Origin of the sequence: Nitrospirillum amazonense (genome assembly GCF_029594735.1) — a bacterium.
Classification (GTDB): domain Bacteria; phylum Pseudomonadota; class Alphaproteobacteria; order Azospirillales; family Azospirillaceae; genus Nitrospirillum; species Nitrospirillum amazonense.
This window is the reverse complement of record NZ_JARPAF010000004.1, coordinates 1493419-1550448: the sequence shown is the minus strand read 5'-3', so window position 1 is coordinate 1550448 and position 57030 is coordinate 1493419. Positions and strand designations below refer to the sequence as shown.

Below are 57030 nucleotides of genomic sequence, written 5' to 3'. Positions count from 1 at the left end.
AAGTCGGCGCAGCGCGCCACCAGCAGGCGCTCCACCTCATGCTGGGGCAGGTTGATGAAGGCCGGCATGCGGTGCCCGTCCTCCGGCAGCAGGTCGAAGGCGTAGACCTGGCGGGGACCATGGAACAGGCGTCCCACCTTCCAGGTGACACCCCGGTCCACCATGGGCCTGGCGACGCCCAGCCGGTCGAAGATCTCCAGCGTGCGCTTGGCCCAGCAGATGGCGCGGGAGCCCGCGGGCAGCCGGTCATTGTCGTCCAGCACCACGGTCGCCACGCCGCGCAGCGCCAGGTCGATGGCGGTCGCCAAGCCCACCGGTCCGGCGCCCACGACGACGACCCGCGGGCGCCTCTCGTTCCGATCCATTTCCCGATCCCCCCGGGCGCACTGTAAACGCCCGGGGAAAGGCGGGCAAAGGCCTTACCGCCAGAGGTTGGTCCTGGCCAGGTCCACCAACTCGTCGCCCCGGCCGCTCATCACCGCCTTCAGCATGTACAGGGTGAAGCCCTTGGCCATCTCGGCGTTGATGGCCGGCGGAATGGGCAGCTCCGTACGCGCCACCACGGCGTCCACCAGCACGGGGCCGTCATGGGCGAAGGCCTCGCGCAGGCCGGGTTCCACCTCATACGGGCGCTCAAGGCGAATGCCCTTGATGCCCACCGCCTCCGCCAGCGCGGCGAAGTTGGGGTTGTCCAGGCCGGTGCCGAAAGGCAGGAAGCCGGTGGACTTCTGCTCCACCTCGATGAAGCCCAGGGCGCCGTTGTTGAAGACGATGATCTTGGCCGGCAGGCCCCGCTGCTTGAAGGTCAGCAAATCACCCATCAGCATGGTGAAGCCGCCGTCGCCGGACAGGGACACCACCTGCCGACCGGGGAAAGCCGCCTGGGCGCCCAGCGCCATGGGCATGGCGTTGGCCATGGACCCATGCCAAAGGGAACCGATCAGGCGTCGCCGGCCGTTCATGGCCAGGTAGCGCGCGGCCCACACCGTGGGCAGGCCGACGTCGAAGGTGAAGACGGCGTCCTCGGCCGCCAGGTCGCTGACGGCCTTGGCCACCTGCTGCGGATGGATGACGCCGTGGCCGGCGCCAGGGGTGGCCAGGGCGTCCAGGTCCGCCCGTGCGCGCTGATAGTGTTTTACCGCCTTTTCCAGATGGGCGGCGTCCGTCTTCGGGGCCAGGCGAGGCAGCAGGGCGCGCACGGTGGCGCCGACATCGCCCACCAAGCCCAGGTCCAGCGACGCCCGTCGGCCCAATTGCCTGGGGCGGATATCGACCTGCGCCACCGCGACGCCGGCCCCCTTGGGATAGAACTGGCGGTAGGGGAAGTCCGTGCCCAGCATCAGCAGCATGTCGGTATCCAGCATGGCGTAATAGCCGGAGGAAAAACCGATCAGGCCGGTCATGCCCACGTCATAGGGATTATCGTATTCCACATGCTCCTTGCCTTTCAGGGCATGGACGATCGGGGCCTTCAGCGCTTCCGCCAGCGCCACCACCGCGTCATGGGCGCCGGCGCAGCCCGAGCCGCACAGCAGGGTGACGCGGCCGCTGCGGTTCAGCAGGTCGGCCAGGGCGTCCAGCTCCGCGTCCGCCGGCACCACCACGGGCGGCTTGGGCACCAGGCCGGCGGGTTTGGGCCGCACCTCCGTCACCGCTTCCTGCAAGGCGACGTCGCCGGGGATGACGACGACGGAAACACCCTGCTCGCCGATGGCGGTGCGGATGGCGATTTCCAGGCTGCGCGGCATCTGGGCGGGATCGGACACCAGCTCGCAATAATGGCTGCATTCCCGGAACAGGTCCTGGGGATGGGTTTCCTGGAAATAGCCGGATCCGATCTCGGGCGAGGGGATGTGGGCGGCGATGGCCAGCACAGGCACGCGGGACCGGTGGCAGTCGAACAGCCCATTGATCAGGTGCAGGTTGCCCGGCCCGCAGCTACCGGCGCAGACGGCGATGGTGCCCGTCAGGTGGGCGTCGGCGCTGGCGGCGAAGGCCGCCACCTCCTCATGCCGTACGGGGATCCATGTGATGTCGCCCCGCCGGCGCAGGGCGTCGGTCAGGCCGTTCAGGCTGTCGCCCACGACCCCATAGATGCGTTTGACGCCGGCGGCGGCCAGCGTGGCGGCGAATTGGTCGGCAACGGTCATGGACATGGGCGGTCACCTCGCGGCATTGGGGGTGTGGATAAAGCCGGCCCCGGGACGGGGAGTTCCCCCGGGACCTTGCGGGTCACGACGTGCGACGGCGCCTGGCCCCATCGCCGTCGGTGGTGCGGATGCCCCCCATCTTTCCCTCGCGGATGGGTGCCGGTCTTGTTGGAGGTGGCGGTACTTTGAAGGTTAGGCGGGCAAGGGCGGGCCGTTGCCCGCAACGCTGCGACCGGCGCCGAAAACCGGAACGGACGCCTTCAATTGTCCCGGCTGTGTGTGGGCCGCCCCCAGGTGCGCCGCCAGCGCAACGGCGTTTCCCCCACGAACTGGCGGAACAGCCGGGTCAGGTGCGCCTGGTCGGCCATGCCGCAGCCATAGGCGATCTCGCTCAACGGCTGGTCGGTGGTCAGCATCAGGATCTGGGCCTGGCGCACGCGGCGCTTCACCACATAGGTATGCGGCGTTTCGCCGACACTGGCGCGAAAGGCGCGGGTGAAGTGGTTGGTGCTGAGGTTGGCCAGGGCGGCCAGCTGATCCACCGGCAGCGGCCGGGCCAGGTTGGCCTGGATATGGCCCATGACGCAGCGCAACTGCCAGGGGGCCAGGCCGCCCTTGTTGGCCCCGGTCTCGGCCGCGGGCGCCGCGGACAGCAGGATGGCCTCATCCACCGGTGCCTTTTCCGTGCCGTCCAGCAGGGCCGCCAGCTGGTCCAGGCAACCGCGCGCCCGTTCCAGGTCGTGGTCCAGCGCCGCCTGGGCGGCGGTGACGAGCGTGACGATGCGCCGGTCGTCCCACGGCGCCGCATGAGGCAGCGGAGCCGGTGGGGGCGAGAGGAAGGAAACGGGCCGCGTCGGGGTCTGGAGGTGCGCTTGCATGGGACAGGCTCCTGGGCAGGGCGTGTTGACGTCGCCACGGTGCCCTTTCGCCCGCCCCGGAACATCCCATACCTAGGTTTGCTACCCCCCTACGCTGGTTTGTGGGGCTTCTGACAGAAACGGGGCGGGAGACAATCCTGCCCCGCCCCGTGCCCCGGCATCCGCTTGGGCCTCAGCTTCGCAGGAAGGCCAGCAGGTCGGCGTTCACCTGGTCCTTGTGGGTGGTGCAGGTGGCATGGGGCGCGCCGGGATAGATCTTCAGCTCCGCCCCGGGGACCAGGCGCGCCGTGGCCATCGCGGTCGGCCCCATGGGCGCCGTCTGGTCGTCATCGCCATGGATGATCAAGGTGGGTAGGCGGATCTCCGCCATCTCCCGCCGGAAGTCGGTTTCGGAGAAGGCGGTGACGCAGTCGATGGTGGCCTTGATGGATGCCTGTGCCGCCATCTGCAGCGTCTGGTCCAGGATCCCCTTGGACACTGCGGCCTCCGGCCGGTTGGTGCCGAAATAGAGGACGCTGAAATCCGCGACGAACTGGGGCCGGTCCTGGGCGATGGCGGCGCGGATGCCCGCGAAGCCTTCGGCCGGCATGCCCTCGGGATTATCGTCGGTCTTCAGGAAGAAGGGTGTCACCGCGCTGACCAGCGCCAGCTTGGCGACGCGGCCGGCACCGTGGCGGGTGAGATAGCGCACCATGTCGCCCCCGCCCATGGAAAAGCCCACCAGCACCACATCCCTCAGGTCCAGATGCTCGATCAGTTGCGCGACGTCGTCGGCCAGGGTGTCGTAGTCATAGCCGTCCCAGGGCTGGCTGGAGCGGCCGAAACCCCGGCGGTCGAAGGCCACAGCGCGGTAGCCGTTTCGCGCCAGGTGCAGCATCTGGTATTCCCACATGTCCGCGCTCAGCGGCCAGCCGTGGCTGAACAGGACGGGTTGGCCGCGGCCCCAGTCCTTGAAATAGAGATCGGTGCCGTCGCGCAGGGTCAGGGTGCTCATGGGACTACCTCGGTTTCATGGGGGAAGGGCGGACGGTACCGGCCATCAGCGGGGCGGGCTTGAAGGAAAGGCGGGCGTCTGTCCGAAATCTCCGCCCGTTATCAGCGGCATCCCGTCTTTCTTCCGCCCGCCCTGTCCATTGCCCGACGCCCAGGTCCGCAGGCGGGGCATCAGCCAGTCGACCTGGGCCAGCAGCAGGGCACCGCCGCCGGGACCGGTGCAGCAAGTGCCGGCCAGGGCCAGCAGAACACGCAAGGCGGGGGCGTTGGGTGCCATGGGGCGCTCCGTCGAAAGTGGTTTGGGTGGCTTAGCGGCCGAAGGCGTCGGTCAGCGCGCGTTGCGCCACGGCCAGGGCCGACAGGGTGGGGGCGGTGTCCGCCAGCCCATCCAGCCAGAAGAAGTCGTGGATGGTGCCCATCAGGCGCAGGGCGCTGGCGTCCACCTCCGCCCGCATCAGGCGGCGGGCCAGCGCTTCGCCGCCCTCCCGGGCCAGGTCCGCCTCCGCCGTCAGGATCAGCGTGGGCGGCATGCGGCGCAGGCGATTGGGGGCAAGGTCCAGGGGCGACAGCCCCGTCCAGGCCGGTTGGCCGGGGAAAGCCTGGGCCATCACCGCCGGCAGGTCGCAATGGTCCAGCCAGGGGGAGGACAGGGTGTCCGGCGCCGCCGGCCCCAGCAGGGGATGGAACAGCAGCAGCAGGCGAAAGCCCTCGCTGGGCGGCAGGCTTGCGGCCAGCAACGCCGCCATGGCCCCGCCGCTGCCGTCGCCGGCCGCGGCCATCCGCGCGGTGTCCAGCCCGTGGTCCCGTCCTTGAGCGCGCGTCCAGTCCAGGGCGGCGCGCGCCTGCCTCAGGGACTGGGCGGCTGGCATCCCGCCATGGTCGACGAAGACCAGGGCGGCGCCGCAGGACCGGGCCAGCGCGGCGGCCGCGCCGCCATGGGTGTCCCAGCCGCCCAGCGCCCACAGGCCGCCGTGCAGGTAGAACACCACCGGTACCGGGCGCGCCGTCCCATGGTTGGGACGGCAAAGGTACAGTGATATCGCTTCGGTGCCCGGCACGGTGAGGTGGACGACGGGTTCTTCCACCGGTGGCGCGTCCGCCTGCAGGCGCGTGGCGATGGCCCGCCGCGCGGCCGGGTCCAGGCCGGGGGCGTAGGGCAGCAATTCCGCCTCAACCACGCGGTCAAGAAAGCCTTGCACGCCCGCATCCAGGGTCAGGCAGTGCGCGGCAGGGTCCAGCCGGGGGCCCTTGGCGGTCAGGTCGTGGATCATGGGGCTATGGTCCGGCACGGGTCAGGCGATCAGGGAAACGTCGACGGCGTTGGCGCGGCGCCAGCTGGCGGGGCTGCTGCCCGTGGCCTGACGGAACAGGCGGCTCAGGTGCGCCTGGTCGGCGAAGCCGCAGGCGTCGGCGATCTCCGCCAGGGCGTCATCGGTGTCCAGCATCAGGGCCTTGGCCCGTTCCACCCGTCGGCTGACGATGAAGGCGTGCGGCGACATGCCGAAGGTCTGGCGGAAGGCGGTGCAGAAATGGCTGGTGCTGAGCTTGGCCTCGGCGGCCAAGTCCTCGTTGCACAGGGCGCCGCCCAACCGCCGCTCCACCAGGGCCGCCACACGGCGGGCCTGCCAGGGCGCCAGGCCGCCACGCGCCGCCTCTTCCTGCGGGCGGTGCAGCAGCAAGTCGCGCACCTTGACGATGCGGTCGCGCGCCTGGGCCACGTCATGCTCCACGGCATGCATGGCCTCCTCCAGCAGGCGGGCGATGGTGGCCAGGTGGCCGGCGGCCGGCAAGCCGGCGGGGGGCAGGCCGGCCAGGGTGTGAAAGGCGTCCAGGGCGGCGACAGGGGCGGTCATGTCTTCCTCCATCCGGTGGGCGTCCCCTTCCGCGGCGTGTCGGGCGGGGGACCGTGATGAAGGCAGTGTCGGTCAGGCGACCACCAGGCTGGGAGTTAAGCGATGTGAAGCGTTGTGTACCGGTTCCTATGCCGTTAAGCCGGGGGTGTTAAAGCAGGGGGCCGTGCCAGCCGGCGTGAGGCTCCGGCCGTGCCAGGACCATGGCCCGCGCCTCGGCATTGCCGGCCACGGCGAACATCTCAACCTGCATGGCGCTGGCGGCGGCGATGGTGTGGCCCCCCAACCGGCCCAGGGCGGCGCCATAGCCATGGACGAAGATGTTCCAGTGGTCCAGGGCGTGGCGGGTGGTGCGTTGGGCCAACCGGTCGATCCAGCCGGTGGCGAGATCCCTCTCCCCGGCGGCAATGGCCACCGGGATGGCGCCGATGGCCAGGCAGTAGCACAATGACAGGGCGTGATCGATGGATGTGGCGTCCTCCGCCGCCGCGCGCGCCAAGTCCAGGGCGTCGCGGACATCCCCCATGGCCCAGCGCAGGCGCATCAGCAGGGTCAGGGCGGCCAGCTTGGCGTCCACCTGGGCATGGTTGGCCAGGTTGACACGCACCGGATCGGCATCGGCCGCCATGACCGTTTCCAGCAATGCCAGGCCTGCCGCATGTTCCCCCCGGAAATGGTGGGACATGGCGCGCATGCGCATGCCCGTCAGCCGCTCTGTCAGGCCACCCTCGGGCCCCACGCGGGCGGCGAACGCCTCGGCCGCCGCCAGACTGTCCGCGTAGGCGCCGGCCAGGGTGTGGTGGGCCCAGATGCCCCATTGGGCGCGGCGCGCCAGTCCCTCGTTGCCAATGCCTTCCGCGATCTCCAGCGCCTGGCGGAAGGCTTGGCCCATGGCCGGCACAGGCCCCCGGGTGTGCCACAGGGCGTGGCCATAGGCGGCCAGCAGTTCCACCCGCCGTGCCGGGTCGGCGGCGCCCTGTTCATCCAGGATGGCCAGGATGCGCTCCGCCCGCCCCAGGAACTCATGCGGCAGCGACAGATGGAACCACAGCGAGGCGCTGGCGACGATCAGTGTGAGGCCCAGGCCGATGTCTCCGTCCTCGCCCACCGCCCAGTCCAGGGCGCCGCGCACGTCATCGATACGGCGGCTGTGGGTGGCCAGCCAGTCGCGCGGTGCCTTGCCCTCCCACGAGGCCTGGGCGTCGCTGAACAGCGAGATCATGTGGCGGGCGTGGGCGGCGCGGACGCGGCCATCCAGGCCGGTGTCGACCAGGCGCTCATGCCCGTAATAACGGGTGGTGTCCAGCAGGCGGTAGCGGGTGGTGGCGCCGTCGCGGCTGCTGACCACCAGGGACTTGGCAACCAGGTCGGCCAGGCCGTCCAGCACCTCCATCTCCCCGCCGCTGGTCAGCCCCCGGGCATCCGCCGCGTCGAAGCCGGCGCGGAACACCGACAGGCTGATCAGCAGCACCTTTTCCTCCGGCGCCAGCAGCTCATAACTCCAGTCCAGGGCGGCGCGCAGGGTGCGGTGGCGGGGCAGGGCGGTGCGCCGGCCGCGGGTCAGCAGGTTCAGCCGGTCATGCAGGCGGCTGGCCAGTTCCGGCAGCGCCATCAGGTCGACCCGGGCGGCGGCCAGCTCGATGGCCAGGGGGATGCCATCCAGGCGGCGGCAGATCTCGGCCAGCGCGGGGGCGGTCGCGTCGTCCACGGTGAAGTCGGACCGCACAGCCCGCGCCCGCTCGAAGAACAGGGCGGCGGCGGGATAGGACAGCACGGTGGCCGCATCCTGGGCCTGGCCGTCGGGGATGGGCAGGGCGGGCAGGCGGTGCACCCATTCGCCGGCGGCGCGCAGCGGCTCTCGGCTGGTGGCCAGGATCAGCAGGCCGGGCACGGCGAGCAACAGCCGTTCGGCCAGGCCGGCCACGGCATCCACCAAATGCTCGCAATTGTCCAGCAGCAGCAGGCTGGGGCTGGCGGATAGGGCGGCCACAATGGCGGCGAAGCAATCCGTGCCTGAGGCGGGCAAGCCCAGCGCGGTGGCCAGGGTGCCCTCCACCCACGCCGCGTCGGACACGGGCGCCAAGTCGACGAAGCGCACGGTGGCCGTCTGGGCCAGCGCTGCCGCCGTGGCCAGGGCGACGGAGGTCTTGCCGATGCCACCCGGGCCGGCCAGCGTCAGGAAGCGCCGCTCCGGCAGTTCCGTCGCCAGCGTGGCCACCACCTCCGACCTTCCCAGCAGGCGCACCAGGGGCCGGGGGGCAGCGGGCTCAGCGGCCGGGCGGGTGGCGACCTCCACCGCTGGTGTCTGGGTCTGGGTGTTGCGGGTGACAGGCAGGGTGAGGCGATAGCCGCGCCCCGCCTCGTTCACCACCAGGCCGTCATCGCCCAGGGCCTTGCGCAGGCCGGACAAGTGCACGCGGACCGCGCTGTCGTCGATGGCCTGGCCGGGCCAGACCTCGGCCAGCAGGCGGTCGCGGGTCACCAGCCCGCCTCCGGCGGCGGCCAGCACAGCCAGCAGGTTGGCGGCGCGGCCGCCCAGCTTCACCGGCTGCCCCGCCTTGGCCAGCGTCATCTGCGGCACGTCGAAGGTGAAGCTGCCGAAGGTGTAGCGTACGCCCTGCTCGTTCATCATCCGAACCGCCAACCCCCAAACGGCATGTCGCAATCATCCTTTTATTTCCGCGTTTTACGCGCAAGCCCGTTCTGCCTTCAAGCCTTGGCCGGCGGTGGGCGCAGCCAGGCGGCCAGCGCGATGCAGGCAAAGGCGCCAGCCGCGGCCGCCGCGAAGCCGTCGATATAAGCGAGGACCGAGGCCTGCTGCGCCACCGCGCTGGCCAGCAGCCGGGTGGCTCCGGAAACGGGGTCCACGCCGTGGGCGGACAGCACGGCCTGGGACCGGGCCAGGCGGTCGGCGGTGGCGCCGGCCAGCGGGTCGATATGCAGGCCCAGCAGGTTGGAATGCAGCTGTTCCCGCATGCGCACGAAAGTCTGCATGAAGGCGACGCCAATCTCGCCGCCGAACAGGCGGGCGGCCTGCAACAGGGCGCCGATGGAGATGGCATCGGCCGGCGTGAGGTTCCGCACCACCAGCACCACCAGGGCCGTCAGCGCCAGGCACTGCCCCACCGCCTGCAAGGCCTGGGACGGCAGGAAGTCCAGGGTGGCCCAATGGCTGGTCAGGCTGGTGGCCTGCAGGCAGGCGATGGCGATCAGCAGGGCGCCGATGGCCAGCACCCAGCGACCATCCACCCACGCCAGCAGCCAGCCCAGCGGCAAGATCAGGGCGAACTGGGGCAGGGCGATGAACAGCAGCACCGGACCCACCTGCAGCTCGCGGAAGTTCTGCACCACCTGCAGATAGACGGGGATGATGTAGGCGGTGGACAGGATGATGAAGCGGAAACCGGCCAGCAGCAGCATGAGCAGGAACAGGTTGCCGCGCAGCATCAGGCGCAGGTTCAGGAAGGGGCGGCGGCTGATGACCAGTTCGCGCATCGCAAACAGGGCGGTGATCAGGCCGCCCGCCACCAGCAGGCCCACCACCAGGCCATTACCCGTCCAGTCCAGCCGGTTGCCTTGGTCCAATCCCGCGTACAGCAGGCCGAAGCCCACGGCGGCGTAGGCGACACCGGGCCAGTCGTGCTGTTTCAGCAGGTCGGTGTTCAGCGGTTCCCGCGGGACGCCGATCCACACGCACAGGAACATGAGGGGCAGGACCAGGCAGTACTGCCAGTTCAGCCAGGCGATGGACCAGTTCTCGGCGTACCAGCCCTCCAGCGCCGCGCCGATGTTCTGGGAAAACTCCGAATTCATGGCGTAGGCGGCCAGGCCGTACAGCGTCAGCCGCGCCGGCAGGTTCAGGACGATGAAGCGGATGGTCAGGGGGATGAAGGTGCCGGCCCCCAGGCCCGACAGGAACTGCATGGCCAGGTAGGCCGCCAGGTTGGGCGACAGCGGCGCCAGCAGGCTGGACACGAAGAACAGGCCGATGCCCGCGAACAGCACCCGGCGGGCGCCGAAGACAATGCCCAGATAGGGGCAGGCCACCCCCACCACCATCTGCCCCACGCCATAGGCGGTGGTGATCCAGGCGCCCTCGTCGAAGCCGGCGTGCAGGCCGCCGCGCAAATCGGTCAGGCCGAAGGTGGTGACGCGGGAGCCCAGGGTGGAGAGCAGCGCGCCCAGCAGGACCCCCAGGATGCCGATATAGGCCCGCATGCCGTCCAGCGTCGGCCGGAGTTGCGGTTCGGCGGGCGCGGCGGCGGTCATTTACGGTCGTCCACATCGATGGTGGAGACGACCGACATGCCGGGCCGCACCAGGGTGCCCAGGGCGGGCACCGGGTCGAGGACGATCTTCACCGGCACGCGCTGCACCACCTTGGTGAAGTTGCCGGTGGCGTTGTCCGGCGGCAGCAGGGTGAAGACGCTGCCGGTGCCGGGGGACCAGCTATCAACATGGCCGTGCAGCTTCAGGTCGGGGAAGGCATCCACCGTCACCGTGGCGGGGTCGCCCACCCGCACGTGGGTCATCTGGGTTTCCTTGTAGTTGGCCACCACCCACACCTTGGGCAGGGCCATGACCCCGATGATCTGCGTGCCGACGTTCAGGAACTGCCCCGGGCGCACCTGGCGCTGGCCCACCATGCCGTCTGCAGGGGCGGTGATGCGGGTATAGGCCAGGTTGTTCCGCGCCAGGGCCAGTTGCGCCTCGCCCTCCCGCACCTGTGCCGTCAGCTGCTGTTCCTGCACGTCCAGGCTGGCCAGCTGGGCCTTCTGCTGGGCCAGCTGGGCGGTGGCCAGTTGCGACTGGGCCACGGCCTTGGCCGCGTCGGCGTCAGCCTGCTCCACCTTCTGCTCCGTCCCTGCGATCTTGGTGCGCAGCAGGTCGCGCTGGCGTTCCGCTTCCAGCCGGGTGCGGGTCATGTCGGCGGCGGCGCTGGCGATGCCGGCTTCCGCCTGGCGGACCAGGGCGCGCTGCACGTCCTTCTGGTTGGCCAGGTTGGCCAGCGCCGCTTGGGCCGCGGCCAGGCTGGCCTGTGCCAGATCCAGCTGGGCCTGGTAGTCCGACGGTTCGATCTGGGCGATCAGATCCCCCTTGCGTACTGTCTGGAAATCGTCCACCGCCACCGTTTGAACATATCCGGAAATCTTGGCCGACAGGGGCGTCAGGTCGCCGGTGACGTAAGCGTCGGATGAGGACTGGTGGCGGGCGGCGCCCAGCCAGCGGTCCCAGTGTCCGGCCACCACCCACACCAGCACGGCGGCGCCGGCCAGGACCAGGGTGCGCAGAACGGAAGGCATCCAGCGGTGGCCGGCGGAGGCGTCTCCAGGGGGCATCACGGTGGTATCCATGGGGGTCACTCCAATGCCGCGCCCAGGCGGCGACCATAGGCGGTGATGGCGGAACCGGCGGCGCAGCGCTCATGACTGTACAGCGCCAGGGCGTCGGTGACGCTGGGCGCCTCGGCCAGATGGCGGCGCAGCGCCAGGGCGTCGCCGGCGGCCTTGGCGACGCCCATGGCGGTGTGCGGACGCGCCACGAAGGCGGCGTCGCCCAGCAGGGCGACCTGGCCCGTGGCCATCACCGGCGCCTCGTAGTCGAAAATGGCCTGGATGAAGGGTTCCGGCTCCGCCATCACCACGGCGGCGAAGGGCGGCGGCAACAGCCGTGCAGCGTCCGCCCTCAGGGCCGCCGCCGCCTGCGCCCGCACTTGGCCCGGGGCCAGGGAATGGGGATGGGGCCGGCCCTCCGTATCGGTCAGCGTCGCCTCCAGGGCCGCCGCCGGCACCGGCCGGTACCAGACCCAGTTGTACCGCCGCTGGCCCGGCGTCGTCTCGCCGCCCGGTCCCGGCACCAGGTACCCCAGGGCATGGGACCGGGGCATCGTGTAGAAGGCGAACCGGTCGCGCAGCATGGCGGCCTCCGCCGGCAGCCGGTCTTCCGGGACCAGGCCGCGCCAGGCGACATAGCCGGCATAGCTGTTGGGCGCGGGGCCACCGGTCACGACCGGGCGCACGACCGACCCCAGGCCGTCGGCGCCGATGACCAGGTCGGCCTCTTCCTCCCCACCGTCGCTGAACAGCAGGCGGGCGCCCTGGGGGCCTTGCGTCACGGTGCGCACAGCCCGGCCCAGGACGTAGCCGTCGTCGGGCACCTTGGCCCGCAGGGTACGGTACAGATGGTCCCAGGAGATCTGAGTTTGGGGGGTGGCGTGGCGCTCGGCGATGCCGCCGTCGCGGTCGAAGTAGATGCGCTCGAACGCGACCACGCCGATGCGGGCCACATGCTCGCACCCCACGGCGCGCAGCAGGGCGAACAGCTCCCGCTGGCTGACCAGGCCGGCGCCCCGGCCGGCCAGGCCGCCGGCCGACCGCTCGTAAATGCGGATGTCGTGCCCGTCCTGCCGCAACAGAGCGGCCGCCGCCAGTCCGCCGATGGAGCCGCCGACGATGCGGATGCGCAAGGAAGCCATGACTTAGTCCCCCTTACGGCCGGCGCGGCGGCGCAGGGTCAGCATGGCCTGGATGGTGAAGGCCGGCGCGCCGGTCGGGGCGGGTGCCGCGGCGACTGGCGGCGGGGCCGCCGGCGACAGGTCCGGGGTGGGGGTTTGGGTCATCGGGAGGCTCTTGAACGGGAAGGGGCGGATGGCAGTACGATGCCTGAACTACGCCCGTGCGGCTTGGACGCCCCACGCCGGATTTGAACATGCCTCGGATGGCGATGAAGGTATGCCGGGCGCGGCTGGCGCCGTCGCGGGTCAGTGCGCCTGCGTCAATCCTACGGTCGTATAATTGGCCGGCAGCCAGCGGTAGGTGCCGTCCTGCCGGGTGATGTGGCCCAGGCCAGGGAAGGCGATATGGGCGGCGGCGACCCAGCTGCCGTCCCGCGCCGCCTGCGCCATCAGCCGGTCGCGGGCTTGGGCTGCGGCCGCCTGGTCGCTGTCATATTTCACGGTGGCGGCGGGGTCGGCGACCTGCACGGCGGCGACATGGATGATGTCGCCCCACGCCAACAGCGTCTGGCCATCCCGGCTGCGCACGCGATAGGCGGTATGGCCCGGTGTATGGCCGGGACTGGGCAGGGCCTGGATGGCAGGGTCCAGCTGGGCCTCGCCGTCGAAGGGCCGCACCCGGCCGGCATCGACATAGGCTCGCAGGCTGTCGATGGCGCCGTCGAACATGGGCCCCAGGAAGGGGGGCGTCTTGGCCTTGTTGGCCGGGTTCAGCCAGAAGTCGGCATCGCGCCGGTTGACCCGCACAATGGCGTTGGGGAAGGCCATGCGCCCGCCCTGGTCTACCCCGCCGACATGGTCGCGGTGCAGGTGCGTCAGGTAGATCTCATCCACCTCGTCCGGCGTGTAGCCCGAGGCGCGCAGGTTGGCCATCAGGTGGCCGCCGTCGGCGCCGTACAGCACGCCGGCACCGGCATCGATCAGGATCAGCCTGGTTCCGGTGTTGACCAGGAAGGCGTTGATCGACCCTTCCACCGGCGCCGCCAGGTCGGCGGCCACCAGTAGTTTGTCGGTCTCGGCCGTGGTGATGCCGGCCATGACCTCATGCACCGGGAAGGGATGGGTGCCGTCCAACAGGGCCGTCACCTCGATATCGCCCAGCATCATACGGTAGAAGCCCGGCGCCTGGGTGCGGGCCTGGGCCGCTGCCGCCCGCGCCGCCGGGGCCGGAACCGTCAGCGCCAGGACGGCGGTGAGCGCCAGGGAAAGCAGGGGCGCCAGCGGGTGCGCGGGATGGCCGGCCATGATCTGAACTCATCGGACTGGAGGGATCGGCGGAAGATGACGGGAGGCGCGTCGTCCCGTCTTGGCGCTTTCGTCGCCCTTTTGTCGCTCAGTGGGGTATCACGGGACCGACCACGATTTGTTGCGGCGACAATATGTCGCGCGCCCAAACTATGAATTGACAGGGCTATCCGGTCCGGCTCATTGCTCCTGCGACTTATTCGCACTTTTAAGGAGCCTCGGCCGAATGTCGCGCAAGACGACCCGCCCCCTGTCCCACCCCCGCCTGTGCGGTGTTACGCTGGCCTGCGCCCTTGCCGGTGCAGTCCTGGGCACGGCGCCGCGGGCGACGGCGGGGGAGCCGCTGTTCGGCTACATCTACACCACCGACCTGTTGCCCGCCGGCAAGGTGGAGGCGGAGCAGTGGCTGACCGGCCGCCTGGGCAAGGCCGGGGGCGACTTCAGCCTGTGGCAGGGCCGTACGGAGGTTGAGTACGGCCTGACCGACAATCTGCAGATCGCGGCCTACGCCAACTACGCCTGGACCCATGCCCGCCAGGACGGCGTGGACGGCAACACCGCCGTGCCCGAGACCTTCGCCGAATATACCCCCGCCAGCGACACCGCCAGCTTCCATGGGACGAAGTACGAGGGCACCTCGGTTGAGCTGATCTGGCGCCTGCTCAGCCCCTACACCGATCCCATCGGCCTGGCGCTGTATGTGGAGCCCCTGGTGGGCCCCAAGACGCGCGAACTGGAATCCCGCCTGATCGTGCAGAAGAACTTCCTGGACGATCAGCTGGTTGTGGCGGCCAACGTGACGGTTGAACAGGAATTGCGCCGCCTGAACGGCGATCCGGACGCCGATCCGCTGTCCAACGACGCGTCGGAACACTGGGACCACGAGACCGACGTCAATTTCGGCCTCGCCGCCTCCTACCGCTTCGCGCCGAACTGGTACGCCGGCGTCGAGTTTCAGAATGAGCGCGAGTTCTCCAACTTCCATTTCTGGACATCGGGTTCGGCCACCAACGTCGCCTATTACGCCGGCCCCACCATCCATTATGGCGGCGAGCGCTTCTTCGTGAACCTGACGTATCTGGAACAGCTGCCCTTCGCGCAAGACTTGGCCAACCCGTCGCCGGGCTTTGTGAAGAGCGGCCGGACCTATGCCGATGACTTTGAAAAGCGCCGCCTGCGGCTGAAGGTCGGCGTGACCTTCTGACGGCGGCGTTCCATTATCCACCGGCCCTGGGGATGGCGGCATCCCCGGGGCCGGCCTTGTTTCCTTGCGGGAGTGTCCTTGCCCATGCGTGCCCCCTTCCTGGTCCTGGCGGCGCCAGCCCTGGTGCTGACCCAGCCGGCGGCCGCCACCGTCTACCTCACCACCGAACAGGCACAGGCGGCCCTGTTCCCCGGCCAGGCGCTGACGCCGCTGCCCGTTACGCTGACCAGCGCCCAGGCCGACGCCATCGAAAGCCAGAGCGGCGTGGATGTGCGCAACAAGACGGTGCAGGCCTGGCGGGCCGCCGACGGCGGCACCTTCATCGTCGATGAGGTGCTGGGCAAGCACGAGTACATCACCATCGCGCTGGCCATCACCAAGGCGGGCGCGGTGCAGGGGCTGGAGATCCTGGAATACAAGGAAAGTTATGGCCATGAGGTGCGCGGCGAGGACTGGCGGGCGCAGTTCACCGGCAAGACGGCCGCCAGCCCGCTGAAGCTGGACCGGGACATCACCAACATCTCCGGCGCCACCCTGTCGTCCAAGCATGTGACGGATGGCGTCCGCCGCCTCCTGGCCACCTGGAATGTCGCCCTCAAGCCCTGAGGCGCGCCGCGCCCGCCCCCTGCTGGGCACCCTGGTCGAAGTGCGCATCGACGCCTGTGAGGGGGACGCCGAGGCGGCGGTGGCGGCCGCCTTCGCCGCGGTCGCCCAGGTGCAGGCGCTGATGAGCTTCCATGACCTGGACAGCGAACTGTCGCGCCTGAACCGGCTGGGCCATCGCCTGCCCGTCAGCCTGCATCCCTGGACGGTGGACGTGCTGCGCCGGGCCCAGGCCCTGCACCGGGCGACGGGCGGCCTGTTCGATCCGGCGGTGGCGCCCGCGCTGGCGGCCCTGGATTTCCTGCCGGCCCCCCTGGCGGCGGCCCCCCGGGGCGGCAGCATCGCCGACCTGGTGGTGGGCGACGGCGTGGCCTGCGGCGTCCGGCCGCTGTGGCTGGATCTGGGGGGAATCGCCAAGGGCTATGCCGTCGATCGGGCGGTGGACGCCTTGCGGATGCGGGGCGTGCGCGCCGGGGCGGTGAACGCCGGCGGCGACCTGCGCCTGTTCGGCGACACGCCCCAGCCGGTGGTGGTGCGCGACCCGGCCGATCCCTGCCGGCACTGGTCCCTGGGGGAGTTTCGCGACATCGCCATCGCCACAAGCGCCGGTTATTACGCCGCGCGATCGACGGCGGACGGGCTGGTCATGCCCATCATCGACCCGCGCAGTGATCGCGCCGTGGCGGTGGGTCCCAGCGTCACCGTGCTGGCCGATGAATGCGCGACGGCGGACGCGCTGACCAAGGCCGTGATGCTGTCCGGCACGGACGCGCCGCCCGCCTGGCTCAGGGATTTCGGTGCCCAGGCTGTGCGCCTGGAGGGAAGGATGGCGGCATGAGTGTGCAATTGGGGGCGGCGACTTCGCCCGCGCCGGCCCACACCGTGCGGGGGGCCGCCTTCGGCCTCAGCCGGGGGCATCGGCGGTGGCTGCACCGCGCCATGCTGGCCGTGGCCCTGACCGGCGTGGTGTGGATGGTCCTGCACTATGGCCATGGCCTGATCGGGGTGGACGGTCACGCCGCGCGGTTGGTGGAGGCGTGGTGCATGAAGCTGCATGGCGCCGCCGTCATGGCGGCCCTGGTCGCCTTCGGCTCCGTCCTGCCGCACCACGTGCGCCTGGCCTGGCGGGCGCGGCGTCATCGCCTGTCGGGAGGCAGCCTCATCGCCGCCGTGCTGACCTTGGTACTGACCGGCTACGGCCTCTACTACCTGGGGGATGAGGACTGGCACGACTATGCCAGCTGGGGCCACCAGGTGCTGGCGGCGGCGGCCGTGGCCGCTTGCCTCATCCATTTGCGCTCCGGCCGGAAAAGCCGCGCGCCCTAATACCGCGCCGGCCCGGTGCTGCCGCGCACCGCCAGGTGATGAGGAAGGGTGACGGAGCGGGGCGTGGTCTGCCGGCCGGCAAGGATATCCAGCAGCAGGGCCACCGCCGTCCGGCCCAGATCTTCCATGGGCTGGCTGACGGTGGTCAGCGCCGGGTCCAGGTAGCGGGCGAAGCGGATGTCGTCGAAGCCGACCAGCGAAAGGTCGTCCGGGCAGCGACGTCCCGCCCGGCGCGCGGCGGCCAGGGCGCCCATGGCCATCTCATCGCTGAAGCAGAACAGGGCGGTCGGGGTGTCGCCGCCTGTCAGCAGGCCCTGCGCCTCCCGCTCCCCCGATTCCACGGAGAAGTCGCCGGTGGCGATGCGCAGGGCCGTCTCGGCGCGATGGCGGGCGGCAGATGCCCGCACGCCGTCCAGGCGATCGCGGCTGATGGGGCTGGCCAGGGGCCCGGTGATGACGCCGATGGCGCGATGGCCCAGGCCGTACAACAGGTCCATGGCCTCCGCCGCGGCGGCCGCGTTGTCGATATGGGCGCTGGACACGCCCAGGTCGGGGCTGAACTCGCAGCCGTTGACCACCGGCGCCTTGGCGCCCTGGCGGCCGATCAGTTCGGCCAAGGTGTCGGGCAGGCGGTGGCCCAGGAAGATCAGGCCGTCGGCCTCTTTCCGGCGCAGCATGCCGGCGTACTGCTCCTCCCGCTCCGTGCTATGGCGGGTGTCGCCCAGCAGCACGGAATATCCCGCCGCCTGTGCCGCCTCCTCCGCGCCGCGGATGACGCTGGAGAAGAAGGGGTTGGAGATGTCGGGCACGGTCACGACGATTTTGGCCGTGCGCAGGGTGCGCAGGCTTTTGGCCGCGTGATTGGGCTCATAGCCCAGGGCGTCGACGGCGGCCATGACCCGTTCGCGCGTCGCCTCGCTGACCACCCCAGGGGTGCTCAGGACACGGGAAACGGTGGCGGTGGAAACCCGGGCCCGGCGGGCCACGTCTTGGATGGTCGGCATGGGGTGGAGGGTGCTTTCGATCCGCCCTGCCTGCAAGAGTTGCGAGGGCATGGCTTCACTGCTAGGATCATGTAATCGATTTCATCATTTTCGCCATGCTTGGATGGGGCGGTCGGGGGGTTGGGTGATGTCTGACGGTGTGATCCGCATGGCGATGGTGGGCGGTGGTCCCGGTTCCTTCATCGGGCCGGTGCACCGCATGGCGGCCGAACTGGACGGCCGCATCCGCCTGGTGGCCGGCGCCTTCAGCCGGGATGAGGGCAAGTCCAAGGCCGCCGCCAGGGGCTACGGCATAGACCCGGCCCGTGCCTATGGCGACTATCGCCAGATGCTGGCGGCCGAGGCGGCGCGGCCCGACGGTGCGCAATTCGTGGCCATCGTCACCCCCAACCATGTGCATTTCCCGGTCGCCAAGGCGGCGCTGGAGGCGGGCTTTTCCGTGCTGAGCGACAAGCCGGCGACCGCGACCCTGGACGAGGCAGAGGATTTGGCCCGCGTGGTGGCGGATACCCGCCGCCTCTATGGCCTGACCTACACCTACACCGGCTATCCCCTAGTGCGCGAGGCGCGGGCCATCGTGCAGCGGGGTGACCTGGGCGCCATCCGCAAGGTGGTGGTGGAATATTCCCAAGGCTGGCTGGCGGAGGCGGTTGAGAAGACGGACAACGCCCAAGCCGCCTGGCGGGCGGACCCGGCGCGTTCCGGCCTGGGCGGCTGTATCGGCGACATCGGCGTGCACGCCTTCAACCTCGCGGAATTCGTCAGCGGCCTAGCCGTCACCCGCCTGAACGCCGACCTCAACAGCGTGGTGCCCGGCCGCCGGCTGGACGACGACTGCAACATCCTTCTGAGGTTCGGCGAAGACGTGCCGGGTGTGCTGGTTGCCAGCCAGGTGGCGGCGGGGGACCGCAACAGCTTGCGCCTGCGCGTCTATGGCGCCCAGGGCGGGCTGGACTGGTGCCATGAACGGCCGGACGTGCTGACCATCAACTGGCTGGACCGCCCCACCCAGACGCTGCACGCGGCGGCGCCCTATCTGGGTCCGGCGGGGCGGGGACCGGCCCGTCTGCCCACCGGCCATCCCGAAGGCTTCATCGAGGCCTTCGCCAACATCTATCGCGACTTCGCCACCGCCATCGCCTCGGGCGGCGGCCTTGGCGGCACACCGGTGCCCACCATCCAGGACGGCCTGCGCGGCATGGCCTTCGTCGCCCGCGCCGTGGCCGCCAACGGCGCCGGCTGGGTTGATCTGTAAACGGACCCGAGCAGGGATACCCACCATGAGAACGATCAAAGGCCCCGGCATATTCCTGGCGCAGTTCGCGGGCGACACCCCGCCCTTCGACACCTTGGCCGGCTTGGCGGGGTGGGCGGCCGCCCACGGGTATCAGGGGGTGCAGGTGCCCACCGGGCCGACCAGCCTGCTGGATTTGGAGAAGGCGGCGGACAGCGTCGACTACGCGCAGGAATTCACCGGCACGCTGGCGGAAAACGGTGTGGCGGTGACGGAGCTGTCGACCCACCTGCAAGGCCAGTTGGTGGCGGTACACCCGGCCTATGACGCCCTGTTCGATGGCTTCGCCCCGCCGCAGGTGCGGGGGAATCCGAAGGCCCGTCAGGAATGGGCGGTGAACCAGCTGATGCTGGCGGCGCGTGTCAGTCGCAACCTGGGCCTGACGGCCCACGCCACCTTCTCCGGCGCGCTGGCCTGGCCCTACATGTACCCGTGGCCGCAGCGGCCAGCCGGCCTGGTGGAAGAGGCGTTCGCCGAGTTGGGCCGCCGCTGGCGCCCCATCCTGGACGCTTTCGACGCCGCTGACGTCGACCTCTGCTTCGAGCTGCATCCCGGGGAGGATCTGTTCGACGGCGCCACCTTCGAACGCTTCCTGGAGGAGGTGGATCACCATCCTCGCGCCACCATCCTGTACGACCCCAGCCATTTCGTCCTGCAGCAGCTGGACTACCTGGCCTTCATCGACCGCTATCATGCCCGCATTCGCGCCTTCCATGTGAAGGATGCGGAGTTCCGGCCCGATGGCCGCGCCGGGGTGTATGGCGGCTATCTGCCCTGGGTGGAGCGGCCGGGCCGCTTCCGTTCCCTGGGCGACGGCCAGGTGGATTTCGGCGCCATCTTCGCCAAGCTGGCGCAGTACGACTACCCCGGCTGGGCCGTGCTGGAATGGGAATGCGCGCTGAAGCATGCGGAGGATGGGGCCCGGGAAGGGGCGCCCTTCATCCGCGACCACATCATCCGGGTGACGGAACGCGCCTTCGACGACTTCGCCGCCAGCGGCGTGGACACGGCCCGCAACCGCGCCCTGCTGGGCCTATAATAAAACAAGCCGAGGAACACCCATGATCACCCCAATGATCACGACACGAACCAGCCGCCGTGCCTTCCTCGGCGGTGCCGCCGCCCTGGCCGGCCTGAGCCTGGCGCGGCTGTCTACCGCCGCCTCCACGCCCTTCTTCAAGGGCAACGGCCTGCCCATCGGCCTGCAGCTCTACACCCTGGGCGACCTGGTGGAGAAGGATTTGCCCGGCACGCTGAAGGCGGTGGCGGACATGGGCTATCGCGCGGTGGAGCTGCCGGGCTTTTACGGCCATACCGCGGGCGACTTGGCGGCGGCGCTGAAGGCCGCCGGCCTGGTGTGCGAAAGCGCCCATATCAATGCGCAGGGCAGGGGCCCGGCGCCCAGCTTGTCCGGCGACCTGGACGCGCTGGTGCGCGATGCCCACACCATCGGGCTGAAGTTCATCGTCATGCCCATGTTCACCGTCCCGGCGCGCCTGGGCGGGCTGCAAGCGGGCGAAGGCTTCGGTGATTTCCTGGCCCGGGTCGCGTCGCAGTTCACCGCCGACGACTGGAAGTCCCAGGCCGCCTTCCTCAACGAAAAGGGGGCGGCCCTGAAGAAGGCTGGGCTGCAGCTGGCCTACCACAACCACAATCCGGAATTCGCCGTTGCGGGCGGCCCGGGGGCCGGCGGCACCGCCACCGGCTACGACATCCTGCTGGCCGAGACCGATCCAGATCTGGTGAAGATGGAGATGGATGCCGGCTGGGTGGCCGCCGCCGGGCTGGATCCCGTGGCGCTGTTGCAGACCCATCCCGGCCGCTTCCGCCTGATGCATGTGAAGGATCTGAAGGCCGGCACGGTCCCCAACACCGGGCTGAAGATGGACCCGACGGAGGTCGGCGGCGGGACCTTGGACTGGCACCGCATTCTGCCCGCCGCCCACGCCGCCGGCATCAACCATTTCTATGTCGAGCAGGAACCGCCCTTCGCCCGGCCCCGGCTGGAGGCGGCGCGCCTCAGCGCCGACTACCTGGGCAAGCTGGCGGTATAGCTCCGCCAAGGCGGCGTCGGCCATCTTTGGCCGGGTCCGGTTTAGACTCTATTGTTCCCACGACACGGCCCTGGGCTGGGCGGATGAGATCCAGTACCAGGACGCGCTCCAGACTGGCGTGCCGGCCCTCGCAGAGGACAGCCGGATTTTGACATGCCCCTGCACAGGCATGCCTGTGATACCATGAACATCCAGAACCAGAAGGATCGTTCTATTGTTGCCTGGATCTGGTCGCAGCAACCAAGGCCGTCAGTGGAAGAAAGCGTCGGCTTGCGAGCGGAAACGGGATGATGGATCCGGGTGGTTGCATCCAGGTGCGTTTGTCGGGGGAAGAGTGATGGAAACGTTGGCGCGCATGCCCAAGCAGAACCGCAGCCATGCGTCGTTCGAACGCGTGCTGGAGGCGGCCATGGCGCTGCTGCAGGAGCGGGGATATGAAGATTTCACCCTGAATGAGGTCAGCCGCCGCTCCGGTGTTTCCATAGGGTCCATCTACGGCCGGGTGGACAGCAAGGATGCACTGATCCGCACGGTGCAGACCCGGGCCCTGGTGGATATCGAGGATAAGGAGCGCCGGGTGACCGATTCCGCCCGTTGGCAGGGTTACGGGTTGGACCGGCTGGTGCCGGGCGTCCTGTCGGAGCTTGGGGAATTCCTCAAGGAGAACAGTGCCCTGCTGCGCGCCTTCATGGTGCGTGCGCCCATCGACCCGGTGATCGCCCAGACGGGCAAGCGCTCGCACGAGGCCATGGCGGTGCGCTTCGAAACCCTGCTGCTGTCCCGCCGGAACGAGATCAGCCATCCCGAGCCGGAGCGGGCGGTGCACGCCTGCTTCGCCATGGCCTACGCCTCCTACGCCCGTTACCTGGGCTTGGGCTCCGCCATGGATGCGGCGGGGGAGGGTGACTGGACGGCGCTGAAGGGCGACATAAGCCTGATGGCCCTATGCTTCCTGAAGTATCGGCCGGCGTCCTGACGGCCTGCCGGCGCTGACCATCGCGTGATGCGGCCTTCCGGGCAAGACTGGGTGGCACGCCCGCTTTCCCGGAGAACGCCGCCATGTCCGATAAGCTTATGCCCCATAAGCCCACGATCATCGGCCGCGCCACGTCCATCAGCGTGCGCAAGGTGCTGTGGACCTGCGCCGAAATCGGCCTGGACCATACCTTCGACGGCGACTGGGTGGGGGACGCCGCCGTGCGCCGGCGGGATGAGCTGCTGGCCCTCAACCCCAACGGCCAATTCCCGGTGCTGCTGGACCAAGCCGGACCGCTGTGGCAGTCCAACACCATTTGCCGCCACTTGGCCGTGATGGCGGGCCGCGACGATCTGCTGCCCACGGCGCCGCGTGCCCGGGCATTGGTGGAGCAGTGGATGGACTGGCAGCTGGGCGACCTCAACCCCGCCTGGCGCTACGTCTTCATGGCCCGGGTAAGGCGGGCGCCGGGCTACACCAATGCCGAAGAGATCGCAGCCGGCGTGGCCGCCTGGAACCAGGCCATGGGCTTGCTGGACCGGCAGCTGCAAACCACCGGCGCCCATGTCACCGGCCCCACCTTCACCCTGGCGGATATCGTGTTGGCGCTGTCCGCCAACCGCTGGCGCCTGACCCCCATGGATCATGCCGATTGCCCGGCGGTGGATGCCTGGCTGGACAGGCTGGCGGTGCGGCCGGGCTTCACCGTCCACGTGGGACCTGGCGTGCCGTGAGGCTTGCGCGCCACGCCGCCGCCACCCATCATTCCCCGCAGTGAAAGCAGGGGGTGGGAATGCGGTCCTGGCGATTGGCGTTGGTGGGGCTGGTCGCCCTGGGCGGCACGGCGTCGGCGGCCGCACCGGAAATCCACATCCAGGACGTCATCGACTTCTACCGCGTGTATGACGCCGGCCAAGGCGCCCCCACGGCGGCGGCCTTGCAGGGCTATCTCGACCATGGCAGCGACGGGCTGCACCAGTTTACGAGCTTGCGCCATCTGACGGGCGAATCCATGGCGGCGGCCATGGAAAGGCACCCCCGGATGTTCGCCGACGCCAAGACCTGCCTGGACGTGCTGCCGGCGGTGAAGCGGCGCCTGGCGCAAGCCTTGCCCCGCCTGGGCCAGATCTATCCCCAGGCCAAATTTCCGCCCATCACCATCCTGGTGGGCCAGGGCAACACCGGCGGCACCACCAGTGCGTCCGGCGTGCTGGTGGGGCTGGAGGCGCTGTGCGGCGCCAGCTGGATGGACCCGAACGCCGAGGACCGCTTCGTCCATCTGGTGGCGCATGAATACATCCATGTGCAGCAGCCGGCGGCCCAGACGGAACCGGAACACCCGATCCTGCTGTTTCCGTCCCTGATCGAGGGCGGGGCGGAATTCCTGGCGGAACTGATCTCCGGCAACGTCGGCTATGTCCGCCTCAAGGCCTGGGCCAAGGGCCGGGAGACGGAGGTGGAGACCCAGTTCGCCGCCGACATGGACACAACCAACATGAAGCCGTGGCTGTACAACGGCGTCGGCACGGAGGAACGGCCGGGCGATCTCGCCTACTGGGTCGGCTACCGCATCACCAAGGCCTATTACGTCCACGCCAAGGACAAGCGTGCGGCCATCGCCCGCATTCTGACCATCGACGCCGACACGGCCAAAGCCTTCCTGGCCGACAGCGGGTGGACGCCGGGCATGACCCTGCCAGACAAGGTGGCGCCACCGTCGCCCTAATCCCTTACGCCGTTGCAATCCCTTGCGGTTTATCCCCCTGCACCGTGGTGCGGTAGAGGGTGCGGCGCACGTCCGGCGGGACGCCGGTGGCGAGGTGTATGCCCTGGCGGTTGTCCCAGATGACCAGATCATCGGGCCGCCAGCGATGACGATAGATGAAGCGGTCCTGGATGCTGTGGGCGAACAGTTCCGCCAGCAGGGCCCGGCTCTCCTCCTCCGGCAATTCCACGATGCGGCTGGTGAAGCCTTCGCTGATGAACAGGGACGGGCGGCCGGTTTCGGGATGCACCCGCACCACCGGGTGGATGACGGGTGGCACTTTGGCTTCCTGCTCCGCCGTCAGGCCGGGGCGCAGTTGCCCAGTCACGGCCTGCTGGGCGCGGTTGCGGGCGGCGTAGCCATGCTCCGCCGTCAGGGTCTGCAGGCGGCGCTGCGTCTCTTCCGGCAGGGCCTCGTAGGCGGCGGCCAGGCTGGCGAACAGGGTGTCGCCCGCCCCTTCCGGAATCTCGCGGGCGTGCAGCAGGGACCCCAGGCTGGGCAAGGCCATATAGGAAAGATCGGAATGCCAATAGCGCCCGGCGTCGGCCAGGCCGATGGGCTTGCCGTTCTCGATGACGTTCGACACCACCAGGATCTCGGGGTGGCCCGGCAGGTGGAAATGGTGCTGGATGTGGATTTCCAGGGGTCCGAAGCGGCGGCTGAAGGCAATGTGCTGTTCCGGCGTCAGATCGCCCTGGCCGCGTACCACCAGCACTTGGCGCTCCGCCAAGGTGCGGCGGATGCGCAGGAAGTCGGACTCCGGCAAGGGCTGGCTCAGATCCAGGCCGATGACCTCCGCCCCCAGCACCCCGGGTATCTCGCGGATTTCGAAGGCATCGGAAGACGTGTCAGGCGTGCGCACGGCGGCGGTCATTGTTCCTGTCCCCAGCGTTGGACGGTGGCCCGGGCGGCGCTGCGGAACAGCAGCGTTTCCACGATCAGGCCCACCAGGATGATGGTCAGCAGCCCGGCGAAGACGTTGGCCGTCTCCAGCTGGGCGCGGTTGGTGTAGATGAACCAGCCGATACCGCCGGACCGGGCGCTGACACCGAACACCAGTTCGGCGGCGATCAGCGTGCGCCAGGCGAAGGCCCAGCCCAGGCGCAACCCGGCCAGGATTTGCGGCAGGGCGGCCGGTATCAGAATCTCGGCGACGAAGCGCAGCGGCGACAGACCCAGGTTGCGTCCGGCCATGCGCAGGGTGCGCGGCATGGCCCGGAAGCCGGCGTAGGAGGCCAGGGCCACCGGCCACAGCACGGCATGGGTGATGACGAAGACCAGACTGGGCGCGCCGATGCCGAACCACAACAGCGCGATGGGCAACAGGGCCACCGCCGGCAGCGGGTTCAGCATGGCGGTCAGCAACTCTAGCAGCTCCGCCCCCCAGCGGCTTAGGGCGGCGAAGGCGGTCAGCGCGGCGGCCGCGACCAGGCCACAGGCGTAGCCGGTGACCAGCAACTGCAGGGAGGTGGCGGTGCGGGCCACCAGCTCTCCCGAGGCGAAGCCCTGCACCAGGGCGGCGACCGTGGCGCTGAAGGTGGGCAGTAGCAGGGCATTGTCCAGGTGGCGGGCATAGCCTTCCCACACCGCCGCCAGGATCAACAGCAGCACCCCCTTGCGCCAGCCGGCCAGGTGCAGCCGGCGCGGCGTGGCGGGCAGGGTGATGGTCGCGTCAGCCATGGCGGCGCTCCTCCGCAGCGGAATTGTCCTCACCCAGCAAGCCGGCCTGCAGGGCCGCCTCCAGCTGGGCGAAGGCGGCGGTGCCGCGCTGGCGGGCGGCGGGCGGGATGGCGGCCAGGCCCTTCATGCGCCCAGGGTGAGGCGACAGGGTCAGGACATGGGTGCCCACGCGCACGGCCTCGTCTATGGCGTGGGTGACGAAAAGCACGGTGGCGCCGGTCTGTTCGCACAAGGACAGCAGCTCATCCTGCATCTGCCGGCGGGTCAGGGCGTCCAGGGCGGCGAACGGCTCGTCCATCAGCAGCAGGTCGGGTTCAAGGGCGAAGGCGCGGGCGATGGCCACGCGCTGCTTCATGCCGCCGGACAGGGTGTGGGGATGGGCGTCCATGACCCGGGCGAGACCCACTCCACCGATCCAGTCGCGCGCCCGCGCGTCCGCCGTGGCCCGGTCCAGCCCTCGGCCGCGCTGCAGGGCGTAACGCACGTTGCCCAGCACGGTGCGCCAGGGCAGAAGCTGGTCGAATTCCTGGAAGACGGCCATGCGGTCCGGCCCAGGCTTGCCCACTGGCGATCCGCGTAGGCGGATGGTGCCGGCATCCACCGGCTGGAAGCCGCCCACGGCGCGCAGCAGGCTGGATTTGCCGCAGCCTGAGGGACCCAGCAGCACCAGCCGGTCGCCGGCGGTGAGGTGCACGCTGACACCCTCCACCGCCGTCACGGCGGTGGGGCCCTGGCCGTAGCGCAGCGTCACGTTCTCCAGGCTCAGCAGCGGTTCGGTGTCCGTGATGCGGAGTGCTACAGCACCGGTGGTAGTATTCATGGGTGTCAGCTCCCCGCCTTGGTGGCCAAACCCGGCTGGAACAACTCGGTCCAGCTGGTCGGGTTCCGCTTGATCAGGCCGATCTTGAACAGGAAGGCGGAGAAGACGGTGCTTCGCTCCGGCGCGGTGGTGAAGCGCACCTGCGGGTCGCGGATGATGGCCTCGACGAAGGCGGGCTCAAGCTTGGACTTCTCCGCCGCGATGTACAGCTTGGCCGCCTCCGCCGGGTTGGCGGCGATCCAGGCGTTGGCCTCGTCCAGCGCCGCCACCAGGGCGGCAATGGTCTTGGGATTGGCCTCCACGAATTTCTTCGTGGAATAGGCGGCGTTGAAGGTGTGCGGCCCCCCCAGCACGTCGTAGCTGTTCAGCACGGCGTGCGCCTTGCCGCTGGCCAGCTGCTGCTGCACGAAGGGCGGTGAGGTGAAATGGGCGGTGATTTCCGACTGGCCGGACAGCAGCTGGGCGGTGGCGTCGGGGTGGGGCAGGCTGACCGTCAGGTGGTCCAGCTTGTCGTACTGGCCGAAGGTCTGGTCGGCCGCCATCTGCAGCACGATGGGCTGGAAGCCCACCTTCACCGAGGGCAGGGCGATGCGGTCCTTGTCGGTGAAGTCGCGCAGGCTTTTGACCGCCGGGTTGTTGCTGGTCAGTACATTGGGCATGGAGCCCAGGGCCACCACGCCGATGATGTCGGCGGTCCCCCGCGTCTTGTCCCAGGTCAGGATCATGGGGGCGATGCCGGCGCTGGCGATATCCAGGCCGCCGGCGATCAGCGCCTCGTTCATTGCGGCGGCGCCCGACAACTGGATCCACTCCACCTGTGGCGCCGGGATACCGGCCTTCACCGCCTGGCCCTCGATCAGGCGGCGCTCCTTCGCGACGATGAAGGGCAGGTAGCCGATCCCGAACTGCTGGGCGATGCGCAGATCTTTCGTTTCCGCCCGCGCCTGCTGTGCCAGCGGCAGCAAGGCGGCCACGGCCAGGGCGATCAGCAGGCGGCGGGTGGGGTGGGGCATGGCGGTGATCTGCCTTTAGTCCGGTGGCCGGGTTGGGCGTCGCTATTTCACAGAGGCGACATCCGATATTGGGAAATGTGGAGTGAACCGTTAACGAACGTCAAGTGTAAATAATATGAAATAACAGTATAAATACGTAAAAATGAAAATGGCAGTTTTGTCTATGATCCGGGCGGGGCTTCGACGCGCCGCCCGGACCGGGGTTAAACCTAGGTAGAAGATGGGTAAACCTAGGTAGGGGATGAGGATGGGCCAGATTAAGCGGAGTTAATAAATCGCCCACGCTGGCTAAACCCCGCCGGCGTTAGCGTCCCGCCCATGGTGCCCCCACCCTTGGCTTCCTGCGACTTGGACGATGCCGCCGATGTTTCCCCCTTTTCCTCTTCGCGCCTTCCAGCTTAGCGCCCTCAGGGGATGCTGTTTGGCCGGCGTGGCCACGCTGGCGTTGGCCGGCTGTTCCGTGGGGCCGGATTACCAGCGCCCCGACACTCCGCCCCCGGCGGTGTGGAAAGAACAGGCGGGCACGTCCCAGCCCTCTGCGGTTCCCGCCACCGCTTGGCCGGCGGCCGACTGGTGGAAGGGTTTCGGCTCCGCCCAGCTGGACGCCTACATCGCCCAGGCGCAGACGGCCAACGACGATCTGGCCGCGGCCATGGCCCGGGTGCGCGAGGCCGACGCCCAGGCCCAGGTGGCAGGCGCCGCCCTGCTGCCGTCGGTGGGCGCCAGCGCCGATGTCGATCATCAGCGGACCAAAAGCGCCGGCGCGGCCCAGACCGCCACCGCCCACAGCGTGGGCCTGAACGCCAGTTATGAACTGGACTTCTGGGGCAAGAACCGGGCGACGGCCAACGCCGCCCTCGCCACGGCGGACGCCAGCCGCTACGACCTGGAAACGGTGCGCCTGTCGGTGCTGAGCAGCGTTGCCACCAGCTATTTCCAGTCCCTGGAACTGCGGGAGCAGGTGCGGGTGGCGGAGGACAACCTGGCCAACGGCCAGGCCACGCTGGACGGTCTGCGCCGCCAAGCCGACGCGGGCATCGCCACGGCGCTAGACGTGGCGCAGCAGGAAACCACCGTTTCCACCCTGAACGCCAAGCTGCCGCCCCTACGCCAGCAGTACCGCCAGTCGGTGCACGCCCTGGCCATCCTGCTGGGCCAGATGCCGGAGGCCGTGGAGCTGTCGGAAGACGATACCCTGGCCCGGCTGTCGCTGCCCCAGGTGACGCCGGGCCTGCCTTCCGAATTGCTGGCCCGCCGGCCCGACGTGGCCCAGGCGGAGGCGCTGCTGAAGGCGGCCAACGCCAACATCACCGTGGCCCGCGCCGCCTTCTTCCCCAGCATCGACCTGACGGCCTCCGGCGGTTATGCCAGCAACGCGCTGTCCCATCTGTTCGATCCGGGCAGCGCCCTGTTCTCCCTGGCCGCCGGGCTGACCCAGCCCATCTTCGAGGGCGGGGCGCTGGAAGGGCAGTACGCCAACGCCCAGGCCCGGTATGACGAGCTGGTGGCGACATACCGCAAGTCCGTCCGCGCCGCCTTCGGGAATGTGGAGGACGCGCTGACCGCGGTGCGCGAGACGACGGAGCAGCTGGCGCGGCAGGAGCAGGCGACCACCACGGCGCGCCATGCCTATGAGCTGGCGCAGGCCCAAATGGCCGCCGGGACCATCACCGTCCTGACGGTGCTGAACACCGAAACCGCCTTGTTCACCGCCAACGATGCCTTGGTCCAGGCCCGCTTCGCCCGCCTGCAGGCCTTGGTCAGTTTGTACAACGCCCTGGGCGGCGGCTGGAAGCAGAGCTGATATCATGAGCGAGAACCCCATCTTGAAGCCTATCCGCATCAGCCGCACCCGCGCCGTTATGGCCGGCCTGGGCGGCGTCTTCATCCTCGCCGCCGCCGGTGCCGAGCTGCTGCCCAGCACCGCTGGCAAGGCCGCCCCCCCGACAGCCAAGGGGGGCGGCGCCGTCGCTGTGGACACGGCCGTGGCCACGCCGGCCGACGCGCCCGTCTACCTGGCGGGGCTGGGCTCCGTGCAATCGCTGAACACGGTGACGGTCACCACTCGCGTGGATGGCGCCCTCGACAAGGTCGCCTTCACCGAAGGCCAGACGGTGAAGCCGGGCGACCTGCTGGCGCAAATCGACCCGCGCCTGTACCAGGCAGCGTACGACCAGGCGCTGGCTACCAAGGCCAAGGATGAGGCGCAGTTGGCCAACGCCCGCGCCGATTTGGAGCGCTACACCCGCCTGGCACCGCAGAACCTGGCCAGCAAGCAGACGGTGGACACGGCCAAGGCCCAGGTCGACCAGTTGCAGGCCCAGATCAAAAGCGACCAGGCCGCCATCGACAACGCCAAGACCCAGCTGGACTATACCCGCATCACCTCCCCCATCCAGGGGCGGACGGGCATCCGTCAGGTCGACCCTGGCAACAACCTGCATGCGGCCAGCGGCACCGGCATCGTGGTGGTGACGCAGATGCAGCCCATCTCCGTCATCTTCACCCTGCCGGAAGAGGACCGCCTGGCCGTCAGCCAGGCTATGGCCCAGGGTCCGCTGACCGTCACCGCCGTGTCGCGCGACGGCAAGACGGATCTGGCCACCGGCACCGTCATGCTGGTGGACAACCAGATCGACCCCACCACCGGCACCGTGCGGCTGAAGGCCCAGTTCCCCAACACGGATGAGCATCTGTGGCCGGGCCAGTTCGTGAACGTGAAGCTGCTGAAGCAGACGCGCCGCGGCGCGCTGACCATCCCCAGCGCCGCTTTGCAGCGCGGGCCCAACGGCCTCTACGCCTATGTCGTGAAGCCGGACTCCACGGTGGAAATGCGGCCCATCGAAACGGCGGAGACCACCGGCGACACGGTCGTCGTGGCCAAGGGCCTGCAGGCTGGTGAGCGCGTCACCACCAGCAACGCCTACCGCCTGCAACCGGGCGTCAAGGTGACGGTGGCCGGCGAGGCCAAGACGGCCGACGCCAGCTCCACCAATACGGAAGGCAAGCAGCCATGAGCCTCTCCAGCCCCTTCATCACCCGGCCCATCGCCACCTCGCTCCTCATGCTGGGTGTGCTGCTGGTGGGCATGGTGGCCTATCCGCTGCTGCCGGTGGCGCCGCTGCCGCAGGTGGATTTCCCCACCATCCAGGTCTCGGCCAACCTGCCGGGCGCCAGTCCGGAAACCATGGCGTCCAGCGTGGCGCAGCCGCTGGAAACCCAGTTCGCCGCCATCCCTGGTGTTGCCCAGATGACGTCGACCAGCACGCTGGGCAGCACCCAGGTGACGCTTCAGTTCGACCTCAACCGCAACATCGACGCGGCGGCGCAGGACGTGCAGACCGCCATCGACGCTGCCGGCGGCCAGCTGCCCAAGAACCTGCCGTCGCCGCCCACCTATCGCAAGATCAACCCGGCCGACAGCTCCATCCTGGTGTACTCGGTCCATTCCGACAACCTGCCCCTGACCACGGTCGACGACTTCGCGGAGAACGTCATCGCCCAGCGCCTGTCCCAGATCCCGGGCGTGGGCCAGGTCTCCGTCGGCGGTCAGCAGAAGCCGGCCGTGCGCGTGCAGGTGGACCCGGCCAAGATCGCGGCCCTGGGCATCCAGCTTGAGGACATCGCGGCGGTCATCCCCACGGCCACGGTCAACGCGCCCAAGGGTTCCATCAACGGCATCGCCCACAACTTCGTCATCTACAACAACGACCAGCTGTTGAAGGCGGAGCCGTGGAACGACGTCATCGTCGCCTACAAGAACGGGGCGCCCGTGCGCATCCGCGACATCGGCGTGGCGGTGGACGGGCCGGAGAACAACCAGCTGCTGGCCTGGCAGAACAACGGCCCCGGCATCATCCTGCAGGTGTTCAAGCAGCCCGGCGCCAACATCATCGACATCGTGTCGAAGGTGGAAAATATGCTGCCCCAGGTCATGGCGGCGGTGCCCCCGGGCGTGAAGATGGACAAGGTCATCGACCGCACCACCACCATCAAGGCCTCGGTGGAGGATGTCCAGTTCACCCTGCTGCTGACCATCTTCCTGGTGGTCATGGTCATCTTCCTGTTCCTGCGCAACCTGTGGGCCACGCTGATCCCCGGCGTGACCGTGCCGCTGGCCCTGTTCGGCACCGCGGCGCTGATGTACCTGCTGGGCTTCAGCCTGGATAACCTGTCGCTCATGGGCCTGACCATCGCCGTGGGCTTCGTCGTCGACGACGCCATCGTGATGGTGGAGAACATCTACCGCCACATCGAAGAAGGCATGTCGCCCAAGGAGGCGGCGCTGAAGGGGGCCGGCGAGATCGGCTTCACCATCATGTCCATCAGCGTGTCGCTGGTGGCCGTGTTCATCCCCCTGCTGCTGATGGGCGGCATCGTCGGCCGGCTGATGCGCGAATTCGCCATCACCGTCACCATGACCATCGCCGTCTCCGCCTTCGTCTCGCTGACCCTGTCGCCGATGATGAGCGCGCTTTTCCTCAAGGATGAGAAGCACGCCCGCCACGGCAGGGCCTACCTGTTCATCGAGGGCTGCTTCGACTGGCTGGTGGCCAAGTACGGCCGCGGCCTGGACTTCGTGCTGCGGCACCAGCGCCTGACCCTGATGGTGTTCTTCGCCACGGTGGCGGCCACCGGCGTGCTGTACGTCGCCATCCCCAAGGGCTTCTTCCCCCAGCAGGACACCGGCATCATCGCCGGCCTGGCCGACGCCTCGCAGGACGTGTCCTTCAATGAGATGGTGCGGTTGCAGCACCAGCTGACCGACATCGTCGCCCAGGATCCGGACGTGGCCGCCTGGGCGACATCCGTCGGCGGCGGCGGGCGGCCCATCAACAACGGCTTCATCGTCATCGGCCTGAAGCCGCGCGGCCAGCGCACCGCCACCGCCGACCAGATCATCGCGCGCCTGCGGCCCAAGCTGGCCAAGGTCAAGGGCGCCACCCTGTTCCTGCAGGCCAGCCAGGATTTGAACGTGGGCGGCCGCCTGGCCCGCACGCAGTACCAGTACACCCTGCAGGACGCCGACCTGGGCGAACTGAACGACTGGGCGCCCAAGCTGCTGGACAAGCTTAAGGGCCTGCCCCAGTTGCGCGACGTCGCCACCGACCAGCAGACCAACGGCACCACCCTGAACCTGGTGATTGACCGCGACCAGGCCGCCCGCTTCGGCATCCAGCCCTCGCTGATCGACAGCACCCTCTATGATGCCTTCGGCCAGCGGCAGGTGACCCAGTACTTCACCCAGCTGAACAGCTATCACGTGGTGCTGGAAATCACGCCGGAGCTGCAGTCCAGCCCCGACACCCTGAACAAGCTGTACATCAAGTCACCCGTGACCGGTCAGCAGGTGCCGCTGTCCACCTTCGTGAAGTACGACACCAACCATGTGAACTTCCTGTCCATCAACCACCTGGGTCAGTTCCCGGCGGTGACCCTGTCGTTCAACCTGGCGCCCGGCGTGTCCCTGGGCGAGGCGGTGCAGGTCATCCAGCAGGCCCAGGCGGAGATGGGCATGCCGTCCTCGGTCAACGGTACGTTCCAGGGTACGGCCCAGGCCTTCCAGGCCTCGCTGGCGACCCAGCCCTACCTGATCGCGGCGGCGCTGGTGGCCGTCTACATCATCCTGGGCATGCTGTATGAAAGCTACATCCACCCGCTGACCATCCTGTCCACCCTGCCGTCGGCGGGCGTGGGGGCCCTGCTGATGCTCATGATCTTCCACTACGACCTGTCGGTCATCGCGCTCATCGGCATCATCCTGCTGATCGGCATCGTGAAGAAGAACGGCATCATGATGGTGGACTTCGCCATCCAGGCGGAACGGGAGCAGCACCTGGCCCCCATCGAGTCCATCCGCCAGGCCTGCCTGCTGCGTTTCCGCCCCATCATGATGACCACCATGGCGGCCCTGCTGGGCGCCCTGCCGCTGATGCTGGAGAACGGCACGGGCTCCGAACTGCGCAAGCCGCTGGGCATCACCATGGTGGGCGGCCTGATCCTGAGCCAGATCCTGACCCTGTTCACCACGCCGGTGGTCTATCTCTACCTGGACCGGGTGAACGACTGGCTGAACCGCCGGGGCAAGGCCAAGGCGGCGCATGAAGGTCACGCCCGGCCGCGCGCGGCCCTGGGCACGGGCGATTGAGGGGGGACGCGCCATGAAGGTGCTGCCATGAAGGTGCTACTGGTCGAGGATAACGAACGGGTGTCGCGCTTCGTCGTGAAGGGATTGCGCGAGGCGGGACACACCGTGGAGCATGTCGACAACGGGCGGGACGGCATGTTCCTGGCGACGGGCGAACCCTTCGACGTCATCGTCATGGACCGCATGCTGCCGGGCGACATCGACGGGCTGACCATCATCGAGACCCTGCGCAAGATGGGCACGCAGACGCCGGTCCTGATCCTCAGCGCGCTCAGCAGCGTGGATGAGCGCATCAAGGGCCTGCGCAGCGGCGGCGACGATTACCTGACCAAGCCTTTCGCCTTCGGCGAGCTGCTGGCGCGCCTGGACGCCCTGATGCGCCGGTCGCCCACCGGCGCCGTGCCGGAAACCAACCTGGCGGTAGGGGACCTGCGCATGAACCTGCTGTCGCGCAAGGTGACTCGGGGCGACCGGGTCATCACCCTGCAGAACCAGGAGTTCAAGCTGCTGGAATACCTGATGCGCCATGTCGACCAGGTGGTAACCCGCACCATGCTGCTGGAAGGCGTCTGGGGCTATCACTTCGACCCCCAGACCAACGTGGTCGACGTGCACATCAGCAAGCTGCGCCAGAAGATCGAGGGGGAGGGGGAGCCGCCGCTGCTGCGCACGGTGCGCAACGCCGGCTACATGATGACGGCGGGCGGCTGACATGGCGCCGGCCCCCGCCTCGCCCTTGCGCTCATCCGCCTATACCCTGGCCTTCAGCTATGTGCTGCTGGGCCTGGTGACCCTGGTGCTGTTCGCCGCCCCCCTGGGCTATGCCTGGCGGGTCACCATCGACGACGGCCGCACCGAGATCCTGCAGGAGGACGCGCAGCGCTTCACCGAGGTGTTCCGCCAGCGCGGGCCCGATGGGCTGGTAGCCTTCCTCAATGAGCGCATGAGCATGCAGATCGCGGCGGAGCGCCTCCTGCTGCTGACGGATGCGGCGCACACCGTGCTGGCGGGCAACCTCCCGGCCTGGCCCGGCGACTTTCCCGAACGGCAGGGCGTCTACAACGCCCCGATCAAGCTGAACGGCCGGACGGTGCAGGCGCGCCTGGTGCATGTGGTGCTGCCCGGCGGCTATCACCTGGTGGTGGCGCGCGACATGGCCCACTTTCGTCCGCTGGAGCAGCGCTTCTGGTACAGCCTGCTGGCGGCGATGTGCGTTCTGCTGCTGCTGGGCATGCTGGGCGGCTTCCTCATCCGCCGGGCGGTGCTGCGCCGCATCGACGATCTCAGCCGCACCGCCACCGGCATCGTCCAGGGCGACCTGTCGCGCCGCCTGCCCACCACCCGGGGGCAGGACGAGTTCAACACCCTGTCGCGCACCATCAACGGCATGCTGGACCAGATCGAGCAGCTGGTGCACGGCGTGCGCAACGTCTCCAACGCCATCGCCCACGATTTACGCACCCCCTTGGCGGAGCTGCGGTCGCGGCTGGAGGAGGTCAGCGTCACCCGGCCGCCCCTGGCCGAGACCTATGCCGAGGTGGACGGGGCCGTGGCCGACGTCGACCGGGTCATCGGCATCTTCAACGCCCTTCTGCGCCTGGCGGAGATCGATACCGGCGCCCGCCGTTCCGGCTTTGCCGAGGTCAACGTGGCGGAGGTGGCGGCGGGCGCCGTGGAATTCTACCTGCCGGCGGCGGAACTGAAGGGCGTCTCCCTGACCTTCCAGGGCGATGAGGGTATGATGACCATCCTGGGCGACCCCATCCTGCTGGCCCAGGCCGTGGGCAACCTGATCGACAACGCCCTGAAGTTCACGCCCGAGGGTGGCGCCATCACGGTGGAGGTCGGCAGCGGCGCGGATGGCAAGGTCGAGATGTCGGTCAGCGACAATGGCCCCGGCATCCCGGACGATGAAAAGCCAAGGGTGACGGAACGCTTCTACCGGGGCGACGCCGGCCGCGGCACCCCCGGCGTCGGCCTGGGCCTCAGCCTGGTCAGCGCCGTCGCCAAGTTGCACGGCGGCGCCTTCGACCTGGCGGATAATCATCCGGGGCTCAAGGCGCGGATGCGCTTGGCTTAGGGCGACATGCGGCGGGCGAACTCCTCCACCTCCGCCATGCGCTTGGGCAGGATGGCGCCGTAGATCTCATCCACCCGCTGCCTTACCTCCGGCCGCGCCAGTTCCGGGCGGCCGCCGGCGAAGGGTGGCTCGGGCGCATATTCCAGCATCAGCAGCAGGGCCTCCGCCGCGTCGGGGCCCACGATCTCGGCGGCCACGGTGAAGGCGAAGTCCAGGCCGGCGGTGACGCCGCCGCCGGTGATGATGTCGCCGTCGCGCACCACGCGGCCAGCGTCGGGAATGGCGCCGAACCGGGCCAGCTGGCCGCGCCAGGCCCAATGGCAGGCCGCCCGCTTGCCCTTCAGCAAGCCGGCCCCGGCCAGGACCAGCGACCCGGTGCAGACCGAGGTCAGGTAGCGGGCGCCCCCGGCCAGGCGGCGCACCTGGGCCATGGTCTCGGCGTCGTTCAGCACGGCGGCAATGCCCATGCCGCCGGGAATGAACAGCAGGTCGCAGGCCTGGATGTCGGCCAGCCGCTCCGTCCCCTCAAACCGCAGGCCCTCGTGCGAGGCGATGGTGCCGCCGGTGGCGGACGCCACGCGGGTGGTGATGCCGGGCAGGCGGCTGAACACCTGGTGCGGGGCGGTGAAGTCCAGTTGGGTCATCAGGGGGAAGACGACTTCAACGATGGTGAAGGCGGGCTGGCTCATGGGAAAGCTCCGGGCTGGCGGCATGGGATGGCCCAACCGTGCCCTCGACAGGTGTTGGCAGCAATGCCATAAATCCCACCTTTCCTGCCAATGATGGTACAACACCCATGGCCCGCACCATCGCCTTCCTGGCTTATCCCGGGTTCCAGATCCTGGACGTCACGGGACCCCTGGCGGCGTTCGAGATCGCGGGCCGCTACGCCCGCCAACCCTATGACATCCGCGTCATGGCGCTGGCGGCGGGGCCGGTCGCCAGTTCTTCCGGCGCCCTGCTGATGGCGGGGCCGCTGGTGGACCCGGCACAGGTGGACACGCTGGTGGTGGCGGGTGGCGAGGGGGTGAACGCCGCCAGCGCCGTGCTCGCCTTGCTGGACTATGCCCGTGCCGTGGCGGGGCATGCTCGGCGGGTCACCAGCGTCTGTTCCGGCACCTTTCTGCTGGCCGCTGCTGGGCTTTTAGACGGGCGACGGGTCACGACCCACTGGTACCGCACCAGCTCTTTCGCCCGGCGCTTCCCCCAGGTGCGGCTGGAGGCCGACCGCATCTTCATCCGCGACGGCGTCTTCTGGACGTCGGCCGGCATCACCGCCGGCATCGACCTGGCGCTGGCCCTGGTGGCGGAGGACCAGGGCGAGGCCATCGCCCGGCGCACCGCCCGCCAACTTGTCGTGCCCTACCGCCGCCAGGGCGGACAGTCGCAATTCTCCACCCTGCTGGAGATGCAAGGCACCAGCAGCCGCTTCGGCGACCTGCTGGCCTGGGTGCGCGACAATCTGGCGCGTCCCCTGACGGTGGAGGAACTGGCGGCGCAGGCGGCCATGAGCCCGCGCAACTTCGCCCGCGCCTTCGCCGCCGAGCAGGGACTGACGCCGGCCAAGGCGGTGGAGCAGCTGCGGCTGGAGGTGGCGCGGGATTTGGTGGAGGAAAGTCCGGCTTCGCTGGACCGTATCGCTATCGAAACGGGATTCGGCGACACCGAGCGCATGCGGCGGGCCTTTATCCGCACCTTCGGCGCGCCGCCCCAGTCCCTCCGCCGGTCGGCCTAGTGCCGCTTCAGCCGGGCAAGCGCGGAAATCTGGGGCGGTTCCGCCGGGTGGCAAGGTTCGCGGCAATGGCGAATTTTATGGGCGCCCACTGCCTTGGTCGAAGGCGGTTGCCCTTTAAAGGTGCAGATGCGGAAAACTTCTCGCACATGCAAAAATTTGGCGTTTAACCTCTTTGAAAACTGATCTAGTCTGTTGCTCAACGGGGCTGGCCTTGACCGTCCCTATAAACAGACATGACAGTGCGAGGGGGCAATGAACTCCAGACCGTATGCTGGCATGCGCTCGATTGAGCAGACGGGCAAACGAACCAAATTTGTCTACAGGATTGTGGCTTTCACCGCAGTATTTGTGGCGCTGGCTTTCAGCATCTTGGGATATGTCATTTATTCCGTCTCAAGTGATACTCTGACCACTCAAATCAATACTCAGATCAAATCGACCGGCGAGTCGGCCGCCGATGGCATCCAGAAATGGCTGATGGGCCGCGTTTCGCTGGTGCGGAACCTGGCCGATGACGTGGCGGCCGGCGACGGCACCCATGTCATGGGCCTGCTGCAGGGACCGACGCTGAGCGGCACCTTCAGCCCTGTCTATTACGGCGACACCGCCGGCGTCTTCACCATGGTCCCGGCGCTTGATTTGCCACCCGGCTACGACCCGCGCCAGCGCGGCTGGTACAAGGCGGCCGATGCCGCGCGGCAGACCATCATGACGCAGCCGTATGTCAGCGCGTCGGGCGGCAACCTGGTGCTGACCATCGCCAGCCCCGTCATGAAGAATGGTGCGCTGGCGGGCGTGGCCGCCGGAGACCTGGACCTGGAGATGGTCAAGACCTTCCTCAAGTCCTTCGACCTGGGCGGCAACGGCCAGGTGTTCCTGATCGACGGCGACGGCACGGTGCTGGTCCATGCCGACAAGGACCGGGTGATGAAGAAGCTGGCCGATGGATTCGACATCCAGCAGCATCTGGGCCGCACGCCGGAGCAAGCGGGCGACACCCTGACCTCTTTCTACCCCATCAAGGACCTGCCCTCGGCCCACTGGTACGTGGGCGTGACCATGGACGCGACCAAGGCCTTCGGGCCGCTGCGCTCCCTGGGCATGCTGATCATGGTGGCCACGGGCGTCACGGTGGCGGTGCTGGTGCTGCTGCTGGGGGCGGTGACCTACCGCCTGGTGGCGCGGCCCATCGATGAGATCACCGGCACCATGATCGCGCTCAGCGAGGGCGCCGTCGACGTGCCCACGCCGGCCCTGGACCGGCGGGATGAGATCGGCGCCATGGCCCGCGCGCTGGAGGTGTTCAAGCGCAACGCGGCCGAGGTGGGCAAGCTGCACCAGGAACGCACCCAGCTGCAGGAGGCGGCGGAGCGGGAACGCCGCGCCACGGCGGAACGGCTGGCCAACGACTTCGAGGCCAACGTCTCCTCCGTCCTGAAGCTGGTGGCCCAGGCCAGCGGCCAGGTGGACGCGCAGAGCAATCATCTGGCGGCCGGCCTGGCCGACGCGCGGCGCAGCAGCGACGCGGTGCGCGTGGCGACGGATGAGACGTCCAGCAGCGTGGAGACGGTGGCGGTGGCGGCGGAACAGCTGTCCGCCTCCATCGGCGAGATCGCGACCCGCGTGACGCAGAGCGCCGAGATCGCCACCGACACCGCCTCCCGGGCGGAGACGGCGCGCCAGACCATCGAGCACCTGGCCGGCCAGATGGAAAAGATCACGGAGATCGTGAACCTGATCACCCAGATCGCCAGCCAGACCAACCTGCTGGCCCTCAACGCCACCATCGAGGCGGCGCGGGCGGGGGAGGCGGGCAAGGGCTTCGCCGTCGTGGCGTCGGAGGTGAAGAACTTGGCCAACCAGACCGCCAAGGCGACGGAGGACATCACCGCCCAGATCGAGGCCACGCAGCAGGCCAGCGGCCGGGCGGTGGCGGAGGTGCGCACCATCGCCGAGGTATCGGCCCGGGCGCAGGAGGTGGCGGCCAACATCGCCTCGGCCGTGGAGCAGCAGGGGGCGGCGACGCGGGAAATCTCGCAGAACGCCAGCATCGTCGCCCGCGGCACCCGTGCCGTCACCACCAACATCCACGCCGTCAGCGACGTGGTGGTGGACAGCGCCGACCGCGCCAGCCACGTGCTGGGCACGGCCGGGGAATTGGCGCAGCAGCTGAAGACCCTGGACGAGCAGGTCAGCCGCTTTGTCACCGCGGTGCGGGCGGCCTGATGGAACGCATCCAATCGGCCGGTCGGGGGTTGTGGTCCGAACGCGACCCAACCCCCACCGGACGGAGGATGCCATGGCACCGGAACCCAAGGACCAGCCCACGAACGGACGCCCCGACGCCAACCCCGACGCCGTGCGGCCCGGCACGCCCGGTGCCGGTGAGAACATCTGCCGCCGCTGTGGCGGCACCGGCAGGGTGGATGGCGCGCCCTGTCCGGATTGCGGCGGTACGGGCCGGGTGGTGACACCGGTTGGCGGCGGCTGAGGCGGGAACATAGGTCCCATCTGGCGGCGGCCCCGCAAACATGACAGGCTGTGCGCCTGTACCGGGAGCGGGGCCCGGGCCGACAGAAGAACAATGCAGATGGGACCCACATGACTTCACGTTTGCACCGGGCGGCGTTCGCGCTGGCCCTCACGCTGGGCGTCGCACCCTGCGCGCTGGCGGCTTCCCCAGCCCCCACCGGCACCACGCCCGAGGCGGTCACCCCCGCCCACACCCTGACGGCGCGCGACGCCTTCGCGCTGGCGCAGGCCAAGGACGTGCAGATCAGCCCGGACGGCAAGCGCATCGCCTATACCCGCTCCAGCGAAGACATCATGACAGACAACGCGCGTAGCGAGGTCTGGCTTGTGGACGTCGCCAGCGGCCAGCAGACCCCGCTGGGCGTGCCGGGCAGCAGCCGGGCGCGCTGGTCGCCGGACGGCACCCGCCTGGCCTATGTGGCCAAAGGCCCGGGCGACAAGCCGCAGATCTGGGTGCGCTGGTTGAGTGGTGCGGGCAGCGGGAACAGCGCCGCCATCACCGCCCTGCCGGAAGGCCCGTCCGACATCGCCTGGTCGCCGGACGGCAAGCAGATCGGCTTCACCATGTTCGTGCCGGAGGAGGGCAGCAGCCTGGGTTCTCCCCTCGCGGCGCCCGAGGGTGCCAAGTGGGCCGATCCCATCAAGGTCATCACCACCATCAACTATCGCGAGGATGGCGAGGGCTATGTCCGCCCCGGCTTCAACCACATCTTCGTGGTGCCGTCCGATGGCGGTGCCCCGCGTCAGCTGACCACTGGCCAGTTTGACGACGGCGGCGCCCTGTCGTGGATGCCCGATGGCCGCCATATCATCTTCAGCACCAACCACGGCAAGGACTGGGAACGCGATCCCCTGAACTCCGACGTCTTCTCCGTCGACACCACCACCGCCGGCCTGACCCAGCTGACCACGCGCCACGGTCCCGACCAGGAACCGGTGGCGTCGCCGGATGGCAAGCACATCGCCTTCGTCGGCTTCGACGACAAGGAGCTGGGCTACCAGAACAGCGTGCTGTCGGTCATGAACGCCGACGGCAGCGAGGTGCGGGCCCTGACGGCCGGCTTCGACCGCGACCTGGGCAGCCCGCGCTGGGCGGCGGACGGCCGGTCCATCTACGCCACCTACACCGACCACGGCGTGACCAAGGTCGCCCGCGTCACGCTGGACGGCAAGATCACCACCGTGGCCGAGGGCCTGGCGGGCAGTGAGCTGGACCGTCCCTATTCCGGCGGTGGCTTCAGCGTGTCCAAGGATGGCGCGGTGGCCTTCCCCTGGGGCGATCCCACCCACCCGGCCGACGTCGGCCTCAGCACCGGCCCGGGGGAGCAGAAGCGCCTGACCACCCTCAACGCCAGCCTGTTCGCCGGCAAGACGCTGGCCAAGGTGCAGCCGCTGCCCACCACCTCCACCGCCGGCGGCCTGCCCATCGACGCCTGGATGGTGACGCCGCCGGACTTCAACCCGGCCAAGAAGTACCCGCTGGTCCTGGAAATCCATGGCGGGCCCTTCGCCAGCTACGGCCCCGTTTGGTCGACGCAGGACCAGCTGTATGCCGCCGCCGGCTACATCGTCGTCTACGCCAACCCGCGCGGGTCGACGTCCTACGGCGAAAGCTTCGCCAACCAGATCCACCACAACTACCCCAGCCAGGATTTCGACGACCTGATGAGCGTGGTGGACGCGGCCATCGCCAAGGGCTCGGTCGATCCCAACAACCTGTTCGTCACCGGCGGCTCCGGCGGCGGCGTGCTGACGGCCTGGATCGTGGGCAAGACCGACCGCTTCAAGGCGGCGGTGACGCAGAAGCCGGTCATCAACTGGACCAGCGAGGTGCTGACCGTCGACGGCTATACCTTCATGGCCAAGTACTGGTTCGGCAAGATGCCGTGGGAGGACCAGGAGCAGTACTGGCGCCGGTCGCCGCTGAGCCTGGTGGGCAACGTCAAGACCCCGACCGCCGTCATGGTGGGCGAGGAAGACCACCGCACACCCCCCAGCGAGGCGGAGCAGTACTACGCCGCCCTGCAACTGCGCAGCATCCCCACGGCCCTGATCCGCGTGCCCGGCGCCAGCCACGGCGGCCTGGCCGAACGCCCGTCGCAGCTGGTGGGCGAGACCAACGCCATCCTGGCCTGGTTCAAGAAGTACCGCACGGATACCGAGGCCAAGTAAGCGGTCTCTGTGCCAAGGAAAAGCCCCGGCCGGGTTGCCCTGGCCGGGGTTTTTTGTCAGCCGGCCTGGCTGTCGAGGAAGTTTTCGATCATCTGGGCGAACCGGGGTGGGCACTCCTGCATGGGGTAATGGCCGCAGTTGGGCATCACCATCAGGGTCGCGTTGGGATGCCAGGCGAGGAAGGTGCGTTCCATCGCCGCGGCGTCCAGGCCGGGATCCCTGTCCCCGACCATGACTAAGAAGGGTGTCGCCAGCCCGCGCACCTCATCCACGAAATGGGCCGTCCGCATCATGTGCAGGTAGTGCGGACGGCACTGGGGCGCCACGCGGCTCCGGTTCTGGCGCAGCTTCACCTCCGCCCACTGGTCCGACAGGCCGGTCACGTGTTTGATCAAGCGGCGGAAGGCGTCGTCATCCTCGCAGACGCTGGCGAAGAAGGCGGCGGTCTCGTCCGGCAAGGGGTTGCCGGCGGCGGAGAGGGGGCAGACAGCGACCGCGCTCTTGATGCGCGACGGCACGTCGGCCGCCAGGCGCTGCGTCGCCATGCCGGTCATGGAATGGCCCACGACATGGAAGCGGGACCAGCCGAGACGGTCGGCCACGGCCAGGCAATCGGCGGCGATCTCTTCAATGGTATAGTCGCCCGCCAGGTGCATGGACCGGCCGTAACCGCGCAAATCCACCAGGGCGTAGGTGAAGCGGTGAATGTCCAGATAGGGCCACATGGGTGCGTATGTGCTGGCGTCGCCCAGCCAGTCATGCAGGACCAGCACGGGTTCCGGCCCCGTGCCGTGCAGCGTGACGCCCAATATGTTTCCGGTCATTTCGAACTTTCCTTTTCAAGGCTGCGGGAAAGCCAAAAAGGAAACGCCCTTCCGGCGGACCGGAAGGGCGTTCGAAACTGGAACCAGTCCTATCATACCTCGGCGCGAAGTCAACTCACTCCGCCGGCACCGCCCGGGGATAATGGGGCGCTTCCTCGTGCGCCGCCGCCCCGTCCGCCTTCACCCCGAACCACAGGGCGTAGAGGGCGGGCAGGAAGACCAGGATCAGCACCGTTCCCACGGCCGTGCCGCCGATCAGCACATAGGCCATGGACCCCCAGAACACCGACTGGGTCAGGGGGATGAAGGCCAGCACGGCGGCCAGGGCTGTCAGGATGACGGGGCGGGCGCGCTGCACCGTGGCCTCGATCACCGCGTGATAGGGCGGCAGCCCTTCCTCCTGGTTGGTGTGGATCTGGCCGATCAGGATCAGGGTGTTGCGCATCAGGATGCCCGACAGGCCGATCAAGCCCAGGATGGCGTTGAAGCCGAAGGGCTGGTGGAAGATCAGCAGGACGGGCACCGCGCCCACCAGGCCCAGGGGCCCCGTCAGGAACACCATGGCCATGGCCGACAGCGACCGGGTCTGCAGCACCAGCACCAGCAGGATCAGGGCCGCCATGATGGGGAACATGGGGGCCAGCGCGGCGTTGGCCTTGCCCGCTTCCTCGACGTTGCCGCCCATGTCGATGCGGTAGCCGGCGGGCAGCTTGGCGATGATGGGGGCCAGGGCCTTCTCGATGGCCATGGACACCTGGGGCGGCTGCAGGGCTTCGTCGATGTCGGCCTGGACGGTGATGGTGGGCACGCGGTCGCGGCGGCGCAGGATGGGCTCCTCCGCCCGCACTTCCACATGGCCGATCTGGCTCAGGGGCACCAGGCGGCCGTCGGCGCTGGTCAGGGTCATGTCGCCCAGGCGGGCGGGGTCCAGCCGGTCGGGGCCGGCGCTGCGCGCCGTCACCTGCACCACGCGGATGTCCTCACGCACCTGGGTCACCGGGGCGCCGGTCAGCAGGAACTGCAGCTGCTGTGCGGCGTCGGTGGGGTTCAGGCCGATCAGGCGCAAGCGGTCCTGGTCCAGCACGAAGTGCAGGGTGGGCGCCCGCTCGCCCCAGTCCTGGTTCACCAGGCGGGTGTCGGGGTTGGCCCGCATGACGGCCTGCACCTCATCGGCGATGCCGCGCAGCACCGCCACATCGGGCCCGCTGACGCGGAACATGACGGGGAAGCGCGAGGGCGGACCGAACACCAGCTGCGACACGCGCACCCGGGCCTCCGGCGCCAAACCATCGGATATCGCCTGGCGCAGGTTGTCCTTCAGCCGGTCGCGCGCCTTGTCGTCCGGGGTCAGGACGATCATCTTGGCGAAGGACGGGTCGGGCAGCTCGGGATTGTAGGACAGGAAGAAGCGCGGGGCGCCCTGGCCGACATAGGTGGAGACGATCTTCGCCTCCGGCTGCCGGCGCAACCAGTCCTCCACCTTCTTGGCCGCGGCGCTCGTGGCCTCGATGCTGGTGCCCTCGGGCATCTGCACCTCCGCCATGATCTCCGGCCGGTCGGAGGTGGGGAAGAACTGCTGCTTGACGAAGCCCATGCCCACGCCGGCCAGCAGGAAGGTGCCGACCACGGCCAGGGCCACCCGGCCGCGATGGTCCACGGCCCAGGTGATCAGGCGGCGCAGGCGCTGGTAGCGCGGGGTGGCGTAGATGGCGGCATGCCCCCCCGGGATGGGGCGGATGTTGGGCAGCAACTGGACGCCCAGGTAGGGCGTGAACACCACCGCCACCACCCAGGAGGTGATCAGGGCGAAGCCCACGATCCAGAAGATGTTGCCGGCATACTCGCCCGCGGTGGACTTGGCGAAGCCCACGGGCGTGAAGCCGATGATGGTGACCAGGGTACCGGACAGCATGGGGGCGGCCGTGTGGCTCCAGGCGTAGGCGGCGGCCTTGATGCGGTCGTACCCTTCCTCCAGCTTCACCACCATGATCTCGATGGCGATGATGGCGTCGTCCACCAGCAGGCCCAGCGAGATGATCAGGGCGCCCAGGGTGATGCGGTCGAAGGCGCGGCCGGTGATCTGCATGATGACGAAGACGGCGGCCAGGGTCAGCGGCACGGCGGCGGCCACGACGATGCCCACGCGCCATCCCAGGCTGGCCAGGCTGACGAACATCACCACGCCCAGGGCGACGAAGAACTTCAGCATGAATTCACCCACCGCCTCGTGGATGTTCACCGCCTGGTCGCTGACCTTGCTCAGCGTCAGGCCCACCGGCAGTTCGGCGGCGATCTTCTTTTCTTCGGCATCCAGGGCCTTGCCCAGTTCCAGACCGTTCCAGCCGTCCTGCATGACCACGCCCAGGGCCAGGGCCGGGTCGCCATCGTGGCGGATCAGGTAGGTGGGCGGGTCCTCATAGCCGCGCTTCACCTCGGCCACGTCCGACAGCTTGAAGGTGCGGCCGCCGGCGACGATGGGGGTGTTGCGGATCTTCTCCAGGTCATCGTAGGCGCCATCCAGGCGGATGAAGACCTGCGGGCCGTCGGTGTCGATGGACCCGGCCGGCGTGACCGTGTTCTGGCGGGCCAGGGCGTCGAAGATGTCGCGGGCGCCGATGCCCAAGGTGGCCAGGCGGGCGTAGGTGAAATCGACGAAGATGCGCTCGGGCCGTTCGCCCAGGATGTCGATCTTCTTCACGCCCGGCACGTGCAGCAGGCGCTGGCGCAGGGTTTCCGCCTCGCGCGTCAGCTGGCGGGCGGGCATGCCCGGTGCCTTGACCGCGTAGACGGCGAAGTCGGTGTCGGAATACTCGTCGTTGACGAAGGGGCCCAGGGCGCCGGACGGCAGGGTGCGGGCCTCGTCCCCCAACTTCTTGCGCGCCTGGTAGAATTGTTCGGGCACGGCCGAGGGCGGTGTCTTGTCCTGCAGCGACAGGGTCATCAGCACCATGCCCGGCCGGGTGAAGGTTTCCACCTTGTCGTACCAGCGCAGTTCCTGCAGGCGCTTCTCCAGGGGTTCGGCCACCAGGTCCTGCATCTCCTGCGCCGTGGCGCCGGGCCAGACGGCGCTGACGGTCAGCACCTTGATGGTGAAGGCGGGGTCCTCGGCGCGGCCCAGCTTGAGGAAGGCGAGGACGCCTGACAGGGTGATGGCGATCAGCAGAAACAGGGTGATGGCGCGTTCGCGGACCGCCAGGGCCGACAGGTTGAAGCCGCTCATTTGAGCACCGCCTGGGCCGAAGCCCCGCTGGTCGGGGCCACGCGCACCTTTTCGCCTTCATGCAGGAAGTGGCCGCCCAGGGCCACCACCCGCTCGCCGGCCTTGACACCGCCCAGCAGGGTGGCTTCCTCGGCGCCCAGTTGACCCACGGTCACCGGGCGGAAGGCGATGGTCGCCCGATCACCGCCGGCTTCGGGCGTCAGCACCCAGACGCCGGGGCCCTTGCCCTCGTCGTTCAGGGCGCCCAGGGGGACGGAGACGGGCGGGGTGTCGTCGCCGGTCAGGGACAGGTGCACCGTCACCGTGGCGCCCAGGGGGGCCTGGGCGGCGGCGCCATCCAGGACGTAGCGGGCTTCATAGGTGCGGGTCTGGGTGTCGGCGGCGTCCGACAGCTGGCGCAGGGTGGCGGGGGCGCGCACGGCGCTGCCGTACAGGGTGGCGGCGGCGTGGGAGCCCACGGCCGGCCGCACCGTTTCCGGCAGGTTCACCGCCGCCTCGCGCGGGCCGGCATGGGCCAAGCGCACCACGATCTGGCCGGCGGTGACCACCTGGCCCGGTTCGGCCAGCGTATCCATCACCGTGCCGTCAGCGTCCGCCACCAGGGTGGTGTAGGCGGCGTCATCCTGCGCCACCCTCAGTTGGGCCAGCGCCGCGTCCAGTTGGGCCTGGGCGCCGTCGGCCGCGGCCTTCTTCTGGTCGTAGGCGGAGGGGGAGACGGCGCCGTTGCCCACCAGGGCGCGATAGCGCGCCTCATCCGCCCGGGCCTGGGTCTGGGTGGCCTTGATCATGGCCACCTGGCCCTGCTGGGTGGTGATGGCGTGGGCGTAGTCGGTGTTGTCCATGCGCATCAGCGGTTGGCCGGCCTTCACGGTCTGGCCGGGGTCCACCAGGCGCTGGATGACCTTGCCTGCGACGCGGAAGCCCAGGCCGCTCTGCACCTTGGCGGTGACGACGCCGACATAGGCGCGCTCGTCGTGCGCCGCCGGCTGGGCCGTGGCCACGCGCACCAGGCGTTCGGCCGTGCGCGGGTCGGGGGCAGGCTTGTCACAGGCGGAAAGCGAGGTGCCGGCCAGGGCCAGGATGGCCAGGGTCAGCAGGCGGGAAGATACGGGGTGCCGCATGGCGAAGCTCCATCCCTGAAGGAGCCTCGACCATACAGACGAGTGACGATTTCGTCAATCCGTCACTCGTTATGCTTCATGCGTCACTTATCACATGTCAGGGCCGCAGGCTGCGCAACACCAACCCGGCCACCGCCGCCGTGGTGGTGTCCAACATGTCCAGCTTCTCTTCCAGCATCAGGGGGTGGGCGAACGGCCACAACGTCTCCTCGATCGCCAGGCACACCTCGTCCAGCGGGGTCTCGCGCTCGAATTCCCCCGCCTCACGTCCGGCGACGACCAGGGTGCGCACCATGTCCCGCAGTTCTTCCTCGTACGTCGTGCCGGCGTGCCAGTTCTCGGTGACGGCGGTGACGACGATGTCGTGCAGCCGGCGTTCCTCGAAGAACAGGGCGGCGCCGGCCCGCGCCAGGGTGGGATAGACGCGGCGCAGGCGTTCCGCCGCGGACGCGGGCTCACTCATGATCACCCGCAACTGCGCGGTGATCTCGCTCAGGCAGCGGGCGCAGATGGCCTCGCCGATGGCCTGCTTGCTGCTGAAGAATTTGTAGATGTAGGCCGTGGACAGGCCGATGGCCTTGGCTAGGTCCGCCACCGTGGTCTTGTGATAGCCGTAATAACGGAAATGCTGGTCGGCGGCTTCGACGATCTGGGCGCGGCGCTCATGGTCGAGGGGGCCGCGCTGGCCGGTGGAGGCCGGGCTGGCGGGGGTGGGGCGCGCTGCGGTGGTCATGGGCGTGCGACCTTCAAAAAAAGGGACCTGGCGCGAACCGATCCGCTTGCCGCCCTATGGCCGTGCCGGGCCGCAAGCCCCGCGGATGATGGGTCCGAAAGTCCCTATGTATGTGACAACTGACACATTGACAATATCGTCACTCAGATAGTGTATAGAATAATTATTAGGATGCAACCATTATCGGGCCGTCGCCATGCCCACCGGAAGCGTGGGTTGGCCGGCGAGGGCGACAAGTCCGCCCACCTTTGATCCCGCGACTGGAAGGATTAGGCCAAAAAGTCCAGGAAGGCGGCCAGCACCTCGTCCGGCCGCTCCTCCTGCAGGGTGTGGCCGCAGTCCAGCGCCCGGCCGCGCACATCGTCGGCCTTCTCCCGCCAGGTGGCCAGCACGTCGTACAGCTGACCCACCGTACCGTGGGCGCCCCACAGGGCCAGCAGCGGCGCCGTGACCCGCTGGTGCCCGTCGGCCGCGTCGTGCGCCAGGTCGATGGTGGCGGCGGCGCGATAGTCCTCGCAGATGGCGTGGCGGGTGGCGGGGTCCTGGTAGCAGCGCAGATACTCGGCGAAGGCCGCCGGTTCGGTGGCGCCGGCGATCTTGTTCTGCCGGTCGATGTGGCTGCGCAGGAAGAATTCCGGGTCCGCGGCGATCAGGCGTTCCGGCAAGGGCGCCGGCTGGATCAGGAAGAACCACCAGAAATACCGGGTGGCGAATTCCTGGTTGGTCAGGGCGTACATGGTGGCGGTGGGTGCCACGTCCAGAAGGGCCAGGCGGCTGACGGCGGCCGCATGGTCCAGCGCCATGCGGTGCGCCACCCGGCCGCCCCGGTCGTGCCCGGCCACGGCGAAGCGTTCGTGCCCCAGCGCCCGCATCAGCAGCACCATGTCCAGCGCCATGGCGCGCTTGGCATAGGGCGCGTGGTCGGCATCGCTTTCCGGCTTGGCGCTGTCGCCATAGCCGCGCAGGTCGGCCGCCACCACGGTGAAGCGCCGCGCCAGGGCCGGGGCGATCTTGCGCCAGGTGACATGGGTCTGTGGATGGCCGTGCAGCAGCAGCAGGGGCGGGCCGTCACCGCCGACGGCCGCCCGCAGGGTGACGCCGGTGTCGACGGTGACGTCCGCCAGGCGGAAGCCGGCCAGGAAGGGGCTGGGGCCCCGCTCAACGAGGGTCGCGTTCATGCCGCCAGCATGCCCCCAGCCGGTTGCCGGCGGTGATGCAAGCTTTGCATAAGCCGATGCTCAGCTTTCGGCCAGTTCCAGTTCATCCGGCAAGGCCGCCGCCAGCTCGGCCCAGTCCAGCTCCTGCTCCAGGGTGTGGAACACGTCGTCGTCGATACGACCGCTGCGCCGCAGGTTGGCCAGGGCGCGGCGCTTGGCGGCGATGGTTTCGCGGCGCAGCTGGGCGGTTTCGCTGGCCTCGCGCGGGTGCCGGCCGCTGGATAGGACGGCGCGGTCGCGCTCATAGATTTCGCGCATCAGGCGCGCGCCGTCGCCGTCCTTGTCCTTCAGGCTGGCCAGGGCCGCATCCAGCAGGGCGCCGCGGGCGAACGTCAGGTCCTGGCTCAGGCTGTCGTCCGCCGGAAAGCGCAGCAGGCGGATCAGCGGCCCCAGCGTCAGGCCCTGCGCCACCAGGGTGCCCAGCACCACGGCCAGGGCGCACAGCACGATCAGGTCGCGCTCGGGGAAGCCCTCCGGCAGGGCCAGTGCCGTGGCCAGCGTCACCAGCCCGCGCATGCCGCACCAGGATACGACCAGCCCCTGGGCCAGGCTGGGCGGCTGGTCGTACCAGCCCCAGCGGGCGATCAGGTTGACCAGGCGGTTGTACAGCATGACCCAGGCTAGCCGCACGCCCACCACCACCGCCAGCACGGTGCCGGCGAATTCCAGGGCGCGGTCCAGCTGCCCGTCGCCCAGGTGGCTCAGAATGCTGCGCGCCTGCAAGCCGGTCAGCAGGAAGGCCAGGACGTTCAGCAGGAAAACCACCGTGCCCCACACGGCGTAGGTGTTGACGCGGTCGCGGGCCCGCTGGCGATAGGGCACGTGGTGGGCCAGGGTCATGGCGTTGGCCACCACGGCCAGGATGGCGGACAGGTGCAGCCGGTCGGCGATGACCCAGACGGTGAAGGTGCCGGCGAAGCTGGCGATGGTCCCGCCCAGCGTGCCTTCCAGCGGCCGCGACAGCACGATGTAGGCGCGCGCCGTCAGGTACCCTACCAGCAGGCCGCCGGGCACAGCCAGTGCCACCTCCGGCGCCAGCTTCTCCAGGCTGCCGTCCCGCGCCCAACCCACCGCCGTGGCGAAGATCAGCAGGGCCACGGCGTCGTTCAGCAGGCTTTCGCCCTTCAGCACGGTGACGGTGCGGCGGGGCAGGCTGAAGCGGCCCAGCATGGTGGTGGCCGCCGCCGCGTCCGGCGGGGCGACGATGGCACCCAGGGCCACGGCCGCCACCAGGGGCATGCCCGCCAGGGCCACGCCGGCCCAGGCGACGGCGGCCGTGGTCAGCACCACGGCCAGGCCGGCCAGCGCCACCAGTGGAATCCATAAGGGCCGCAGGGATCGCGGTGGCAGATCATAGGCGGCGTCCAGCAGGGTGGGGGCGATGAACAGGGTCAACGCCAGGCGCGGGTCCATGCTGATCTGGGGCGACCAGGGCAGGGCCGCCACCAGCCCGCCGGCCAGGGCCAGCAGGGCTGGATAGGGCACGGCCAGGCGGCGCGACACCTGCAGCAGCAGGATGGCGACCACCACCAGCGTCAACATGCTTTCAAACAGCGCCACGTCGGTCCCCGCCTTCCCCCAGCCGGGGCAACCTAGCATTTCGCCGGCGTAAGGGCAGCCGTCAGGCGGGGCGTTCGGCGGTTTCTTCCGCCAGGGTGATCAGGTCACCCTGCAGGTTGCTGTCGTCGCTGGAACAGACGCCCAGCACCAGGGCGCGCTCGCAATCCTTGGCCAGGTAGGCATGGCCCATCATGCTGTCGATGTAGATGCCCTGGCCCTGGCGCAGGGTGACGGGGGCGTAGAACTCCAGGTGCACCTCGATGGTGCCCTCGACCACATAGATGAACTCCTCCCCCTGGTGGCGGACCAGGTCGCCAAACTCCGCCAGGGTGTGGGCCAGCACCTGGGTCAGGATGGGCACCATGCGCTTCCGCCGCAGGTCGGTGCACAGGTATTCGTAGTCGTAGGCGCCGGTGTGGATGCGCACGGAATTGCTGTCGCCGGTCAGGCTGCGCCGGCCGGTGATGACGGGCGGGGCGCCCTTGGCGGTGGCGCCGGGGCCCCGGTCCTGGGCCAGGAATTCGGCCATGCTCAGGCCCAGCCGGCCGGTGAATTGCTCCAGTTTGTCGTAGCTCAGCGACAGCTTGTCGCCTTCCACCTTGGCCAGGGTGGACAAGGGGATGCCCACCTTCTCGCTCATCTGTTTCAGGGTCCAGCCGTTGCGCTGGCGCAGCGCGCCGATCAACTGGCCCAGGGTGGCGTTCTTCTTCATCCGGCTGTCCATGGGGGGCGTGACCCGCCTTTATTCCAGTGGTACGGCCGGTTCGCAAGCGGCACCGGCCAGGCGGGACGGCAGCACGTTGGCCAGCACCAGCCCCTCGGCCAGGATGTCGTCGGGCACTGGGCGGTCCAGCACCAGGCTGGCGGCCAGCCGCGCCAGGGCCGGCGCCATCTGGATGCCGTAGCCGCCCTGGCCGGCGCACCAGTAGAGGCCAGGCACGGCGGCGTCGGGGCCCACCACCGGCTGGCGGTCGGACGCGAAGGTGCGCAGGCCGGCCCAGCTGTGGGTGACGCGGCGCACCGGCAGGTCCAGCGCCTGCTGCACCCGGTCGACGGCGATGGCCACGTCCAGCTCGTCCGGCTGGGCGTCGCAGGGCTCGGTGGGGGTTTCGTCCGCCGGGGACAGCAGCAGCTTGCCCGCGTCGGGCTTCATATAGAATTGTTCATCGGTGTCGAAGACACCGGGCCAGCGGTCGGTGTCGTGGCCCGGCGGCGGATCAACCAGCAGGGCGGTACGCTTCAGCGGCCTCAGCCCCAGGGGGGCGGCGCCGAAGGCCAATCCCACCTGCTCCGCCCAGGCGCCGGCGGCGTTCACCACCTTGGGGGCCGCCACATGGCGATCACCCACGCGCAACACCCACAGATCGTCCTCGCGGCGAGGCTGGTCGGCCAGCGCGTCGGTCAGCAGGGTGGCGCCCCGGCGCTTGGCCAGGCGCAGATAGCCCTGGTGCAGGGCGTCGACGTCGATGTCCATGGCGCTGCCTGTTTGCGCCAGGGCGGCCATGGCCACGTACGCCGGTCGCAGCAGGGGCATTTGGGCCATGGCGTCGGCCACGGGTATCGTCCGCACGCTGTCGCCGATTTCCTCCAGGAAATCCATCAGGCGGGGCACCTGCGCCGCCGTCGCGACGTACAGCAGGCCGCGCGGCGACAGCAGCGGGTGGTCGGCGAAGCCCTCGGGCGGCGCATCGAAAAAGGCCCGGCTGGCCCGGGTCAGGGCCCGCACGTCCGGCCCGCCGTAGGCGGCGGCGTAGAGGGCGGCCGACCGTCCGGTGGCATGCACGCCCGGCCGCGCCTCCGCCTCCAGCACCAGCACCCGCGCGTGGGGGCTCAGCTCTGCCGCCAGGGCGGCCCCGCCCATGCCGGCACCGATGACGATGACGTCATACCTTTCCAATTCCATCTCCCAGCCGGCGATATTCTCCAATCAGAGAAATATTTGGCACGTGGGCGCTCGTCTGTCCAGCCGCAATCTCGCGATCTGCCGGTGACGTTTCAGGTATGTTCATAAAATGAAACACAATAAATACGTTATATAACAATGATCTATATGACAGTTCCTGCACCAGCCAGGCGGAGTTGTTCTCAATTTGGAGAATAATCTCTTGACAGGAAATGAAGCCATCGCGAACTATCCCATCAACGGCGGGAGGGCGGCGATGGGCAAGGGAACGGGCTTGGTCCCGGCTGCGGTGGAGGAGGCGAGGGCGGCGGTGGATGGGGCCGCCCTGGACGCGATCTTCGCGGCCCTGGACACGACCCATCTGCCGGGCGTGGCGGTGGGGGTGGCGCTGGATGGCGTGCCGCTCTATCGCAAGGGCTTCGGCCTGGCCAGCCTGGAGCTGCCGGTCACCCTGTCGCCCACCATCCGCATGCGCATCGGCTCCACCACCAAGCATTTCGGCGCCCTGGCCTACATGCTGCTGGTGGAGGCGGGGTTGGCTGGGCTGGACGACCCGGTGGCCCGGCATGTGCCGGAGATGGCGCGCGCGGCGGCCGGTGTCACCATGCGCCAGCTGATGACCCACCTCAGCGGCCTGCGCTGCAGCCTGGAACTGGCGCTGCAGCTCAGCGGCCCCGGCCACCATCTGTCCACCGCCGACTGCATGCGGCTGATGGCGGATGATGACGACGTGAATTTCCCGGCGGGGGAGGAGTGGTGCTACAACAACGGGGGCTACGTCCTGCTCTCGCTGGCCATCGAGCGGCTGTCGGGGATGAGGCTGGGCGACTTCTTCCGCGACCGCCTGTTCCGCCCCCTGGGTATGAACGACACCCTGCTGCGCCTGGTCGACACCGACTATGTGCCCAACAGCGCGTCCCTGCACATGGCGGATGGCAAGGGTGGCTATTACCGCCAGCCCATCGGGGCGGAGATCGCGGCCGAGGGCGGCATCGTCTCCACCGTCGATGACATGCTGCGCTGGCTGGTCCACCTGCGCGCCGCCCTGGCGGGCCGGCCGACGGTGGGCAGCGCCGAGACCTGGCGCCGCATGGTGGAACCGGCGGTGCTGGCCAACGGCTATGTCACCGGCTATGGGCTGGGCCTGATGGACACGCCCTATCGCGGGGTGCGCACGGTGCATCACGCCGGCGGGGTCATGGGCGGGTCCAGCCAGATGATCACCCTGCCCGACCATGGGCTGGACATCATCGTCATGGCCAACCGCGCCGGCCTAGACCCCATCGATCTGGCTGCCCGCGTCATCGACGCCTGCGTGCCGGCCCTGGGCCTGAAGCTGGAGCCGTATGAGGGCGTCATTCCCACCGGCACCTATTACAACCCGCACAACGGCGGCACCTTCGGCCTGGCGCGGCAGGGGGGCAAGGCCATCATCAGCATGGGCGGCATGGGCCTGCCCTTGGTGCGGGCGGATGACGGCCTGCTGCGCCCCAACGTCGCCATCTTCCACATGGGCCTGGATGTGCCGGAAACGGAAGAGGCGCCCAAGACCCTGCGCGCGATGGAGTTCGGGGTGGAGCGGGAGCTGGTGCTGCTGGAACCGGACCCCGCGGCCGATCTGCGTCCCCAGGCTGGCCGCTATGTCGCCGCCGCCTCTGGCACGACGGCGGTGGTGGAGCCTGACGGGGATGGCCGGACGGGTCGCCTGGTCCTCACCGGCCGCCATGGCGCCCTGCGCCACCGTTTGGCGAACCTGGCGCCCGGCCTGTGGGACGCCAAGCCCCTGGATCTGCCCGTGCCCATCGTCGGCGGCCTGATCGCCTTCGACAGTCAGGGCTTTACCTTCAACAGCGGCCGCACCCGCCGGCTGCGCTTCCGCAAGGTGTCCTGATGCGTACCGGTCCCCTCACGGTTTTCGTCGCCGGCCTGGTGCATGAGACCAACAGCTTCTCCCCCCTTCCCACGTCCATGCGGTCCTTCACCAACGACCTGCGGCACTTCGGCGGTGATCCGGCCACCCTGGCGCGGGCGCGGGTGCTGCCGGCCTATGGCGATCTGTTCACGGTGGCGGAACGGCACGGCGACCGGGTGATCGACGGCCCGACCGCGGGGGCCCAGCCCTCCGGTCCTGCGCCGCGGGGCGTCTATGAGGGCCTGCGCGACGCCCTGCTGGCCGACCTGAAGGCGGCCATGGCGGCGGAGCGGGTGGACATGGTGGTGCTGACCCTGCACGGCGCCATGGTGGCGCAGGACTATCCTGACTGTGAAGGTGACCTGCTGACCCACGTGCGGGCCCTGGTCAGCCCGGACATGCCGGTGGGCGTAACCCTGGATCTGCACGGCAACGCCACCCGGGCCATGGTGGATAGCGGCGCTGTCATCATCGCCTGTAAGGAATATCCCCACATCGATTTCCTGGCCCGCATGGAGGAGCTATACACCATCCTCTCCGCCATGGCGCGCGGTGGCCCGAAGGCCCGGACCCACATCCGCAAGGTGCCGGTCATGGGCCTGTTCGGCACGACGGAGCAGCCGATGCGGGGTTTTGTCGACCGGCTGGCCAGCTATGAGGGGCGGGATGGCGTGCTGTCCGTTTCCATGATGCACGGCTTCATCTGGTCCGACACCGAACATACCGGCGCCGCCGTCCTGGCGGTATCGGACGGCAGCGACCTCGCCGCCGTCGATCGCGTGCTGGCCGCCGTCGCCGCCGACTTTCAGGCCATCGTCACGGCAGCCCCCCTGCAGGAGCGCCTGCCCCTGGACCAGGCGATGGACAAGGCCGTGGGCCTGATGGGGTCCGGCAAGCCGGTGGTCCTGGCCGACAGTTCCGACAATCCCGGCGGCGGGGCGGCGTGCGACAGCACCTTCGTCCTGCGCGCGCTGCTGGACCGGGGCGTCCAGGACGTGGCGCTGGGCATGATCTGGGACCCGCAGGCGGCCTTGATCGCGGCCGATGCCGGCGTGGGCGCCAAGCTGCCGCTGCGCATCGGCGGCAAGGTCGGGCCCCTGTCCGGCGACCCGGTGGATCTGGAGGTCACGGTGACGGCGGTGCGCGACGACATCCGCCAGCGCGGCCTGGCCACGGATGGCGACGACCCTATCGGCCTGGCCGTGGCCCTGCGTGCCGGCACCTGGGACATCGTGCTGAACAGCACGCGGCAGCAGACCTTCTCCCCCGGCTGTTTCACCGAATTGGGCATCGACCTCTCGGCCAAGGCCCTGGTGGTGGTGAAGTCCACCCAGCATTTCCGCGCCACCTTCGATGCCATTTCGTCGGCCACCGTCTACTGCGACGCGCCGGGGTCCCTGAACATGAACCTGGGGGCACTGCCTTACCGCCATCTGCGCCGGCCCATCTGGCCCTTGGACCCCGTGTCGTGACCAACGCGGCGGTGCCCATGCCGGCGGCATCATGGGGGCGCCTCCGCGCCCTGATGGTCCTGGCGCTGGCCATGCTGGCGGGGATGGTGGCCCGCACGCTGCTGTCGCCGGTGCAGGAACTAGCCAAGGCCGACATGGGCCTGTCCGACAATCAGATGGGCCTGATCCAGGGCATGGCGCTGGCCCTGCCCGTGGCGGCGCTGGCGGTGCCCATCGGCCGGCTGGTGGACCGTACCCGGCGGGTGACCCTGCTGCTGGCCCTGTCCGCGCTGTGGATCGCGGGCACGGTCCTGTCGGCCCTGGCCTGGGATTTCGCCAGCCTGTTCGTGGGCCGCATGCTGGTGGGGCTGGGGGCCGCCGGCGCCGTCCCGGCCATCCTGTCCCTGACCGCCGACCTGTCCACGCCACAACGCCGGGGCCGGGCCGTCATGGTTATGGTGATCGGTCAGGCGGCGGGCATGGCGGCGGCCTTTGCCGGGGGTGGGGCCCTGGTGGGGATGCTGACGCCAGCGGCGGGGCTGCCTGTGGGGTTGACCGCCTGGCGCGCCACGATGCTGCTGGTGGCGCTGATGATGCTGGCGGCCACGGCTTTGCTGATCTGGTTGGCCGAGCCCGCCAGGCAGGGAGGCGCGGCCGACGCGGCGCCGGACGTATCGCTACGGCTGGGGCCTGCCCTGGCCGAACTGTGGCGCCTGCGCCGCCTGGTGGCGCCCCTGATGGCCGGCATGATCACCGTCAACATGGGCGACGCCGCCGCCACCGTCTGGGCGGTGCCGGTGCTGACGCGATCCTTCGGCCTGCAGCCGGCGGACTTTGGCGGCTGGATGGGCGTGCTGCTGGGGTTGTCGGGGGCGGGCGGCACCGTCCTGGGCGGCCTGGTCGCCGATTGGGGGCACAAGCGGAATGCCGGGGGCGGCATTTTGTGGGGGGCCTTGGGCGGTGCGGCGCTGTCGGTGCCGGCCGCCCTGTTCGCCCTGGCGCCCGGCGTGCCGCTGTTTGCCCTGCTGCTGGCGCTGCTGATGGTGGCGGGCG

At 69.2% G+C, this 57030-nt stretch carries 49 protein-coding genes (2 of these 49 cut by a window edge); 22 read left to right on the top strand and 27 right to left on the bottom strand.

Annotation, left to right across the window (positions count from 1 at the left end):
- The 13 genes from P5F91_RS27565 to P5F91_RS27505 form a co-directional block, all read right to left on the bottom strand.
- Positions 1-365: the beginning of an FAD-dependent oxidoreductase gene (locus tag P5F91_RS27565; protein ID WP_277908820.1), read on the bottom strand. Its footprint begins 1159 nt before the window's first position; only the first 365 of its 1524 coding nucleotides appear in the window; it begins with the start codon at positions 363-365; its stop codon lies beyond the left edge, outside the window.
- Between the two features lie 54 nt (positions 366-419).
- Complete coding sequence (gene poxB, locus P5F91_RS27560) at positions 420-2156, bottom strand: ubiquinone-dependent pyruvate dehydrogenase (RefSeq protein ID WP_277908819.1); 1737 nt, start codon at positions 2154-2156, stop codon at positions 420-422.
- A gap of 254 nt (positions 2157-2410) precedes the next feature.
- Positions 2411-3028, bottom strand: coding sequence for a helix-turn-helix domain-containing protein (locus P5F91_RS27555; RefSeq protein WP_277908818.1), 618 nt, complete (start codon positions 3026-3028; stop codon positions 2411-2413).
- Positions 3029-3200: 172 nt separating this feature from the next.
- Positions 3201-4022 carry an alpha/beta fold hydrolase gene (locus tag P5F91_RS27550; RefSeq protein ID WP_277908817.1) on the bottom strand — a complete coding sequence of 274 codons (822 nt, stop codon included), beginning with the start codon at positions 4020-4022 and terminating at the stop codon, positions 3201-3203.
- 45 nt (positions 4023-4067) lie between these two features.
- Positions 4068-4298 (bottom strand): hypothetical protein, encoded by a 231-nt coding sequence (locus P5F91_RS27545; RefSeq protein WP_277908816.1) that lies wholly within the window; start codon positions 4296-4298, stop codon positions 4068-4070.
- A gap of 31 nt (positions 4299-4329) precedes the next feature.
- Positions 4330-5292, bottom strand: coding sequence for an alpha/beta hydrolase (locus tag P5F91_RS27540; protein ID WP_277908815.1), 963 nt, complete (start codon positions 5290-5292; stop codon positions 4330-4332).
- A gap of 21 nt (positions 5293-5313) precedes the next feature.
- Positions 5314-5874, bottom strand: a complete 561-nt coding sequence (locus tag P5F91_RS27535) for a helix-turn-helix transcriptional regulator (RefSeq protein WP_277908814.1) — start codon at positions 5872-5874, stop codon at positions 5314-5316.
- A gap of 148 nt (positions 5875-6022) precedes the next feature.
- On the bottom strand, positions 6023-8503 hold the full coding sequence (locus P5F91_RS27530; protein WP_277908813.1) for an ATP-binding protein: 2481 nt from the start codon (positions 8501-8503) through the stop codon (positions 6023-6025).
- A gap of 77 nt (positions 8504-8580) precedes the next feature.
- On the bottom strand, positions 8581-10140 hold the full coding sequence (locus P5F91_RS27525; RefSeq protein ID WP_277908812.1) for an MFS transporter: 1560 nt from the start codon (positions 10138-10140) through the stop codon (positions 8581-8583).
- Positions 10137-11225, bottom strand: a complete 1089-nt coding sequence (locus tag P5F91_RS27520; RefSeq protein ID WP_246134345.1) for an HlyD family secretion protein — start codon at positions 11223-11225, stop codon at positions 10137-10139. Before P5F91_RS27520 ends, P5F91_RS27525 begins: the two co-directional genes overlap by 4 nt.
- A 5-nt stretch (positions 11226-11230) precedes the next feature.
- Positions 11231-12346 carry an FAD binding domain-containing protein gene (locus P5F91_RS27515; RefSeq protein ID WP_145610362.1) on the bottom strand — a complete coding sequence of 372 codons (1116 nt, stop codon included), beginning with the start codon at positions 12344-12346 and terminating at the stop codon, positions 11231-11233.
- A 3-nt stretch (positions 12347-12349) separates the two neighbouring features.
- Positions 12350-12490 (bottom strand): hypothetical protein, encoded by a 141-nt coding sequence (locus P5F91_RS27510; protein WP_186454699.1) that lies wholly within the window; start codon positions 12488-12490, stop codon positions 12350-12352.
- Between the two features lie 141 nt (positions 12491-12631).
- On the bottom strand, positions 12632-13630 hold the full coding sequence (locus P5F91_RS27505) for an MBL fold metallo-hydrolase (protein WP_145610361.1): 999 nt from the start codon (positions 13628-13630) through the stop codon (positions 12632-12634).
- A gap of 226 nt (positions 13631-13856) precedes the next feature.
- On the opposite strand from P5F91_RS27505, the gene P5F91_RS27500 reads away from it, so the two are divergent.
- The 4 genes from P5F91_RS27500 (at position 13857) to P5F91_RS27485 (ending at position 16763) form a co-directional block, all read left to right on the top strand.
- Positions 13857-14834, top strand: coding sequence for a DUF6662 family protein (locus P5F91_RS27500; RefSeq protein WP_145610360.1), 978 nt, complete (start codon positions 13857-13859; stop codon positions 14832-14834).
- Between the two features lie 84 nt (positions 14835-14918).
- Positions 14919-15440: an FMN-binding protein gene (locus P5F91_RS27495; RefSeq protein WP_145610359.1), complete on the top strand. Its 522-nt coding sequence runs from the start codon at positions 14919-14921 to the stop codon at positions 15438-15440.
- Positions 15421-16275, top strand: coding sequence for an FAD:protein FMN transferase (locus P5F91_RS27490; protein WP_145610358.1), 855 nt, complete (start codon positions 15421-15423; stop codon positions 16273-16275). Before P5F91_RS27495 ends, P5F91_RS27490 begins: the two co-directional genes overlap by 20 nt.
- On the top strand, positions 16272-16763 hold the full coding sequence (locus tag P5F91_RS27485) for a DUF4405 domain-containing protein (protein WP_145610357.1): 492 nt from the start codon (positions 16272-16274) through the stop codon (positions 16761-16763). The genes P5F91_RS27490 and P5F91_RS27485 overlap by 4 nt, the downstream gene beginning before the upstream one ends.
- Here the strand turns inward: P5F91_RS27485 and P5F91_RS27480 are convergent.
- Positions 16760-17767, bottom strand: coding sequence for a LacI family DNA-binding transcriptional regulator (locus P5F91_RS27480; RefSeq protein WP_145610356.1), 1008 nt, complete (start codon positions 17765-17767; stop codon positions 16760-16762). The genes P5F91_RS27485 and P5F91_RS27480 overlap by 4 nt on opposite strands.
- Before the next feature lie 127 nt (positions 17768-17894).
- Here P5F91_RS27480 and P5F91_RS27475 point away from each other — a divergent pair, with 127 nt between their 5' ends.
- The 6 genes from P5F91_RS27475 to P5F91_RS27450 all read left to right on the top strand — a co-directional run bounded on the left by P5F91_RS27475 (position 17895) and on the right by P5F91_RS27450 (position 23817).
- The gene (locus tag P5F91_RS27475) at positions 17895-19022 is read left to right on the top strand and encodes a Gfo/Idh/MocA family protein (protein WP_145610355.1); all 1128 of its coding nucleotides are present in this window, start codon (positions 17895-17897) and stop codon (positions 19020-19022) included.
- Between the two features lie 25 nt (positions 19023-19047).
- Positions 19048-20100 carry a sugar phosphate isomerase/epimerase family protein gene (locus P5F91_RS27470; protein WP_145610354.1) on the top strand — a complete coding sequence of 351 codons (1053 nt, stop codon included), beginning with the start codon at positions 19048-19050 and terminating at the stop codon, positions 20098-20100.
- Positions 20101-20122: 22 nt separating this feature from the next.
- The gene (locus P5F91_RS27465; RefSeq protein ID WP_277908811.1) at positions 20123-21115 is read left to right on the top strand and encodes a sugar phosphate isomerase/epimerase family protein; all 993 of its coding nucleotides are present in this window, start codon (positions 20123-20125) and stop codon (positions 21113-21115) included.
- A 337-nt stretch (positions 21116-21452) separates the two neighbouring features.
- Positions 21453-22091, top strand: a complete 639-nt coding sequence (locus P5F91_RS27460) for a TetR/AcrR family transcriptional regulator (protein WP_145610352.1) — start codon at positions 21453-21455, stop codon at positions 22089-22091.
- Between the two features lie 83 nt (positions 22092-22174).
- Entirely contained in the window at positions 22175-22825 is a 651-nt protein-coding gene (locus tag P5F91_RS27455; RefSeq protein WP_277908810.1) for a glutathione S-transferase family protein, read from the top strand.
- 59 nt (positions 22826-22884) lie between these two features.
- Complete coding sequence (locus tag P5F91_RS27450; RefSeq protein ID WP_145610351.1) at positions 22885-23817, top strand: DUF2268 domain-containing putative Zn-dependent protease; 933 nt, start codon at positions 22885-22887, stop codon at positions 23815-23817.
- Between the two features lie 4 nt (positions 23818-23821).
- Here P5F91_RS27450 and P5F91_RS27445 read toward each other — a convergent pair whose 3' ends face one another.
- The 4 genes from P5F91_RS27445 to P5F91_RS27430 are packed head-to-tail and all read right to left on the bottom strand — an operon-like array spanning position 23822 to position 27369.
- Positions 23822-24730, bottom strand: a complete 909-nt coding sequence (locus P5F91_RS27445; protein ID WP_277908809.1) for a TauD/TfdA dioxygenase family protein — start codon at positions 24728-24730, stop codon at positions 23822-23824.
- Positions 24727-25536, bottom strand: coding sequence for an ABC transporter permease (locus P5F91_RS27440; protein ID WP_145610349.1), 810 nt, complete (start codon positions 25534-25536; stop codon positions 24727-24729). The genes P5F91_RS27445 and P5F91_RS27440 overlap by 4 nt, the downstream gene beginning before the upstream one ends.
- Positions 25529-26356, bottom strand: a complete 828-nt coding sequence (locus tag P5F91_RS27435; protein WP_277908808.1) for an ABC transporter ATP-binding protein — start codon at positions 26354-26356, stop codon at positions 25529-25531. The genes P5F91_RS27440 and P5F91_RS27435 overlap by 8 nt, the downstream gene beginning before the upstream one ends.
- Positions 26357-26361: 5 nt before the next feature.
- Positions 26362-27369: an ABC transporter substrate-binding protein gene (locus P5F91_RS27430; RefSeq protein WP_277908807.1), complete on the bottom strand. Its 1008-nt coding sequence runs from the start codon at positions 27367-27369 to the stop codon at positions 26362-26364.
- A gap of 430 nt (positions 27370-27799) precedes the next feature.
- On the opposite strand from P5F91_RS27430, the gene P5F91_RS27425 reads away from it, so the two are divergent.
- Genes P5F91_RS27425 through P5F91_RS27405 form a run of 5 tightly spaced genes read left to right on the top strand, consistent with a single transcriptional unit; the run spans position 27800 to position 35597 of the window.
- Positions 27800-29173: an efflux transporter outer membrane subunit gene (locus P5F91_RS27425; protein WP_277908949.1), complete on the top strand. Its 1374-nt coding sequence runs from the start codon at positions 27800-27802 to the stop codon at positions 29171-29173.
- A 4-nt stretch (positions 29174-29177) separates the two neighbouring features.
- Complete coding sequence (locus P5F91_RS27420; protein ID WP_246134344.1) at positions 29178-30386, top strand: efflux RND transporter periplasmic adaptor subunit; 1209 nt, start codon at positions 29178-29180, stop codon at positions 30384-30386.
- Complete coding sequence (locus P5F91_RS27415) at positions 30383-33517, top strand: multidrug efflux RND transporter permease subunit (protein WP_277908806.1); 3135 nt, start codon at positions 30383-30385, stop codon at positions 33515-33517. Before P5F91_RS27420 ends, P5F91_RS27415 begins: the two co-directional genes overlap by 4 nt.
- A 27-nt stretch (positions 33518-33544) precedes the next feature.
- On the top strand, positions 33545-34228 hold the full coding sequence (locus P5F91_RS27410) for a winged helix-turn-helix domain-containing protein (RefSeq protein ID WP_277908805.1): 684 nt from the start codon (positions 33545-33547) through the stop codon (positions 34226-34228).
- A 1-nt stretch (position 34229) separates the two neighbouring features.
- A complete protein-coding gene (locus tag P5F91_RS27405) occupies positions 34230-35597 on the top strand; it encodes a sensor histidine kinase (protein WP_145610343.1) in 1368 nt (455 codons plus the stop codon).
- On the opposite strand, the gene P5F91_RS27400 is transcribed toward P5F91_RS27405, so the two are convergent.
- A complete protein-coding gene (locus tag P5F91_RS27400; RefSeq protein ID WP_145610342.1) occupies positions 35594-36286 on the bottom strand; it encodes a DJ-1/PfpI family protein in 693 nt (230 codons plus the stop codon). The two genes, P5F91_RS27405 and P5F91_RS27400, sit on opposite strands and share 4 nt — an antisense overlap.
- 107 nt (positions 36287-36393) lie before the next feature.
- Here P5F91_RS27400 and P5F91_RS27395 point away from each other — a divergent pair, with 107 nt between their 5' ends.
- The 4 genes from P5F91_RS27395 (at position 36394) to P5F91_RS27380 (ending at position 42036) form a co-directional block, all read left to right on the top strand.
- Positions 36394-37332, top strand: coding sequence for a GlxA family transcriptional regulator (locus tag P5F91_RS27395; RefSeq protein WP_145610341.1), 939 nt, complete (start codon positions 36394-36396; stop codon positions 37330-37332).
- Positions 37333-37584: 252 nt separating this feature from the next.
- Positions 37585-39558, top strand: a complete 1974-nt coding sequence (locus P5F91_RS27390) for a methyl-accepting chemotaxis protein (RefSeq protein ID WP_145610340.1) — start codon at positions 37585-37587, stop codon at positions 39556-39558.
- Positions 39559-39631: 73 nt separating this feature from the next.
- Positions 39632-39823, top strand: coding sequence for a hypothetical protein (locus tag P5F91_RS27385; protein ID WP_145610339.1), 192 nt, complete (start codon positions 39632-39634; stop codon positions 39821-39823).
- Between the two features lie 110 nt (positions 39824-39933).
- Positions 39934-42036, top strand: a complete 2103-nt coding sequence (locus tag P5F91_RS27380) for an alpha/beta hydrolase family protein (RefSeq protein ID WP_277908804.1) — start codon at positions 39934-39936, stop codon at positions 42034-42036.
- Positions 42037-42092: 56 nt separating this feature from the next.
- On the opposite strand, the gene P5F91_RS27375 is transcribed toward P5F91_RS27380, so the two are convergent.
- From P5F91_RS27375 to P5F91_RS27340, 8 genes are all read right to left on the bottom strand, one after another.
- A complete protein-coding gene (locus tag P5F91_RS27375) occupies positions 42093-42860 on the bottom strand; it encodes an alpha/beta fold hydrolase (RefSeq protein WP_145610338.1) in 768 nt (255 codons plus the stop codon).
- A gap of 115 nt (positions 42861-42975) precedes the next feature.
- Positions 42976-46080 carry an efflux RND transporter permease subunit gene (locus P5F91_RS27370; RefSeq protein WP_277908803.1) on the bottom strand — a complete coding sequence of 1035 codons (3105 nt, stop codon included), beginning with the start codon at positions 46078-46080 and terminating at the stop codon, positions 42976-42978.
- Positions 46077-47201 carry an efflux RND transporter periplasmic adaptor subunit gene (locus tag P5F91_RS27365; RefSeq protein WP_277908802.1) on the bottom strand — a complete coding sequence of 375 codons (1125 nt, stop codon included), beginning with the start codon at positions 47199-47201 and terminating at the stop codon, positions 46077-46079. The genes P5F91_RS27370 and P5F91_RS27365 overlap by 4 nt, the downstream gene beginning before the upstream one ends.
- 97 nt (positions 47202-47298) lie before the next feature.
- Positions 47299-47934 carry a TetR/AcrR family transcriptional regulator gene (locus P5F91_RS27360; protein WP_145610335.1) on the bottom strand — a complete coding sequence of 212 codons (636 nt, stop codon included), beginning with the start codon at positions 47932-47934 and terminating at the stop codon, positions 47299-47301.
- A 269-nt stretch (positions 47935-48203) separates the two neighbouring features.
- Positions 48204-49112 carry an alpha/beta fold hydrolase gene (locus tag P5F91_RS27355; RefSeq protein WP_145610334.1) on the bottom strand — a complete coding sequence of 303 codons (909 nt, stop codon included), beginning with the start codon at positions 49110-49112 and terminating at the stop codon, positions 48204-48206.
- 60 nt (positions 49113-49172) lie between these two features.
- The gene (locus P5F91_RS27350) at positions 49173-50711 is read right to left on the bottom strand and encodes a cation:proton antiporter (RefSeq protein WP_145610333.1); all 1539 of its coding nucleotides are present in this window, start codon (positions 50709-50711) and stop codon (positions 49173-49175) included.
- 61 nt (positions 50712-50772) lie between these two features.
- A complete protein-coding gene (locus P5F91_RS27345) occupies positions 50773-51423 on the bottom strand; it encodes a helix-turn-helix domain-containing protein (RefSeq protein WP_145610332.1) in 651 nt (216 codons plus the stop codon).
- 30 nt (positions 51424-51453) lie between these two features.
- The gene (locus tag P5F91_RS27340; protein ID WP_422394500.1) at positions 51454-52608 is read right to left on the bottom strand and encodes an NAD(P)/FAD-dependent oxidoreductase; all 1155 of its coding nucleotides are present in this window, start codon (positions 52606-52608) and stop codon (positions 51454-51456) included.
- Between the two features lie 262 nt (positions 52609-52870).
- Here P5F91_RS27340 and P5F91_RS27335 point away from each other — a divergent pair, with 262 nt between their 5' ends.
- The 3 genes in view from P5F91_RS27335 to P5F91_RS27325 are tightly spaced (each overlapping or abutting the next) and all read left to right on the top strand, a layout consistent with a single transcriptional unit that may run on beyond the window.
- Positions 52871-54505, top strand: coding sequence for a serine hydrolase domain-containing protein (locus tag P5F91_RS27335; protein ID WP_145610330.1), 1635 nt, complete (start codon positions 52871-52873; stop codon positions 54503-54505).
- The gene (locus tag P5F91_RS27330) at positions 54505-55998 is read left to right on the top strand and encodes a M81 family metallopeptidase (RefSeq protein WP_277908801.1); all 1494 of its coding nucleotides are present in this window, start codon (positions 54505-54507) and stop codon (positions 55996-55998) included. Before P5F91_RS27335 ends, P5F91_RS27330 begins: the two co-directional genes overlap by 1 nt.
- Positions 55995-57030, top strand: the 5' portion of a protein-coding gene (locus P5F91_RS27325) for an MFS transporter (protein WP_145610328.1). The gene runs 254 nt beyond the window's last position; 1036 of the gene's 1290 nt are visible here — the first part of the coding sequence; its start codon is at positions 55995-55997; its stop codon lies beyond the right edge, outside the window. Before P5F91_RS27330 ends, P5F91_RS27325 begins: the two co-directional genes overlap by 4 nt.

Coding starts and splice junctions, on each gene's coding strand:
- poxB (WP_277908819.1), bottom strand. CDS start 2,156: ATGTCCATGACCGTTGCCGACCAATTCGCCGCCACGCTGGCCGCCGCC.
- P5F91_RS27555 (WP_277908818.1), bottom strand. CDS start 3,028: ATGCAAGCGCACCTCCAGACCCCGACGCGGCCCGTTTCCTTCCTCTCG.
- P5F91_RS27550 (WP_277908817.1), bottom strand. CDS start 4,022: ATGAGCACCCTGACCCTGCGCGACGGCACCGATCTCTATTTCAAGGAC.
- P5F91_RS27545 (WP_277908816.1), bottom strand. CDS start 4,298: ATGGCACCCAACGCCCCCGCCTTGCGTGTTCTGCTGGCCCTGGCCGGC.
- P5F91_RS27540 (WP_277908815.1), bottom strand. CDS start 5,292: ATGATCCACGACCTGACCGCCAAGGGCCCCCGGCTGGACCCTGCCGCG.
- P5F91_RS27535 (WP_277908814.1), bottom strand. CDS start 5,874: ATGACCGCCCCTGTCGCCGCCCTGGACGCCTTTCACACCCTGGCCGGC.
- P5F91_RS27530 (WP_277908813.1), bottom strand. CDS start 8,503: ATGATGAACGAGCAGGGCGTACGCTACACCTTCGGCAGCTTCACCTTC.
- P5F91_RS27525 (WP_277908812.1), bottom strand. CDS start 10,140: ATGACCGCCGCCGCGCCCGCCGAACCGCAACTCCGGCCGACGCTGGAC.
- P5F91_RS27520 (WP_246134345.1), bottom strand. CDS start 11,225: ATGGATACCACCGTGATGCCCCCTGGAGACGCCTCCGCCGGCCACCGC.
- P5F91_RS27515 (WP_145610362.1), bottom strand. CDS start 12,346: ATGGCTTCCTTGCGCATCCGCATCGTCGGCGGCTCCATCGGCGGACTG.
- P5F91_RS27510 (WP_186454699.1), bottom strand. CDS start 12,490: ATGACCCAAACCCCCACCCCGGACCTGTCGCCGGCGGCCCCGCCGCCA.
- P5F91_RS27505 (WP_145610361.1), bottom strand. CDS start 13,630: ATGGCCGGCCATCCCGCGCACCCGCTGGCGCCCCTGCTTTCCCTGGCG.
- P5F91_RS27500 (WP_145610360.1), top strand. CDS start 13,857: ATGTCGCGCAAGACGACCCGCCCCCTGTCCCACCCCCGCCTGTGCGGT.
- P5F91_RS27495 (WP_145610359.1), top strand. CDS start 14,919: ATGCGTGCCCCCTTCCTGGTCCTGGCGGCGCCAGCCCTGGTGCTGACC.
- P5F91_RS27490 (WP_145610358.1), top strand. CDS start 15,421: ATGTCGCCCTCAAGCCCTGAGGCGCGCCGCGCCCGCCCCCTGCTGGGC.
- P5F91_RS27485 (WP_145610357.1), top strand. CDS start 16,272: ATGAGTGTGCAATTGGGGGCGGCGACTTCGCCCGCGCCGGCCCACACC.
- P5F91_RS27480 (WP_145610356.1), bottom strand. CDS start 17,767: ATGCCGACCATCCAAGACGTGGCCCGCCGGGCCCGGGTTTCCACCGCC.
- P5F91_RS27475 (WP_145610355.1), top strand. CDS start 17,895: ATGTCTGACGGTGTGATCCGCATGGCGATGGTGGGCGGTGGTCCCGGT.
- P5F91_RS27470 (WP_145610354.1), top strand. CDS start 19,048: ATGAGAACGATCAAAGGCCCCGGCATATTCCTGGCGCAGTTCGCGGGC.
- P5F91_RS27465 (WP_277908811.1), top strand. CDS start 20,123: ATGATCACCCCAATGATCACGACACGAACCAGCCGCCGTGCCTTCCTC.
- P5F91_RS27460 (WP_145610352.1), top strand. CDS start 21,453: ATGGAAACGTTGGCGCGCATGCCCAAGCAGAACCGCAGCCATGCGTCG.
- P5F91_RS27455 (WP_277908810.1), top strand. CDS start 22,175: ATGTCCGATAAGCTTATGCCCCATAAGCCCACGATCATCGGCCGCGCC.
- P5F91_RS27450 (WP_145610351.1), top strand. CDS start 22,885: ATGCGGTCCTGGCGATTGGCGTTGGTGGGGCTGGTCGCCCTGGGCGGC.
- P5F91_RS27445 (WP_277908809.1), bottom strand. CDS start 24,730: ATGACCGCCGCCGTGCGCACGCCTGACACGTCTTCCGATGCCTTCGAA.
- P5F91_RS27440 (WP_145610349.1), bottom strand. CDS start 25,536: ATGGCTGACGCGACCATCACCCTGCCCGCCACGCCGCGCCGGCTGCAC.
- P5F91_RS27435 (WP_277908808.1), bottom strand. CDS start 26,356: ATGAATACTACCACCGGTGCTGTAGCACTCCGCATCACGGACACCGAA.
- P5F91_RS27430 (WP_277908807.1), bottom strand. CDS start 27,369: ATGCCCCACCCCACCCGCCGCCTGCTGATCGCCCTGGCCGTGGCCGCC.
- P5F91_RS27420 (WP_246134344.1), top strand. CDS start 29,178: ATGAGCGAGAACCCCATCTTGAAGCCTATCCGCATCAGCCGCACCCGC.
- P5F91_RS27415 (WP_277908806.1), top strand. CDS start 30,383: ATGAGCCTCTCCAGCCCCTTCATCACCCGGCCCATCGCCACCTCGCTC.
- P5F91_RS27410 (WP_277908805.1), top strand. CDS start 33,545: ATGAAGGTGCTACTGGTCGAGGATAACGAACGGGTGTCGCGCTTCGTC.
- P5F91_RS27405 (WP_145610343.1), top strand. CDS start 34,230: ATGGCGCCGGCCCCCGCCTCGCCCTTGCGCTCATCCGCCTATACCCTG.
- P5F91_RS27400 (WP_145610342.1), bottom strand. CDS start 36,286: ATGAGCCAGCCCGCCTTCACCATCGTTGAAGTCGTCTTCCCCCTGATG.
- P5F91_RS27395 (WP_145610341.1), top strand. CDS start 36,394: ATGGCCCGCACCATCGCCTTCCTGGCTTATCCCGGGTTCCAGATCCTG.
- P5F91_RS27390 (WP_145610340.1), top strand. CDS start 37,585: ATGAACTCCAGACCGTATGCTGGCATGCGCTCGATTGAGCAGACGGGC.
- P5F91_RS27385 (WP_145610339.1), top strand. CDS start 39,632: ATGGCACCGGAACCCAAGGACCAGCCCACGAACGGACGCCCCGACGCC.
- P5F91_RS27380 (WP_277908804.1), top strand. CDS start 39,934: ATGACTTCACGTTTGCACCGGGCGGCGTTCGCGCTGGCCCTCACGCTG.
- P5F91_RS27375 (WP_145610338.1), bottom strand. CDS start 42,860: ATGACCGGAAACATATTGGGCGTCACGCTGCACGGCACGGGGCCGGAA.
- P5F91_RS27370 (WP_277908803.1), bottom strand. CDS start 46,080: ATGAGCGGCTTCAACCTGTCGGCCCTGGCGGTCCGCGAACGCGCCATC.
- P5F91_RS27365 (WP_277908802.1), bottom strand. CDS start 47,201: ATGCGGCACCCCGTATCTTCCCGCCTGCTGACCCTGGCCATCCTGGCC.
- P5F91_RS27360 (WP_145610335.1), bottom strand. CDS start 47,934: ATGACCACCGCAGCGCGCCCCACCCCCGCCAGCCCGGCCTCCACCGGC.
- P5F91_RS27355 (WP_145610334.1), bottom strand. CDS start 49,112: ATGAACGCGACCCTCGTTGAGCGGGGCCCCAGCCCCTTCCTGGCCGGC.
- P5F91_RS27345 (WP_145610332.1), bottom strand. CDS start 51,423: ATGAAGAAGAACGCCACCCTGGGCCAGTTGATCGGCGCGCTGCGCCAG.
- P5F91_RS27335 (WP_145610330.1), top strand. CDS start 52,871: ATGGGCAAGGGAACGGGCTTGGTCCCGGCTGCGGTGGAGGAGGCGAGG.
- P5F91_RS27330 (WP_277908801.1), top strand. CDS start 54,505: ATGCGTACCGGTCCCCTCACGGTTTTCGTCGCCGGCCTGGTGCATGAG.